At 47.4% G+C, this 57671-nt stretch carries 56 protein-coding genes and 5 tRNA genes (1 of these 61 running past the window's edge); 21 read left to right on the top strand and 40 right to left on the bottom strand.

Translation table 11 applies throughout. The annotated features are described in order from the left end of the window. Nucleotides 1-244, top strand: the end of a protein-coding gene (locus NQX30_07285; GenBank protein ID MDM5148160.1) for an ATP-binding cassette domain-containing protein. Its footprint begins 800 nt before the window's first position; only the last 244 of its 1044 coding nucleotides appear in the window; its start codon lies off the left edge, out of view; the stop codon is at nucleotides 242-244. Between the two features lie 37 nt (nucleotides 245-281). Here the strand turns inward: NQX30_07285 and rpoC are convergent, their stop codons facing one another. The 19 genes from rpoC to mnmH all read right to left on the bottom strand — a co-directional run bounded on the left by rpoC (nucleotide 282) and on the right by mnmH (nucleotide 19153). Next, nucleotides 282-4526: a DNA-directed RNA polymerase subunit beta' gene (gene rpoC / locus NQX30_07280; GenBank protein ID MDM5148159.1), complete on the bottom strand. Its 4245-nt coding sequence runs from the start codon at nucleotides 4524-4526 to the stop codon at nucleotides 282-284. Nucleotides 4527-4535: 9 nt separating this feature from the next. Next, nucleotides 4536-8861, bottom strand: coding sequence for a DNA-directed RNA polymerase subunit beta (rpoB, locus tag NQX30_07275; GenBank protein ID MDM5148158.1), 4326 nt, complete (start codon nucleotides 8859-8861; stop codon nucleotides 4536-4538). Between the two features lie 84 nt (nucleotides 8862-8945). Continuing rightward, nucleotides 8946-9317 (bottom strand): 50S ribosomal protein L7/L12, encoded by a 372-nt coding sequence (rplL, locus tag NQX30_07270; protein ID MDM5148157.1) that lies wholly within the window; start codon nucleotides 9315-9317, stop codon nucleotides 8946-8948. Nucleotides 9318-9353: 36 nt separating this feature from the next. Further along, nucleotides 9354-9887 carry a 50S ribosomal protein L10 gene (rplJ, locus tag NQX30_07265; protein MDM5148156.1) on the bottom strand — a complete coding sequence of 178 codons (534 nt, stop codon included), beginning with the start codon at nucleotides 9885-9887 and terminating at the stop codon, nucleotides 9354-9356. Between the two features lie 12 nt (nucleotides 9888-9899). Beyond that, on the bottom strand, nucleotides 9900-10583 hold the full coding sequence (gene rplA / locus NQX30_07260; protein MDM5148155.1) for a 50S ribosomal protein L1: 684 nt from the start codon (nucleotides 10581-10583) through the stop codon (nucleotides 9900-9902). Between the two features lie 4 nt (nucleotides 10584-10587). Then, nucleotides 10588-11016 carry a 50S ribosomal protein L11 gene (gene rplK / locus NQX30_07255; protein ID MDM5148154.1) on the bottom strand — a complete coding sequence of 143 codons (429 nt, stop codon included), beginning with the start codon at nucleotides 11014-11016 and terminating at the stop codon, nucleotides 10588-10590. Between the two features lies 1 nt (nucleotide 11017). Beyond that, nucleotides 11018-11578: a transcription termination/antitermination protein NusG gene (gene nusG / locus NQX30_07250; protein ID MDM5148153.1), complete on the bottom strand. Its 561-nt coding sequence runs from the start codon at nucleotides 11576-11578 to the stop codon at nucleotides 11018-11020. Continuing rightward, complete coding sequence (gene secE / locus NQX30_07245; protein ID MDM5148152.1) at nucleotides 11578-11925, bottom strand: preprotein translocase subunit SecE; 348 nt, start codon at nucleotides 11923-11925, stop codon at nucleotides 11578-11580. Before secE ends, nusG begins: the two co-directional genes overlap by 1 nt. Before the next feature lie 12 nt (nucleotides 11926-11937). Beyond that, nucleotides 11938-12010, bottom strand: a tRNA-Trp gene (locus NQX30_07240). Between the two features lie 18 nt (nucleotides 12011-12028). Next, nucleotides 12029-13219, bottom strand: coding sequence for an elongation factor Tu (gene tuf, locus NQX30_07235; GenBank protein ID MDM5148151.1), 1191 nt, complete (start codon nucleotides 13217-13219; stop codon nucleotides 12029-12031). A gap of 122 nt (nucleotides 13220-13341) precedes the next feature. Continuing rightward, a tRNA-Thr gene (locus NQX30_07230) sits at nucleotides 13342-13416 on the bottom strand. Nucleotides 13417-13438: 22 nt separating this feature from the next. Next, a tRNA-Gly gene (locus tag NQX30_07225) sits at nucleotides 13439-13512 on the bottom strand. Between the two features lie 99 nt (nucleotides 13513-13611). Continuing rightward, a tRNA-Tyr gene (locus tag NQX30_07220) sits at nucleotides 13612-13693 on the bottom strand. Between the two features lie 340 nt (nucleotides 13694-14033). After that, nucleotides 14034-14915, bottom strand: coding sequence for a hypothetical protein (locus NQX30_07215; GenBank protein ID MDM5148150.1), 882 nt, complete (start codon nucleotides 14913-14915; stop codon nucleotides 14034-14036). Next, complete coding sequence (gene gshA, locus NQX30_07210) at nucleotides 14912-16156, bottom strand: glutamate--cysteine ligase (GenBank protein ID MDM5148149.1); 1245 nt, start codon at nucleotides 16154-16156, stop codon at nucleotides 14912-14914. Before gshA ends, NQX30_07215 begins: the two co-directional genes overlap by 4 nt. Before the next feature lie 18 nt (nucleotides 16157-16174). Next, nucleotides 16175-16915 carry a class I SAM-dependent methyltransferase gene (locus NQX30_07205; protein MDM5148148.1) on the bottom strand — a complete coding sequence of 247 codons (741 nt, stop codon included), beginning with the start codon at nucleotides 16913-16915 and terminating at the stop codon, nucleotides 16175-16177. Between the two features lie 177 nt (nucleotides 16916-17092). Further along, entirely contained in the window at nucleotides 17093-17629 is a 537-nt protein-coding gene (locus NQX30_07200) for a polyhydroxyalkanoate synthesis repressor PhaR (GenBank protein MDM5148147.1), read from the bottom strand. Beyond that, on the bottom strand, nucleotides 17622-18110 hold the full coding sequence (locus NQX30_07195) for a hypothetical protein (protein ID MDM5148146.1): 489 nt from the start codon (nucleotides 18108-18110) through the stop codon (nucleotides 17622-17624). The genes NQX30_07200 and NQX30_07195 overlap by 8 nt, the downstream gene beginning before the upstream one ends. Continuing rightward, complete coding sequence (mnmH, locus tag NQX30_07190; protein MDM5148145.1) at nucleotides 18104-19153, bottom strand: tRNA 2-selenouridine(34) synthase MnmH; 1050 nt, start codon at nucleotides 19151-19153, stop codon at nucleotides 18104-18106. The genes NQX30_07195 and mnmH overlap by 7 nt, the downstream gene beginning before the upstream one ends. Here mnmH and selD point away from each other — a divergent pair. Next, nucleotides 19152-20201: a selenide, water dikinase SelD gene (gene selD / locus NQX30_07185; GenBank protein ID MDM5148144.1), complete on the top strand. Its 1050-nt coding sequence runs from the start codon at nucleotides 19152-19154 to the stop codon at nucleotides 20199-20201. The genes mnmH and selD overlap by 2 nt on opposite strands. Nucleotides 20202-20313: 112 nt before the next feature. On the opposite strand, the gene NQX30_07180 is transcribed toward selD, so the two are convergent. Together NQX30_07180 and NQX30_07175 are read right to left on the bottom strand one after the other, a co-directional pair. Continuing rightward, nucleotides 20314-21012: a DnaA/Hda family protein gene (locus NQX30_07180; protein MDM5148143.1), complete on the bottom strand. Its 699-nt coding sequence runs from the start codon at nucleotides 21010-21012 to the stop codon at nucleotides 20314-20316. Beyond that, complete coding sequence (locus NQX30_07175; GenBank protein MDM5148142.1) at nucleotides 20996-22057, bottom strand: AI-2E family transporter; 1062 nt, start codon at nucleotides 22055-22057, stop codon at nucleotides 20996-20998. Before NQX30_07175 ends, NQX30_07180 begins: the two co-directional genes overlap by 17 nt. A 50-nt stretch (nucleotides 22058-22107) precedes the next feature. Between NQX30_07175 and purM the strand changes: the two genes are divergently transcribed. The 5 genes from purM (at nucleotide 22108) to argH (ending at nucleotide 27425) form a co-directional block, all read left to right on the top strand. Next, nucleotides 22108-23148 (top strand): phosphoribosylformylglycinamidine cyclo-ligase, encoded by a 1041-nt coding sequence (gene purM / locus NQX30_07170; GenBank protein ID MDM5148141.1) that lies wholly within the window; start codon nucleotides 22108-22110, stop codon nucleotides 23146-23148. 5 nt (nucleotides 23149-23153) lie between these two features. Beyond that, the gene (gene purN, locus NQX30_07165; GenBank protein MDM5148140.1) at nucleotides 23154-23711 is read left to right on the top strand and encodes a phosphoribosylglycinamide formyltransferase; all 558 of its coding nucleotides are present in this window, start codon (nucleotides 23154-23156) and stop codon (nucleotides 23709-23711) included. Beyond that, nucleotides 23708-24412 (top strand): DUF3108 domain-containing protein, encoded by a 705-nt coding sequence (locus NQX30_07160; protein ID MDM5148139.1) that lies wholly within the window; start codon nucleotides 23708-23710, stop codon nucleotides 24410-24412. The genes purN and NQX30_07160 overlap by 4 nt, the downstream gene beginning before the upstream one ends. Before the next feature lie 174 nt (nucleotides 24413-24586). Next, a complete protein-coding gene (gene dacB / locus NQX30_07155) occupies nucleotides 24587-26002 on the top strand; it encodes a D-alanyl-D-alanine carboxypeptidase/D-alanyl-D-alanine-endopeptidase (protein ID MDM5148138.1) in 1416 nt (471 codons plus the stop codon). Between the two features lie 22 nt (nucleotides 26003-26024). Beyond that, nucleotides 26025-27425, top strand: a complete 1401-nt coding sequence (argH, locus tag NQX30_07150; protein ID MDM5148137.1) for an argininosuccinate lyase — start codon at nucleotides 26025-26027, stop codon at nucleotides 27423-27425. A gap of 25 nt (nucleotides 27426-27450) precedes the next feature. On the opposite strand, the gene grxD is transcribed toward argH, so the two are convergent. After that, the gene (gene grxD, locus NQX30_07145) at nucleotides 27451-27789 is read right to left on the bottom strand and encodes a Grx4 family monothiol glutaredoxin (GenBank protein MDM5148136.1); all 339 of its coding nucleotides are present in this window, start codon (nucleotides 27787-27789) and stop codon (nucleotides 27451-27453) included. A 45-nt stretch (nucleotides 27790-27834) separates the two neighbouring features. On the opposite strand from grxD, the gene NQX30_07140 reads away from it, so the two are divergent. From NQX30_07140 to NQX30_07105, 8 genes are all read left to right on the top strand, one after another. Next, nucleotides 27835-29118, top strand: coding sequence for a peptidylprolyl isomerase (locus tag NQX30_07140; GenBank protein ID MDM5148135.1), 1284 nt, complete (start codon nucleotides 27835-27837; stop codon nucleotides 29116-29118). Next, entirely contained in the window at nucleotides 29087-30049 is a 963-nt protein-coding gene (gene pdxA, locus NQX30_07135; GenBank protein MDM5148134.1) for a 4-hydroxythreonine-4-phosphate dehydrogenase PdxA, read from the top strand. Before NQX30_07140 ends, pdxA begins: the two co-directional genes overlap by 32 nt. Further along, the gene (rsmA, locus tag NQX30_07130; GenBank protein MDM5148133.1) at nucleotides 30046-30813 is read left to right on the top strand and encodes a 16S rRNA (adenine(1518)-N(6)/adenine(1519)-N(6))-dimethyltransferase RsmA; all 768 of its coding nucleotides are present in this window, start codon (nucleotides 30046-30048) and stop codon (nucleotides 30811-30813) included. The genes pdxA and rsmA overlap by 4 nt, the downstream gene beginning before the upstream one ends. Then, nucleotides 30806-31981, top strand: coding sequence for a hypothetical protein (locus NQX30_07125; GenBank protein ID MDM5148132.1), 1176 nt, complete (start codon nucleotides 30806-30808; stop codon nucleotides 31979-31981). Before rsmA ends, NQX30_07125 begins: the two co-directional genes overlap by 8 nt. A 105-nt stretch (nucleotides 31982-32086) precedes the next feature. Continuing rightward, nucleotides 32087-32162 (top strand) — tRNA-Lys (locus NQX30_07120). 29 nt (nucleotides 32163-32191) lie between these two features. Then, nucleotides 32192-32644 (top strand): rhodanese-like domain-containing protein, encoded by a 453-nt coding sequence (locus NQX30_07115; GenBank protein ID MDM5148131.1) that lies wholly within the window; start codon nucleotides 32192-32194, stop codon nucleotides 32642-32644. Continuing rightward, the gene (locus tag NQX30_07110; GenBank protein ID MDM5148130.1) at nucleotides 32614-33939 is read left to right on the top strand and encodes an aminopeptidase P family protein; all 1326 of its coding nucleotides are present in this window, start codon (nucleotides 32614-32616) and stop codon (nucleotides 33937-33939) included. Before NQX30_07115 ends, NQX30_07110 begins: the two co-directional genes overlap by 31 nt. After that, the gene (locus tag NQX30_07105) at nucleotides 33924-35072 is read left to right on the top strand and encodes an FAD-dependent oxidoreductase (protein MDM5148129.1); all 1149 of its coding nucleotides are present in this window, start codon (nucleotides 33924-33926) and stop codon (nucleotides 35070-35072) included. The genes NQX30_07110 and NQX30_07105 overlap by 16 nt, the downstream gene beginning before the upstream one ends. A 776-nt stretch (nucleotides 35073-35848) precedes the next feature. On the opposite strand, the gene NQX30_07100 is transcribed toward NQX30_07105, so the two are convergent. Together NQX30_07100 and acnA are read right to left on the bottom strand one after the other, a co-directional pair. Next, the gene (locus tag NQX30_07100) at nucleotides 35849-36040 is read right to left on the bottom strand and encodes a hypothetical protein (protein MDM5148128.1); all 192 of its coding nucleotides are present in this window, start codon (nucleotides 36038-36040) and stop codon (nucleotides 35849-35851) included. 375 nt (nucleotides 36041-36415) lie between these two features. After that, entirely contained in the window at nucleotides 36416-39097 is a 2682-nt protein-coding gene (gene acnA, locus NQX30_07095) for an aconitate hydratase AcnA (protein MDM5148127.1), read from the bottom strand. A 161-nt stretch (nucleotides 39098-39258) separates the two neighbouring features. Between acnA and eno the strand changes: the two genes are divergently transcribed. The 3 genes from eno to NQX30_07080 are packed head-to-tail and all read left to right on the top strand — an operon-like array spanning nucleotide 39259 to nucleotide 42015. After that, on the top strand, nucleotides 39259-40554 hold the full coding sequence (eno, locus tag NQX30_07090; GenBank protein MDM5148126.1) for a phosphopyruvate hydratase: 1296 nt from the start codon (nucleotides 39259-39261) through the stop codon (nucleotides 40552-40554). Further along, on the top strand, nucleotides 40551-40841 hold the full coding sequence (locus tag NQX30_07085; protein ID MDM5148125.1) for a septum formation initiator family protein: 291 nt from the start codon (nucleotides 40551-40553) through the stop codon (nucleotides 40839-40841). The genes eno and NQX30_07085 overlap by 4 nt, the downstream gene beginning before the upstream one ends. Before the next feature lie 58 nt (nucleotides 40842-40899). Further along, nucleotides 40900-42015 carry a DegT/DnrJ/EryC1/StrS family aminotransferase gene (locus NQX30_07080; protein MDM5148124.1) on the top strand — a complete coding sequence of 372 codons (1116 nt, stop codon included), beginning with the start codon at nucleotides 40900-40902 and terminating at the stop codon, nucleotides 42013-42015. A 91-nt stretch (nucleotides 42016-42106) separates the two neighbouring features. Here NQX30_07080 and prfB read toward each other — a convergent pair. The 3 genes from prfB to rpmE all read right to left on the bottom strand — a co-directional run bounded on the left by prfB (nucleotide 42107) and on the right by rpmE (nucleotide 45226). Continuing rightward, a protein-coding gene (gene prfB / locus NQX30_07075; protein ID MDM5148123.1) for a peptide chain release factor 2 occupies nucleotides 42107-43208 on the bottom strand; the annotation gives its coding sequence in 2 pieces (ribosomal slippage) (nucleotides 42107-43132 and nucleotides 43134-43208; 1101 coding nt in all). Between the two features lie 170 nt (nucleotides 43209-43378). Then, complete coding sequence (locus NQX30_07070; protein ID MDM5148122.1) at nucleotides 43379-44995, bottom strand: hypothetical protein; 1617 nt, start codon at nucleotides 44993-44995, stop codon at nucleotides 43379-43381. An 18-nt stretch (nucleotides 44996-45013) separates the two neighbouring features. Continuing rightward, nucleotides 45014-45226, bottom strand: a complete 213-nt coding sequence (gene rpmE / locus NQX30_07065; GenBank protein MDM5148121.1) for a 50S ribosomal protein L31 — start codon at nucleotides 45224-45226, stop codon at nucleotides 45014-45016. Between the two features lie 83 nt (nucleotides 45227-45309). Here rpmE and NQX30_07060 point away from each other — a divergent pair, with 83 nt between their 5' ends. Then, the gene (locus NQX30_07060) at nucleotides 45310-45513 is read left to right on the top strand and encodes a hypothetical protein (protein ID MDM5148120.1); all 204 of its coding nucleotides are present in this window, start codon (nucleotides 45310-45312) and stop codon (nucleotides 45511-45513) included. A gap of 133 nt (nucleotides 45514-45646) precedes the next feature. Here NQX30_07060 and NQX30_07055 read toward each other — a convergent pair whose 3' ends face one another. From NQX30_07055 to NQX30_07045, 3 genes are read right to left on the bottom strand one after another with little or no spacing between them, the layout of a single operon-like run. After that, nucleotides 45647-46447: an undecaprenyl-diphosphate phosphatase gene (locus NQX30_07055; protein ID MDM5148119.1), complete on the bottom strand. Its 801-nt coding sequence runs from the start codon at nucleotides 46445-46447 to the stop codon at nucleotides 45647-45649. Continuing rightward, nucleotides 46448-47011 carry a dCTP deaminase gene (gene dcd / locus NQX30_07050; protein MDM5148118.1) on the bottom strand — a complete coding sequence of 188 codons (564 nt, stop codon included), beginning with the start codon at nucleotides 47009-47011 and terminating at the stop codon, nucleotides 46448-46450. After that, nucleotides 47008-47964, bottom strand: coding sequence for a homoserine kinase (locus tag NQX30_07045; protein MDM5148117.1), 957 nt, complete (start codon nucleotides 47962-47964; stop codon nucleotides 47008-47010). The genes dcd and NQX30_07045 overlap by 4 nt, the downstream gene beginning before the upstream one ends. A gap of 64 nt (nucleotides 47965-48028) precedes the next feature. On the opposite strand from NQX30_07045, the gene orn reads away from it, so the two are divergent. Together orn and NQX30_07035 are read left to right on the top strand one after the other, a co-directional pair. Next, a complete protein-coding gene (orn, locus tag NQX30_07040; GenBank protein MDM5148116.1) occupies nucleotides 48029-48637 on the top strand; it encodes an oligoribonuclease in 609 nt (202 codons plus the stop codon). Then, a complete protein-coding gene (locus tag NQX30_07035) occupies nucleotides 48634-49152 on the top strand; it encodes a TIGR02281 family clan AA aspartic protease (protein ID MDM5148115.1) in 519 nt (172 codons plus the stop codon). Before orn ends, NQX30_07035 begins: the two co-directional genes overlap by 4 nt. Nucleotides 49153-49258: 106 nt before the next feature. Here the strand turns inward: NQX30_07035 and ruvA are convergent, their stop codons facing one another. The 10 genes from ruvA to NQX30_06985 form a co-directional block, all read right to left on the bottom strand. Next, nucleotides 49259-49849, bottom strand: coding sequence for a Holliday junction branch migration protein RuvA (ruvA, locus tag NQX30_07030; protein MDM5148114.1), 591 nt, complete (start codon nucleotides 49847-49849; stop codon nucleotides 49259-49261). Then, nucleotides 49846-50352: a crossover junction endodeoxyribonuclease RuvC gene (gene ruvC / locus NQX30_07025; protein ID MDM5148113.1), complete on the bottom strand. Its 507-nt coding sequence runs from the start codon at nucleotides 50350-50352 to the stop codon at nucleotides 49846-49848. Before ruvC ends, ruvA begins: the two co-directional genes overlap by 4 nt. An 8-nt stretch (nucleotides 50353-50360) precedes the next feature. Continuing rightward, nucleotides 50361-51098 carry a YebC/PmpR family DNA-binding transcriptional regulator gene (locus NQX30_07020; protein MDM5148112.1) on the bottom strand — a complete coding sequence of 246 codons (738 nt, stop codon included), beginning with the start codon at nucleotides 51096-51098 and terminating at the stop codon, nucleotides 50361-50363. A gap of 55 nt (nucleotides 51099-51153) precedes the next feature. After that, entirely contained in the window at nucleotides 51154-52497 is a 1344-nt protein-coding gene (locus NQX30_07015; protein ID MDM5148111.1) for a 4Fe-4S dicluster domain-containing protein, read from the bottom strand. A gap of 6 nt (nucleotides 52498-52503) precedes the next feature. After that, nucleotides 52504-53124 carry a methyltransferase domain-containing protein gene (locus NQX30_07010; protein MDM5148110.1) on the bottom strand — a complete coding sequence of 207 codons (621 nt, stop codon included), beginning with the start codon at nucleotides 53122-53124 and terminating at the stop codon, nucleotides 52504-52506. Between the two features lie 35 nt (nucleotides 53125-53159). Next, entirely contained in the window at nucleotides 53160-54224 is a 1065-nt protein-coding gene (locus tag NQX30_07005) for an NADP(H)-dependent aldo-keto reductase (protein ID MDM5148109.1), read from the bottom strand. Between the two features lie 24 nt (nucleotides 54225-54248). Continuing rightward, the gene (locus tag NQX30_07000) at nucleotides 54249-54872 is read right to left on the bottom strand and encodes an LUD domain-containing protein (protein MDM5148108.1); all 624 of its coding nucleotides are present in this window, start codon (nucleotides 54870-54872) and stop codon (nucleotides 54249-54251) included. Further along, complete coding sequence (locus NQX30_06995; protein MDM5148107.1) at nucleotides 54869-55831, bottom strand: glycerate dehydrogenase; 963 nt, start codon at nucleotides 55829-55831, stop codon at nucleotides 54869-54871. The genes NQX30_07000 and NQX30_06995 overlap by 4 nt, the downstream gene beginning before the upstream one ends. After that, nucleotides 55828-57231: a lactate utilization protein gene (locus tag NQX30_06990; GenBank protein ID MDM5148106.1), complete on the bottom strand. Its 1404-nt coding sequence runs from the start codon at nucleotides 57229-57231 to the stop codon at nucleotides 55828-55830. Before NQX30_06990 ends, NQX30_06995 begins: the two co-directional genes overlap by 4 nt. A 2-nt stretch (nucleotides 57232-57233) precedes the next feature. Further along, nucleotides 57234-57671 (bottom strand): (Fe-S)-binding protein (locus NQX30_06985; protein ID MDM5148105.1); only part of this gene is annotated, 438 nt, incomplete at its 5' end.

Here is a 57671-nt window from a genome sequence, read left to right as displayed (position 1 = left end):
AGACGTCAATCGTCTCAAAGTATTGCGCGCCAAAACTATTATGACTAACCTTAGCAACGCAGAAGAATCTAGCACTTCTGCGCAGCGCCCCTATAGGGCGCATGAAGACACTAATATTGAATTATTCTTACCTCACTTGCTGAGTGGAGAATATGACAGTGTTGAAGTCGTAGATAACGACGGCAATATCCGCGGTCACATCACAGGAAAAAATATCTCCCTATATTTAAGCGCTAACAAATAACCGAATGCCGCAATAGCGGCACTCGCACTCATTTTCCTTATGCACTATCTGCCGCTTCTTCCTCAACGGAAGGAGGGTTCTCGTTATTTTCTTCCATCGCTGCCAATTCTTCACGCATCATCATTTCTGCCTCAGCCTCAGCATTGCGCTCTTTTTGTTTTTGGTAATGAATAAAACCGGTACCTGCTGGCACTAAACGACCAACGATAACGTTTTCCTTTAATCCACGCAAATAATCCTTGCGCCCAGCAACAGCTGCCTCGGTGAGAACACGTGATGTTTCTTGGAAAGATGCAGCAGAAATAAATGAATTTGTTGCCAGTGATGCTTTAGTAATGCCAAGCAAAATGTGCCGATAGGATGCTATTTTTTTGCCCGCTGCCTCCAACTCATCATTAACGCCTGCCAGTTCGGAATACATTACTTGATCACCATTAATATAGTGCGAATCCCCTGATTCAGAAATCACCACACAACGCAACATTTGGTGAATAATCACTTCAATATGCTTGTCGTTAATGTTCACACCTTGTAAGCGATAAACTTCCTGTACTTCGTTTACCATATGCTCTACCAAAGACTCAACTCCCCGCATCGCAAGAATTTCATGCGGATTGTTATCGCCGTCCACAATCTCTTCGCCACGGTTAATTGAGCTTCCATCCTGCACCAAAATAGTGCGCCCCTTGGGAACAAGATGCACACTCTCTTTACCTTTGTCATCAACGATAACCAGTACTTGCTTTCCACGCTGCATTCCTCGCAATGATACCCGCCCTGATGCACTGGCTAAAATCGCCGGCTCTTTGGGCTCACGCGCTTCAAATAATTCTGCCACTCTCGGCAAGCCACCAGTAATATCACGACTTTTAGCTGCTTTTTGAGGAATTTTGGCAATGCTATCCCCGATGCGTACCGATTGCCCGTCTCGCAATGAAAGTGTCGCTCCGGGAGGTAATGAAATCGTAATTGGTGTGTCGGTGCCGATAACTTTAACTTCCTCACCTTGCTCATCAATAAATTTAACTTGTGGCTGTTTGGCTTTTTTTGCGCCTTGTTTGTTTTCAATGATAATAACCACTGAAATACCAGTCATCTCATCAGTTTGTTCGCGCGCATTCACGCCCATTTCTAGGTTTTCCAGCTTAGCCTTACCTTCGTATTCGGCAATAATTTGTCGCGTCATAGGATCGCGCTGTGACAAAATTTGGCCCGCCTTCACTTTTTCGCCTTCTTTAACTTTCAGAACCTGACCATACTGTAGCCGATAACGTTCGCGTTCACGGCCATTCGCCTCCTGAACCAACATTTCACCGCTACGCGATACCACCACCAAGTCGCCTTCGGCATTGGCAACATAACGCACCGAGTTTAACCGCAATACACCGTTATTTCTGGCTTCCACCGTACGTGATACCACTTCACGTGATGCCGCGCCGCCGATATGAAAGGTGCGCATAGTTAGCTGTGTTCCCGGCTCACCAATAGATTGAGCGGCCACAACACCCACTGCCTCACCTAACCGAACAAGACCGTCACGCCCCAAATCGCGACCATAACATTTAGCACACAAGCCGTAACGAGTACGACAAGTCACTGGGCTACGCACAATAACTTCATCTACCCCAGCCTCAGCAATAATATCGGCTTCGTTTTCAGTGACAAATACACTACTTTCGTACACCACCTTGCCAGTCTGTGGATGCAACACATCCGCTGCCAAAGTGCGTCCCATAATACGGTCTTTGAGCACGACAACAATTTCCCCATCCTTGAGCAACGGACGTAGTGAAATCCCTTCATTGGACTCGCAATCAGTCTCAGTAATTACAATATCTTGCGTTACATCTACCAACCGGCGGGTAAGATATCCAGAATTCGCGGTTTTAAGTGCCGTATCCGACAATCCTTTGCGCGCACCATGGGTGGAAACAAAGTATTGCAAAACAGACAATCCTTCGCGGAAATTAGCGGTAATAGCATTTTCCATAATGCGCCCATCAGGCTTGGTCATCAACCCTCGCATACCAGCCAGCTGCTTGATTTGCGTTTCCGAACCACGCGCACCCGAATCTGCCATCATGTAAATAGAATTCATTGATTCTCGCTTGACTTCCCGTCCACCGTTATCTAAAACTGGCTTACCAGCTTTGATTACAGACTCGTGAGAAATACTTTCCATCATCACACGACTAACTTCTTCACCCGCCTTGTCCCACAAGTCAACAGATTTGTTATAGCGCTCATCATCAGTAAGTAATCCGTTTTGATACTGTTGATGCGTTTCCCGAATTTTGTTCTCTGTGTCGGCGATAATATCCGCTTTTTTTGCAGGAATAATCATATCCTCCATACACACCGAAATCCCTGCACGAGTAGCTTTTTCAAAACCAAAGCGCATTAATGTATCGCAGAAAATCACTGTATCTCGCTGACCACAGGTACGAAAAGTAACTTTAATTAATTGAGTAATATCGCGCTTTTTGAGCGTCTTGTTAATCATCGAAAACGGCAAATTACTAGGCAAAAATCGCTTGACCAGCGCTCTCCCGACAGTTGTTTTAACCAGTTCTAAGCTACCTTCATGCTCATCACGAGGAGCAAGCATGGGATTTTCCATCAGCATTTCGATAGGAGTTTGCAAAGACACCACATCTGCCGCCAGTGCCCGCTCCACTTCGGAAATGTCAACGAATTTCATGCCAGCGCCCGGAGCGTCTTCGCGCTCGCGAGTCGCGTAGTACAGTCCCAAAACCACATCCTGTGTTGGTACGATAATCGGTTCACCATTAGCTGGTGCCAAGATATTGTTGGATGACAGCATCAACACCCGAGCTTCGGTTTGTGCCTCAATAGAAAGTGGCACATGCACGGCCATTTGGTCACCGTCAAAATCGGCATTAAATGCCACACAAACCAAAGGATGCAGCTGAATTGCCTTACCTTCAATCAATACCGGCTCAAACGCTTGCACACCCAACCGGTGCAGTGTCGGCGCACGGTTGAGCATGACCGGATGCTGAGAAATGACTTCATCCAGAGCCGCCCACACCTGCGGGTCGGCACTTTCCACCATCGCTCGTGCCTGTTTTATGCTAGTGGCATAACCGTGTGCAATTAATTTGTTAAACACAAAGGGGCGAAAAAGCGTAAGCGCCATCTGCTTTGGAAGACCGCATTGATGCAGTTTAAGATCCGGACCGACAACAATAACTGAACGTCCAGAAAAATCCACACGCTTGCCCAGCAAATTTTGCCGAAACCGTCCAGATTTACCTTTGATAATGTCAACAACAGACTTTAACGGTCGGCGATTAACACCCACTGAAGGCTTACCGCGACGACCATTGTCCAACAAAGAATCAACTGATTCTTGCAACATTCGTTTTTCGTTGTTGATAATAACTTCTGGCGCATCCAACTCCATCAACCGCTTTAAGCGATTGTTACGGTTGATTACTCGCCGATATAAATCATTCAAGTCGGAGGTCGTAAAGCGCCCACCTTCTAATTGCACTAATGGTCGTAAATCTGGCGGTAGCACAGGTAACGATTCAAGCATCATCCATTCTGGGCGCAATTTAGCGCGGCGAAAATGCTCAATTAGTTTTAAACGCTTGTATATTTTTTTACTACGGGTTTCGGAATTGCTACCGCTAATCTCATCGCGCAATATTTCTGCCTCTGTGTCCAAGTCGGTCTCTTTGAGAAAATCACGAACTCCTTCGGCACCAATACCAACACGAAAACCACCCGGATATCGGGCCGCCATTTGTTGATATTGTTCCACACTTAATAACTGCCCGCGCTCTAACTCAGCAACACGCTGCGGGTCAATCACTACATAAGTTTCAAAATATAGAATGCGCTCAATATCACGCATGGTCAAATCCAAAATCAACCCGATGCGTGACGGCAACGCTTTGAAGAAAAGAATGTGCGCTACTGGGCTAGCTAAATTAATGTGCCCCATGCGCTCACGACGCACCCGCGTCAATGTCACTTCAACGCCACATTTTTCGCAAACCACACCGCGAAATTTCATGCGTTTGTACTTGCCACAAATGCATTCATAATCTTTGGTCGGACCAAAAATTTTGGCACAAAATAGACCACCTACTTCGGGACGAAATGTGCGGTAATTAATTGTTTCCGGAACTTTGACTTCGCCGTAAGACCACGAGCGAATTTTTTCTGGGGAAGCCAAATTTAGACAGATCGCCGAAAAGTTCTCTTTTTTGTCGGCACCTTCTAAAATACCAAAAAGGTTTTGTTTTTGCATGACTATCTCCTATTCAAAATCCATATCTATGCCCATGGCGCGAATTTCCTGCACCAAGACGCTAAATGATTCCGGAACGCCGCTTTTAAGTCGGAAATCATCCTCAGTAATTCCTTCAAACATCTTTGCCCGCCAGAAAACATCATCCGATTTTACGGTCAACATCTCACACAATGTGTAAGCTGCGCCATAAGCCTCCAGCGCCCACACCTCCATCTCACCAAAGCGTTGCCCGCCACGCTGAGCCTTCCCGCCCAACGGTTGCTGAGTGACTAAAGAATAAGGTCCTGTGGAACGCGCATGCATTTTTTCGTCCACCAGATGGTGCAACTTAAGCATATACATACATCCCACGGTCACTGGCCGCTCAAATTGCTCACCTGAGTAACCATCGTACAGCGTCATCTGTCCATTGCGCGGTAAATCAGCCAGCTCCAACATATTGCCAATATCGTCTTCAGAAGCACCATCAAAAATCGGGGTAGCAAACGGCACTCCTTTTTTCAAGTTTGACGCCATTTCAATTACTTCATCATCAGTCAATTTTTTGTCTTCAAACCGCACATCATTTTTGAACACCTTACCTAAGAACGATCGAATTTCTTTTACTTGATTTTCTTTTTCTTCTTGCAACAGACTCGTAATTTTATTACCCAGACCTTTAGCAGCCAGACCCAAATTGGTTTCCAAAATCTGTCCTACGTTCATTCGAGACGGCACCCCCAGCGGACTCAGCACCACATCTACCGGCGTACCGTCTTTGAGATAGGGCATGCTTTCCATTGGTACAATTTTTGACACCACACCTTTATTACCGTGACGTCCCGCCATTTTGTCACCAACTTGCAAATTGCGCTTAATAGCAATATATACTTTGATAGTTTTTAAAATACCCTGTGGTAACACATGTCCTTCACGTATTTTCTGGCTATAGGCTTTGTATTCCTCTTTTTGTTTGGTGCGCACTTCATTCAGCGATTTTTCAATGCCCTCAATTTCGCTATTTATTTTTTCATCCTGAACGCGAATTTTGGACCATTGTTCCGAGCTTAGTGCCTTCAACCGCACATCGGTCAAAACCTCGTTGCTTTTTATGACAGTGCCAATCGCAGCAGCGGCTTTTTTACCTTTGACCAGTCCACGAATGCGAACGATGGCATCTTCTTCCAAAATTTGCAAAGTTTCGGATTGGTTGCGGGCAAATTCCTTGATTTCACTGTCTTGAATATTGGCAACTCGGCTACCGCTTTTCTTCTTCTTCTTTTTGGCCTCATCACCGGTAAACACTCTGACATCAATCACCACACCTGATGCTCCCGGCGGCATCCGCAATGATGTGTCCTTGACATCGGCAGCTTTCTCACCAAAAACAGCACGCAATAACTTTTCTTCCGGTGTAAGTTGGCGCTCGCCTTTAGGCGTTATTTTCCCAACCAAAATATCTCCCGGCTTCACTTCCATACCTACATGCACAATACCTTCTGAATCTAAGTTGACCAAAGACGCGTCGGATTGATGAGGAATGTCGCTGGTAATTTCTTCATCTCCCAACTGAGTGCTTCGGGCATGCACAATTTCTTCAATAATGTGAATGGAAGAAAATCGTTCTTCTATGGCAACTTTCTCGGAAATAAGAATGGAATCTTCAAAGTTGTAACCGTTCCACGGCAAAAAAGCCACTAGCAAGTTTTGTCCCAGAGCCAGTTCGCCCAAGTCAGTACAGGAGCCGTCAGCAATGACATCACCGGCAGCTATATTGTCACCCTCACGCACAATAGGACGGTGACTAATATCGGTATTTTGATTAGAACGCGTATGACGGAACAAATTGTAAATATCCACGCCACTTTCGCCGGAGCGAATCTCCTTGGCCGCAGCCCTCACAGCAATACGATTGCTATCCACATAACTTACCACACCACCGCGAGCAGCCTGTATAACGGATCCTGAGTCATTAACTACCAAACGTTCCAGTCCAGTACCTACCAGCGGTTTTTCCGGCACCAGACAGGGAACTCCCTGGCGTTGCATATTAGATCCCATTAGGGCACGATTGGCGTCATCGTGTTCTATAAAGGGAACCAAAGACGCTGCTACCGAAGATATTTGCGAAGGTGCGACATCAATGTAATCCACTTCCTCCGCAAAACACAAAATATATTCGCCGTCACGTCGTGCCGAAACCAATTTATCAACAAAGCGGCCTTTGCTATCACGCTTACTGGTGGCCGGAGCGATAACGCATCCAGCTTCATCAATAGCGGATAAATTAACCACTTTGTCGGTTACCACACCGTTTCGGACATGTACATACGGCGTCTGCAAAAAACCGTATTCATTAACGCTGGCATACAACGACATAGAATTGATTAGACCAATATTGGGGCCTTCCGGCGTTTCGATTGGGCAAACGCGACCATAGTGCGAAGGATGTACGTCTCGCACTTCAAAACCAACACGGTCGCGATTGAGACCGCCAACGCCAAAAGCAGAAACGCGACGCTTATGCGTAATCTCGGACAATGGATTAGTTTGATCCATAAACTGCGACAATTGGTTACCATTAAAAAATTCTGCCACTGATGAACTAATAGCCTTGGCGCTAATAAGATTATGCGGCATCAGGTCATCCACCTCAGCACGAGATAGGCGATCGCGAATAGCTCGATTAACGCGCTGCAATCCCTGACGATAGTGATTTTCTATGAATTCGCCAACAGCACGAACCCGCCGATTGGACAAACTATCAATATCATCTGTTTTTTCTTTACCATTACGCAAATCCACAAGATACTTCACCACTTTAAGCACATCCGAACGCGACAGCGTAGTCTGGCGAGAGACTTCGCAAGGTAGCGCCTTTGACAACGTAGCTGCAATTTTATCTGCCTGTTCACGAGTCAAGTTTTCAATCAAAGGACGCTTACCACCGTATTTTTTTACATATTCCAAATACTCGGCAGCAGCGTCTTTATCGGCAAAACAGCCAGTTTCAACCAGCAGCGGCATAACCGCTTGCGAAACGGTTTTGTTCACTGATTTGCCTGACTGATCACTAAGCACAACGCGATATTCCATAGGTGGTCTGTCTGGATACAGGCGGCGGTTGAATTTCATCCGCCCTACACGAGACAGATCATAAACAGAAGAGTCATGAAAAACAGTATCCAGATAGCTATTAACCACCTCATTATTAGGTGGATCACCAGGACGCAACATGCGGTAAATAGCCGTCCGTGACATGTCTTCATCTAACTTTTCGTCCAATGCAAGCGTCTGCGCAATAAAAGGACCACAATCAAATTCATTGATATACAGTGTTTCCAACTGTTGTATTCCTGCACCCCGCAAATCAGCCAACAATGCCTCATCAATCTCGGCATTAATCTTAGCTAGCAATTCGCCGTCAGCAGAAAAAATGTCAGCAGCAAGCCGACGACCATGTAAAAAAGCCTCTGGGATCGAATGAAAAGTGCCTTCACTGTCAGCTAGGCGAGTGACATCAATTTTTTTAATCCGTTGTGCCTTGTTGACCACAACTTTACCTTTAGCGTCACAAATATCGAAAGGCAAAGATACGTTTAACAAAAATTTACCCTGTAACTGATAAGTTGCTTGCCCTGGCTCTTTACCTAAGTCAAACTTTTCAAACTCATAAAAGTGGCGCAAAATAGATTCTTTGGTATAGCGTAGCGCTTTGAGCAAAATAGTAACCGGCATCTTGCGTCGCCGGTCAATACGAAAATATAGTACGTCACGCTTGTCAAATTCAAAATCCAACCAAGCGCCGCTATAAGGAATAACGCGAGCGTTATATAAATATTTGCCGGTAGTAGTGTTGCGCCCTGAATCATGCTCAAAAAAGACACCCGGTGAACGATGCAATTGCGAAACCACCACGCGTTCGGTGCCGTTGATAACAAAAGAACCATCGTTAGTCATCAATGGCAACTCGCCCATATACACCAATTCTTCTTTGGTTTCCTTGACGCTACCTCCTTTTTTATCGTACATCACCATGTCTATCAAAGCGTATACCGATGCTTGATAAGTCAAGCCACGTAATTTACATTCCTGAACGGTGTACACTGGGTCACGCAATTCGTATTGCTTAAACTCTAGCACGACAGCACCGGAACTAGATTCAATCGGAAAAACCGAATGAAAAGCGTTTTGCAATCCCTGCAACGCGCGCTCATTCTGCGGCGTGTCTTTTTGCAAAAAGCCCACATAAGAATGTTTTTGCAACTGCACCAGCGGCGGAATAGTAGTCATTGCAGACTGCGAGGCGAAAGAACGGCGGGGCCGCTTTTTTTCGTTATACGTTAAGTTCATGCCGGAACTCCCAAAGAATTTTGACAAAAGTTAAGTCCCGCCATCGCCGAAGCGATAAGCGAGCAGGGATAAAAAGAAAATATGTTACTTGACCTCGCTAGAGGCGCCAGCTTCTTGTAACTGCTTTGCCATCTCCTCTGCTTCACTTTTAGCAATGCCTTCTTTGATAGCTTTGGGAGCACTTTCCACCAGCTCTTTGGCCTCTTTTAAGCCTAACCCGGTGATTTGACGCACAACTTTAATGACCGACACTTTGCTGTCGCCAATTGCGGTCAGCATCACGTCAAATTGCGTTTTTTCTTCGCTTGGCGCTGCGGCGTCACCAGATGCCGCAGCGGCAACTGCTACCGGCGCAGCGGCGGACACGCCGAATTTTTCTTCCATATCTTTGATGAGTTCTGAAAGGTCCAGAACTGACATTGAGGCAATAGCGTCCATAATTTCCGTTTTATTCATGAGAATCTCCTTTTGTTGTAGTGATGGGTGAATAGATTAAGATTGTGCCAATTTTTTATCGCGCACTGCTGCCAGAGCTCGTACAAAACCAGTAGGCACAGCACTCAGTAAACGCACAAATGTTGCTGATGGTGCCTGCATAGCACCAACTAAATTTTCCAGTAATTGTTCGCGGCCAGGAATAGCAGCCAGCGCATTAACGTCGTTAGCACTCAACACACCACCGACAGTTAAAGCACCACCACGAATGATAAATTTTTCGTTTTCTTTAGCGGCTCGCGAAAAAACTTTGGCCAGCATTGCTGGGTCTTCGCCCATACCATAAATCAATGGCCCTGATAATGTTTCTCCCAGTGGCTCAAAGTTGCTACCTTTTAACGCTAACCGAACCAATGTATTTTTGATAACTTGCGCATGAGCACCACCGCCAGAATCAGTGATATCTTGGCGAAATCGTGACATTTGTGCCACAGTCAGACCCGCGTTTTCGGCAACCAAAACTGCCTGTGCACCTTGCACTCGAGCTTTGACGACACTAACAATTTCTTCTTTATGTTCACGACTAATCACGGCGTTTTCCTTTTATCGGTAAGAGGCAATATCCGGCTCAACCGAACGCCCCATAGTGGAAGACAATGACAGCTGACGCAAATACACACCCTTGCTGGAAGCCGGTTTAGCTCGCTTGAGTGAATCAAGCAGACTTTCAATGTTGCGCTTTAAGTCAGCAGGCGTAAACGACGCCTTACCCACTGGCGCGTGCACAATGCCCGCTTTGTCAGCACGATAACGCACCTGCCCAGCTTTAGCATTTTTAACTGCCTCGGCAGGTGCCGCCGCAACGGTACCAGTCTTAGGATTAGGCATTAGACCACGCGGACCAAGAACCCTGCCCGCTGCCGCCAGATGACGCATAGAGGTAGGCGTAGCAATTAGAACATCAAAATCTGTTTTACCGCCTTTAATTTCCTCAATCAAATCTTCAAACCCCACTCGGTCAGCACCAGCTTCACGAGCTGATTCGGCATCCGCATCGGCGGCCACAACAGCCACGCGCACAGTCTTACCAGTGCCAGCCGGCATAACTACTGCACCTCGCACTGCCTGATCGGATTTTTTTGTATCTATACCCAGATGAACAGCGACATCCACAGTCTCATCAAATTTCACACCACTGCCACCAACTACCGCAGCTAGTGCTTCATCCAACGAACATCCTTTCTCTGGAACAACTTTATCGCGTAATCGTTTGTCTATTTTTGCCATGCTTTTAATTCTCCATCTCCACACCCATACTCCGCGCAGTGCCTGCCACTTCACGCACTGCCGCGTCTAAATCAGCAGTATTCAAATCCGACATTTTTCCTCGCGCAATTTCTTCAGCGGCAGCGCGAGTAAGCTTACCCACTTTTTCCATGTGCGGCTTACCGCTCCCCTTTTCCAACCCTAATGACTTTTTGATTAACACCGACATCGGCGGCTTTTTGACTACAAAAGAAAATGTACGATCTTCGTAGCACGTAATAATTACCGGCAAAGGAATTCCTTTTTCACTACTTTCCGTCGCCGCATTAAATGACTTGCAAAAATCTTGAATATTAAGCCCACGCTGACCGAGTGCCGGACCTATTGGCGGTGCCGGAGTAGCCGCGCCAGCTGGGACTTGCAATTTAATAAGACCAACGACTTTTTTACCCATGTTATATTTTGTCCACTTGACCGAAATCCAGCTCCACCGGAGTAGAGCGTCCAAAAACCATCACCATAACTGTCAGCCGACTTCTCTCAGCATTAACGCTATCAACCGTACCAGAAAAATCACTAAAAGGTCCTTCTTTAATCCGAACTTGATCACCCGTTGCAAATTGCGCCCGAATAACCGGTCCTTTCTCTATACTATCTTGCATCTGCCGGTGAATTTTACTTACAACATCCAGCGCTAAAGCTGCTGGCTCTTCATTGGTACCAGAAATAAATCCGCCTACACGCCGTGTCTTTCGCACCAAATGCCAACACTCAGGAATCATACACATTTCCAAAAACAAATATCCCGGATACAATTTTCGCTCGGTCATTTTCTTTTTTCCTTGGCGAATTTCCAAGGTATTTTCTACCGGCAACAAAACATCGCCAAAGTAGCCACCAAGATCGTGTTGATCAATACGCTCCAGAAGGTTCTCTCTTACAGATTTTTCGTAACCGACTAAAACCTGCACAGCATACCATTTTTTCTCAACAATATTTTCAGCGATATCATTCATTAGCGTGCCAAAATATCCAACATTTTACTTAAAATAAAATCAACTACCCACAAAAACAGCATCACAAGACTAACCAACATCACTACTACACCGGTAGTTCTCACCGTTTCTTGTCGTGAAGGCCAAATCACCTTGCGCACTTCCACACCAGCAGAACGCGCAAATGCAAAAAACGCCTTCCCCGAATCGGAAAAACCAACTAACGTCGCAGCCAACATCAATCCAACAGTCAAAACACCAACACGTGCTGCCGCTTGACCTGAACTAATTTCATAGCCGGCAACATAAACGGAGCCAATTACCAAAACGGCAGACGCCCACAGCTTAATTTTTTCCGCCGATGTCATAATATCCCACGGCAGGCCAAGAGGGAATCGAACCCCCAACCTACGGTTTTGGAGACCGTCGCTCTACCGATTGAGCTATTGGCCTGTTTTTTATTCATCCGCATTATTCCAAGATTTTAGTAACGACACCAGCACCCACGGTCTTGCCACCTTCCCGTATCGCAAAACGCAAACCTTCTTCCATCGCGACTGACGTTATCAACTCCGCCGTTAACGATACGTTGTCTCCCGGAACCACCATATCTACTCCCTCTTTCAACCTCACCGCTCCTGTCACATCCGTCGTCCGAAAATAAAACTGTGGGCTGTATCCCTGGAAAAATGGAGTGTGGCGACCACCTTCTTCCTTGTTCAATACATACACTTCCGCCTCAAACTTCTTGTGCGGCAGAATACTACCCGGCTTCGCCATCACCTGGCCTCGCTCTACCTCTTCTCGCTTCGTCCCTCGTAACAACAAGCCTACGTTATCGCCCGCCTGACCGTCATCCAACAGCTTACGAAACATCTCCACTCCCGTACATATCGTCTTTGCCGTATCTCGTATCCCTACTATCTCTATTTCTTCTCCTACCTTAATCTTCCCACGATCTATCCGACCGGTCACCACCGTTCCACGACCCGATATAGAAAATACGTCTTCTACTGGCATTAAAAATGCACCGTCTACCGCTCGCTCCGGCTCTTCAATATACGTATCTAATGCTTCCGCTAATTTCCGAATTGAACCCAAACCTATATCACTATCCTCACCTTCCAAAGCTCTCAACGCTGAACCGGTAACTATCGGAGTGTCATCTCCAGGAAATTCGTATTTCGTCAACAACTCCCGCACTTCTATTTCTACCAATTCTAATAATTCCTCATCATCCACCATATCCGCTTTATTTAAATACACCACAATACGCGGCACACCAACCTGACGAGCCAACAATATGTGCTCGCGCGTTTGTGGCATCGGACCATCAGCAGCACTCACCACCAATATCGCCGCATCCATCTGCGCCGCTCCTGTTATCATGTTTTTTACATAATCTGCGTGACCCGGGCAATCCACATGAGCATAGTGACGATTTGCCGTTTCATACTCTACGTGCGACGTATTAATCGTTATCCCTCTCGCTTTCTCTTCTGGAGCATTATCTATCTGGTCATAACCACGCGCCTCACCGCCATACTCTTTAGACAATATCGTCGTCAACGCCGCCGTCAGTGTTGTCTTTCCGTGATCTACATGACCTATCGTGCCTACATTCAAATGCGGCTTTGTTCGTTCAAATTTATCTTTTGCCATCTTTCTTTCTCCTCACAAAATATGGAAAACAATGAACGGTCGGTGTATCCGACCCGTCAATAACATTTTAACAGCGGCTGATTTCATCAACTTCTCAAGCCTCAGCCTCATCAACTTCCACATGGTGCCCATAGCCAGGATTGAACTGGCGACCTCTCCCTTACCAAGGGAACGCTCTACCACTGAGCTACATGGGCCGACATGGCGAGCGCCACTATCTGGAGCGGGTGAAGGGAATCGAACCCTCACATCAAGCTTGGAAGGCTTACGCTCTACCATTGAGCTACACCCGCCAACAAACGACCGTTGCGCCAACACATCCTTGATAACTTGCTGTTTCATCTATAATTTGATTCACAATAAATTTTCTTTCAAAAGGAAGTTCCTTGCGGTGGAGGGGGCAGGATTCGAACCTGCGAAGGCTGAGCCGCCAGATTTACAGTCTGGTCCCTTTGACCGCTCGGGAACCCCTCCCAAGCTTCTTATTATATAACAAAAACTCCTTCCCTATAAAAATATAATTCTGCCTACAACTTTGTAATAGCTATTATCATCAAGTTCGTATCCTTATTATTTTTAATACCTTTTCACTCTTATGTTTTGATTACTCAATAACGATACTGCCGTTAGAGGCACTCCGCCGAGGTTAAGGTTAACTATCCAAACAGCACATTTTTTCGGCAAAATCTACGGATATGTTTGATTAGTTACCCAAAAAACCTACAAATTACACTAAATCAATGCTTTTTACGGCTGTATAAAATTTCTATCTCCCATTTTCTTCATCCTGTCATGGATGATTTTATGTTAAGTTTTACGTTAACAACGCTCCACACTTACCTGATGTCAACAGCATCTCCGTCAGCACCGCTTCTCCCAAACCACCTTGAATCGTTTTCAATTCCATTACGCCGACAGCTTGTAAAACGTGTTGACAGATACGTGCCGCTGACACGATTTTGTGTGCCTTATCCAATGTTAAATTAAAAGTGGTAGCACGTTTGGAAGGTGTCATTTTTTGAGCTGCCATAATAAAGTAGGCTAGCTTATCATCAGTAATGCTACCGCAAATATCTACCAAAGAACGCGCTCCTCCCCCGCTGGCGACGGCGGTTAACTTCCGTTCTGCCGTGTGCCGGCGCAACCAGACAGCAAGCCGTTTTTTTTCCACCACCGTCCCACACCTCGGACGAGCAGTACCTACGTCAAAAGAAGCGGCGACGATAATTTTTCCGTCAACAATAATGGAACAGTCCGTGCTGCCACCACCAGCATCCACGTTAAGCACGGTACTGGCACGCGAGAACTTCCGTGAGACAAAAGCACCAACAATAGCAGCCTCCTCTGCCCCGTTCAATACCTCAATGCGCAAGCCGGTTTGCTTAAAAGCCACCGATTGTAATGCCTGGCGGTTTTCGCAATCGCGCACAGCGGCAGTAGCAACAACACGACAATGTGACGCCTTCATTGAGCGGGCAAGCAATCGTAAACCATTTAAAGTGTCAATCATTACCGCCTGCGCGGCTTCTGGAACATTCCCGTCCTTGCCATAACTATACCGCCCAAGCGCAATAGGCACCCGTATAAATGAGTGCTGAATTATGTTTTGCTTCTCATTTAATTCTCCGACTAGAAGCCGTGCCGCATTAGACCCCATATCCACAACGGCCATTGGCCGATGTTTGGTAATGCTCATGTTAAATTCGCTGCCTCCAACTCGCGTGCCGCAGCCAAACCGGCTAAGCGGGCAATAACGCCGTACACATACAAGCGCTTGCCAGCATCATCGGCAGTAGAGGTAGACGGCGCACAAGTTGCTTGAAATGGTAACGGCGAAAAAGACATGCCGCGACTATTGAGATTTTCATCCCGCCCACGCGTTTTGTTAGCACGATAAAATCCGCCCACCACGCTATCACCTACCATATAGACTACTGGCTCAGCAGGCGCACTGCCCACATCATCCAACGTATTGACGCCTTCTTGAATAAGTACATCACGGACAACCGCGCCTTCTTTTCCTACCGACATCTTATTACGCTGACGGCGGTTTAAATTAAATACCTCGTCCGCATGGCGCACCGACATAATTCCCATTCCGTACGTGCCGGCATCAGCTTTGAGCACTACAAAAGGCTCGTCCGTAACACCGTGTTGACGATATTTTTCGCTAATCTGTCGTAAGGTTTCCTCTACCGACACGGCAAGACATTCCATTCCCTCACGACGTTGAAAATCTACTTTGTGACAGACTGAAAAATCTGCGCTCAACAACCAAGCATCAGCATTGAGCAACGCCGCCAGCTCTTCAGCGGCACGGCGGTATTGATGAAAATGCGCCGATTTCCGCCGTGTTATCCAACCCATTTTCAGCGGCGGCATGATAGGAACAGATAAATCGCGCAACATCGGTGGCAATCCCGCCGACAAATCGTTGTTGAGTACCACCACGCACGGAGTGACGTTGCCGCAACGCAAAAGCCCCCCTTCTCTTTCCACCGGCAACATTGATACACTGGCGCCACTCTGGGAAACAAGCGTTAACGTTTCGCCATCTAGCCGCCCCAATTGCACATTGATTCCTGCCGATTCAAACAAGTGTTTCAACACTACAACATTGTCCAAATAAGCCAAATTGCGAGTGTGATTTTCGGGAATCAATAGCACAGAATCACATCGCTCTAGCCGCCCCACCTGCCGCCGTAGCGCTTCCGCAGCCAACGGATAACTTGCCAATGGCAAATTATTAAATCCACCAGGAAATACGTTCGTATCTACGGACACGATTTTTTGCCCGTTGTTGCGCAAGTCTACCGAACTGTAAAACACTGGCGGATTCTGTATAAACGCCTCACGTAACCATGCCTCAATATCGGCAAACGCGCCTACTATGCGCTGCTCCAAATCTTTAAGTGGTGCTGAAAGCAAAGCCGTCATATTTGTGTTCAATCTCAATTAGGAAAGCCGACGACCGTAATGCAACATGACTGCCCCAGCGGCAACATTAAGCCATTGCACTCGCGAAAATCCGACAACTTCCATCATGGAGCTCAATCGGTGACGGTCAGGAAAACGTAAAATAGACTCACCCAAATAACGGTAGCTATCGGTGTCGTTGGCAATGCGTTTTCCCAATCGCGGCAGAATAGCGGTCAGATAATGACGCTGTAACGGCGCCAATATCCCTTGTGGCGGAGAGAACTCCATAATCAGACACAATCCGCCAGGGCGCAACACGCGGTACATTTCAGCAAGCGCTGTCTCGCGCTGCGTAACATTACGCAAGCCAAAACCAATAAGTACGCGGTCAAAGCTGCAAGAGGAAAATGGCAATGACTCGCCATTACAGCGGGTATAACGTGCATCCAAATGACCACGCAGCCGCGCACGCGCTCCAGCTAACATATTAGCGTTGATATCTGCTAATGTTACTTTTCCATGCGGTGCCACTTGTGGCAACAACCGTGCCGCCAAATCACCACTGCCACAAGCCAGATCCAACACTTTCATTCCCGGACGAACGGCGGCAACTGCAACAGCAGCATTTTTCCATAACCGATGCAGCCCCAATGACATAACATCATTCATCCGATCATAGTACGGCGCAACTTGTGAAAAAACACTACCCACCAGCGCCGCTTTGCGATCCGCTGCCACGTCAGAAAAGCCAAAATCCGCTGTATCGTTACCACTCATAAGTATGAAAAATGCTCTGCGCCCCACGATTATAAGAAACAAACACTCATTCTACCTACACTCAATAAAGCTAGGTGAATAAAGGTAATCATTTGAAGGAACGACGCAAATCGGTATTGTTGGAATCGCTAACATTCAAAAGCAGTAGGTTGCTCTTTATTTGTCGCAATTCTGCAGCTATTCCTTATCTGGAGGCTTGAAAAAATTAGGCATTCCAAACATATTTCCTGTCATCATGTCTTTCATGTTCTGCTGCATTTGCTGTTGCGCACCAAGAAAATTTTCAATCCCGTGAAACACATATTGTTCCAATATCTGTCGCGTCATTTTGCTTTGCAAAACGGCGATATTTTCTATTTCGGAAGCTCCCAGTGACGAACCAAATCTTTCTTCCAGCTTGCTTTGCGCTTCCACAAAAATTGGCAAGCACTGCTCCAAATAAATAGACATAGGTCCTCGCATCGGGCCATTCATAAAGACCACCAGATTGCGCAGACTGCTTTCTGAAAACACTGGTTTTTTGTCGCCTTCTTCGGACAGCAACACCTGTAAAAGCGTAGCACATGTAAGATCTTCGTTGGTTTTAGACTCGCAAATACGGAACTTTTCGCCGTTTACTACCATTGCTTTGAGTTCATTTAAGGTGATATAGCGACTTTGTAAAGTGTCGTACAACCGCCGATTAGAATATTTTTTAATAACGCGCTCAGTCATATGCGGATTCTACTGTAGCCACCGTTTGAGTCAATTTTCGGCAACGCCGTTCAAATTGTCGAACTTGATCATTAAAGTCATTAACGGCAACAGCATTTGGTGCCAGTTGTGCCCATTGTCGTGACAACACACCACCTGCTCGCCGCAACCCTTTTGCTGTAACACCATCTTCACCACCTGGCAAATCGTTCCATTGCGGCAATGCTTCCTGCAACACATCACCTACATCCCGCAACAGTGCTGCATCGCCAGCAACATGAAAATGCTTACCGGCAGCTGCTGGCTGCCAACGCATGGTGACATCTGCCTCCACCAGCGACGATAAAGGATGACAACATCCATCAGCATTCAGACGAAAACATAACCGCAAAGTTCCAGCTTCCAACGCGACCACTCTACCAACATGAGGACGCAATCGCTGCCGTTGTGTCATCGTAAGACGAGCATTAGTAACAGCAGATAAAGTAGAAGCGATTAACATACCTCTATCTTATCACTGCTGAAATGTTGAGTAGTGCTATGGGCAATAAGTGCCCGCGCCACCTCTTCCAGCGATTCATTGTCATTGGGGTTAACATGGTAACAATCACCAGTGGCCGCATAATTAGTACTGAGTGATTGTCGGTAACCCACATCATAAAACGACACCAGTAAATCAGCCACCAGTTGTTCCCACTCTCCAGCTTGCTGCCACCTACACCACTGTGCGAGCCGCTGTCGCTCCATATATTTGCCAACAACTTCCATAGCAGAGGCAAAGGCGGCATCTTCTCTCATTTCCTGATAATCATTAATAATATGTGTTGTGCGGTATATCAATTCAGCCTTAATTTGCATAGTGGGAGCGGCTCGCAAGGCAATCAGCAATGGCTGCGGCAAGTGAATACAACCGATTTTACGGCTTTCCGCCTCTACAAATACTGGTCCATCAGTTGGCAAATTTATCAATGCTGTAAACAACCGACTCTCAAATTGACGCTGAGATGGCTGCTCGCTCAACCTACCAAAAGCTGAACCACGGTGCTCGGCAAGTGCCTCTAAGTCCACGACCGTAGCGCCCAATTGACGCAACACCGCTAATAGGCGCGTTTTGCCAACGCCGGTTTTACCGGTAAGCACTCGCCACGACGGACGCGCCGCAAGCAGTGCAATGCCATTGATTATTTCGTGCCGGTACGCTTTATAACCGCCCGATAACTGCTGTGCTTTCCAGCCAATGCGTTGCAACACATCTACTACAGCCCCACTGCGCTGACCTCCGCGCCAACAATACACCAAAGGCCGCCACGTTGCTGGACGCTCCAGCATATGCGTTTGCAAGTATGCCGCCAAATTAGCTGCCAACAACCCAGCACCATAACGACGAGCGGCGAATGGCGAATTTTTGTGCATGGTGCCAACGGCAGCGCGCTCAGCATCAGAAAGCGCCGGAAGATTAACCGCACCCGGAATACAATCTTCGGTATATTCTTTTGGTGAACGAACATCTATAATTTCGTCAAATCCATGCCAAGGATAATTCATGACCACAGATTATAAAACGCGCTTAACGACATTAGCCACCACTGGCGGATGCGGTTGCAAAATAGCCCCACGTCAATTACGTGACATTCTTGATCAAGCCGGCATAATAGCGCCTATGGACACACCGGAGGCACTACTGGTGGGTTCGGATGGCGCCGATGATGCTGCCGTGTGGCAGTTAAATAATGATTGCGCTATCGCCGCCACTGCCGATTTTTTTGCTCCAATGGTAGATTCCCCGCGCGACTTTGGTCGTATTGCCGCCACCAATGCACTATCCGACATTTATGCGATGGGAGCGCGCCCATTGCTCGCACTAGCACTTACTGCCATGCCACGCAACAAAATTTCTTCAAAGGATATCGCAAATATATTGGCTGGCGGTCGCGAAACTTGCCGAGCAGCGGGAGTAGTGATTGCCGGCGGACATTCCATTGACACAGCGGAACCGCTATATGGACTGGCAGTGCTGGGGCAAGCACACCCAAATCACATTCTCACTAATGGCGGCGCAAAAGTCGGCGATACCGTAATACTGGGAAAATCTTTGGGCGTCGGGTTGATGAGTGCCGCGCACAAAAAGAGCGAATTGACCGAAAGTGATTATGCGCAAATGGTGGAAAGTATGACTCAACTCAACAGTGCCGGTACAGAATTAGCAACCATTGACGGTGTTCACGCCATGACCGACGTAACCGGTTTTGGCTTGCTGGGACACATGTTAGAAATGTGCAAAGCTTCAAACTGTCAAGCGCATTTAAATTCAGCAGCGGTACCATGTTTTGAACGTGCGCGCCAACTAGCACAAGATGGTGCAGCAACCGGAGCGTCAACACGTAATTGGCAAAGTTACGGCAATGACATCCATGGTAATTTTGAGCAATGGCAACGCACTTTGCTCACCGATCCACAAACTGCCGGCGGATTGCTTATTGCCTGCGCTCCTACCGCCACAAAAAAAGTAATCGCCTCGCTACGCAAAAATGGCAGCACTGTCGCATGTGTCGTCGCTCATATGGAAGAAGGTAATGGCATTTTTATTTCCTAGCTAAATTGTTTTTTATTACCTCTCATTTTGCAACCCTAATTTTAGAAAAATGAAAGTCGTGTATCTCTTACTTCTGCGCAAAAAATAAATAATGTGCAACTATCGTTTGCGGTTAATCAGATAGAGCACCATCGCTATGCCAGTGTTTCAACCATTGATGCGCCAGCGACAATGTAAGTGGCTTTTGTTTATTCAACAAAAAATGATCCAAATCAACCAGTGCCGTAATTAAACTTGTCATATCTCTCGGCAGACGAGTAAGAAAAAGCGCTGACACTCCTTGAGGTAAAACAAAGCCGCGGCGTTCAGCATAACGCGCCAGCGCTCTACCTTTTTCATCGTCGGACAGCTCACGCAAATGAAATACCAAGCCAGCAGCCAGCCGTGCTGCCAACTCGCTACCAATGGACGTTATTTGATTTACTGGCGCGTCACCGGAAGCCAAAATATAGTAGCCACTATCTTGCCGCAGTACATTAAACCAATCAAACAAGCTCAGTGCAGAGGTAGCATTGAGCAAGTGAATATCATCTGTCGCCAAAAACCCCGGCATCGGTGGCGGTATATCAACGTCACCCGCACAAAAGAAAGCGCGCCCTCCGTTGCGCCGCGCTGCGGTTACAGCCACCCGCAATAAATATGTTTTTCCACAGCCACCGCCACCCCATAAATACACTGACTGTGTTGAAGATTGGTTATTAATCAGCGCCCGCACCGCTCGCAGCGCCTGACGGTTTTCCCCTTCCACAAAATCATCAAATTCAGGCGGCGGCGGCGCAAATGGCAGCAGCTTGCTATGAATTCCGCCCATAAAAATCGCTCTCAATATAATACCGCCGCAGATGACGAGAAAGTACCAGCAAAACCGCTGCTAGCGGCAATGCCACCAACACACCGACAAATCCAAGCAAACTACCCATCACCAGCACCGCCAACAGTACAAAAACCGGATGTAGCCCGATACGTTCACCTACTAGCCATGGCGTAATAAAAAAACTTTCTAATGCTGTGCTAGCTCCCATCAACAACCACAACAACACTAAATTAGCCCAAGATTCAAATTGCCCGATGGCCGCCACGGTTGCTAGCACCAGCCCGATAATAAAACCCACGTAGGGCAAAAACACCAACATACCGCTTACAAGACCAATTGTTATAGCAAAATCCAGCCCGGCAATGCTTAGAACCAAACTATAGACACTGCCCATCACCAACATTACCAGCAGTTGACCGTGCAAAAATTCGCCCAACACATTGTCTAAATCCTGCAAAACAAGCAAGGTTTTATCGCGCCATCGCGGTGGCAACGAATCGGTAAGTTCGCCGGCAATAATTTTTCGGTCGCACAAAAAATAAAAAGCCGTGAGTGGTGTAATAAGTAACAGCGAAAAAAAGCCCACCACTGCCGCCAGTCCTTTTCCAAAAAAGTTGGCAATAGCACTTGCCACGCCAGCGGCATCTTTGGCTTCTATGGTACCTGCAGCTTGACGGGCAACATCAGTCAAATCCAACACCTGCAACTGTTCCACCACATACGGCTGTGCATCGCCCAACCAACCACCAGCACGCTCTACCAATTCGGGTAACAAGGCGATAATGCCTGCCAATTGCGAAATAATTACCGGAATTAATGCCAACGGCAACGCCAAAAGAAAAACAAAAACCAGTAAAACCAGCAACGCCGCCGACAATGCGGGCTTAATATTTTTAGCCTCCATTTTATTTGCCAACGGCGACAAAATGTAGGCGATAACCGCTCCCAGTAAGAATGGTGCTAACACTGAGCCGGCAGCACTCAATAGCCATAATAACATGCCACCAACGGCAGTAAAAACAAATAATCGGAAAGTATTCATCGTCAGACAAGCGTGCGTGGGTTAAAATCTATAATAATACCGCAGAAACGATGAACGAAACAAATAAATACCGCACTGCCGGAGTGGATATTGACGCTGGCAACGAATTAGTGTCGCGCTTGCGGCCGCATATTGCGGCGGGAGAACAGACACTAGCAACCAAAGGTGCCGCGCTACTGTCTGGGTTGGGCGGTTTTGCTGCCGCTTTGCGACCACCAGCAAACATCAAAAATCCAGTGCTGATGGCATCCACCGACGGAGTGGGCACCAAAGTAGAATTGCTTACCCAGCACGACCGGCTGGAGACAGCAGGTATTGACGTGGTGGCAATGTGTGTAAACGACCTCTTGTGCGGCGGCGCACAGCCGCTCTTTTTTTTAGATTATTACGCCTGTGGAAAATTATCACCGACGGCAGCAGCCCGCGTGGTAACAGGCGTGGCCGAAGGTTGTCGGCAAGCCAACTGCGCACTAGTTGGTGGCGAAACTGCCGAAATGCCCGGCGTTTATGACACAGACAAATTTGACGTTGCTGGTTTTGCAGTGGGCATGGTTGACGAATCAGCGATTATTCGCCCACAAGCGGTACAAGTTGGCGATGCACTTATTGCCATAGCATCTTCCGGCGCCCACAGCAATGGTTATTCACTCATCCGCCATATTCTCAAACAAACACCACCAATAGAATCTGAGCAAAAATGGTTGCATGAAGAATTACTGTACCCTACGCGTATATATTGTCAAAGTATCGGCGCGCTGTCGGCAGTTTGTCAGCTACACGGATTAGCACACATTACCGGCGGTGGCTTGGTGGAAAATCTCCCACGGACACTGCCACAAGATACTGCGGCACAAGTTAATACTGCCGCTCACCCACGTTCGAGATTATTTAACTGGCTAAAAACGGCTGGAGAAATTAGTGAAGATGAAATGTGGCGGGTCTTTAACTGCGGCATTGGCATGGTCGCTGTGGTTGCCGAAAAAAAATCGTCGCTTGCCCTCTCCTGCTTGCAAGAAAACGGTGAAACGGCATGGCGGCTGGGCACAGTTGTTGCCAACAGTGGCAAACCACACGTGCTCTTTGAATCGTGAGTTCTATGGGTGAAGGCTTGGTTGTACTAATTTCCGGGCGTGGAAGCAATTTACAAGCCATTTTGAAATCGCCTGTTGGTGCGCAAGTCATCTCCGTCATCAGTGACGACCCCAACGCCAGCGGCTTAGATATTGCACAAAAAGCCGGTATAGACACCTACGTAGTGGCGGCAGCAGATTTTTCCGTCGTTGCTGAATTTGAAGAAAAATTGGTGGAATTATTGCAAGCCATTGCGCCAAAAATAATCGCCTTAGCCGGCTTTATGTGCATACTCACTCCAACCATAGTGCAATCTTTTGCCGGGCGCATAGTTAATATTCATCCGTCATTACTGCCAAATTTCCCCGGGTTACGCACGCATGAACGCGCCTTGGCGGCGGGAGAGAAAGAACACGGCTGCACCGTACATTGGGTTATAGAAGAAATAGACGCCGGCGGCATTATCGCCCAGAAAAAAGTGCCGGTGCGAGTTGACGATACCGCCGACACGCTAGCAGCGCGAGTGCTAGCGGAAGAACACCGGCTATATCCAGCAGTATTAGCCGATTTGTTGGCGACATGATGCGACATCTGTGGTTAGCTGCAATGACGACAATAACTTGTGTGTTATCAGCAATTGCCACAGCTCAAACTCCGACGGCGGTTACGTTACGCTTTGATTTTTTTTATAACGATATCAAAATTGCCAACACAACCGACACTTTTATGCCCGCAGCAGATGGCACCTATACGCTACGCAGCCATGCTGCCTCCGTCGGTCTAGCCAAACTTTTACACGGCGATGTTAATCGTGAAAGCCAAGGGAGATTAGATGAAATTCACGGACTGCAAATGCATCGCTATAGCGAAACCCGCGGAAAGAAAAAACCGCAATCAGCAGTGTTTAACGAAGTCACCGACACATTATTGCTCCAACGCGGTGATGACAATCGCGAAGAGCAGACGGAAGCACCACTGTTTGATTATCTAACCGCACTGTATCGTTCCTACGTACTAGGGCGAGTCGTGGACGGAAAAACGCCAACTACCAACGGCTGGCGGCTTAAAACATACAACTACACAGCGGGAACAGCAGAAGACGTGCAAACCGGCGCGGGAACGATGCAAGCGGTGCCATTACGCCGCCACAGTGAGCGCGGCGAGCGTATACTTTGGTTAGCACCAGCACTAAATTTCCTGCCGGTACGTCTACACATAGATGACAAAGGGCACGTATTTAAATTAGTTTTGGTGGGCTATTCTGGCATAAACATAGACGGCTAACTGTCCATACACAACCAAATAATAGCCTCCCATAAAACTACCTACATTGAGTCACCGAAATAGTATGATAAAAAATATAAAACGCAGAGTTTATTCCCCCTTCAAAAAATTATCATTTCTGAAAAAATCATGTTATTCCACATCATTTTTATTCTCTTGAGCGCTAGCTTCCGCATGATTATTTTTTCTCGTTTGTTTTATTGCCGGTTATTGCTAGGATTGCTAGCACTAACAGTTTTTTCTGTTAATGCCGCGCCGTTGCCGCGTGACATTCAACAACTCGCAAAAAAACACCGCATCCGCACCGACAAAATTGGCATTGTTATTCAACGGGTGGGAGACGACAAACCGTTATTGTCGTATCAGGCGGAAAAAGCATTTAATCCTGCGTCAGCAGTCAAGATTTTCACCACAGTGGCGGCCATTGATTTACTCGGACACGCACACCGATGGGAAACCACATTTGCACATACCGGCGCAATTAAAGACGGCATATTACAAGGAGATTTGTATCTCATTGGTAGCGGCGACCCACAAATCACACTGGAAAACTTTTTTCTTTTGTTGCACGACTTACGTAACCGTGGGCTGCATACGATTAATGGACAATTGGTAATTGACAACACATTTTTTAATCTGCCACCGCACATCGCCTCAGCGTTTGACGGTGCACCGCTCAAGTCTTACAATGCTGGCGCCGGTGCACTGGCGGTCAATTTCAATGCCCAACAGATAGTATTACAACCACAAGAAAAAAAAATCCACGTTTATGTTGATCCGCCTAACGACAATATTGTCATTGATAATCAATTGCGCCCTGGTAAGGGAAGATGTTCTTCATGGCGCAACAAAATTCGCGAGCGATACCTAGGAAACGAAACTCGCATTACCGTATCACTCAAAGGCATTTTTCCTCCGCGTTGTGGACAACAATCTTTTTACATAAGTGCACTCAGCCACGAAGCAAATGCCGCTGGTGTTTTTGGTGCACTGTGGAAGCAGTTGGGCGGAAAATGGAACGGACAGTGGCGAATTGAAAAAGTTCCGCCAACGGCTGTTACGCTGACAGTTTTTGAGTCCCCGCCGCTGTCACAAGCTATCACCAGCATGAACAAATTCAGCAACAATGTTATTGCCCGAAATTTATTTTTATCGCTAGCCGACAGTAATACCTCACGCACTTTAGCAACAGCACGTGAGGCTTTTCATCAATGGGCGGCGGAACGAGGTATAAGTGGTGGTGGCTTTTTTGTTGACAACGGCAGCGGCTTATCACGACAAACGCGAGTGCAGCCAGCGCAAATAGCAATACTACTGCAATACTTGTGGGCACATCCACTACGCGCAGAAATGATTGCCTCCCTGCCCGTTTTAGGAATAGATGGCACATTACGAAAACGTCTAAAAAAATTACCTATGCAAGGCCATCTCAAAACCGGCTCATTGGCGGCTGTAAAATCTATTGCTGGTTTTTTGCGCGATGAAGCTGGGCAAGATATACTTTTTATTTGCCTAACAGAAGAGCAAAATAACAACCAGGCTAAACAATTTCAAGACAGCCTGATGAAATGGGCACGCCGTCAGCCTTGAGTCAGAGACGTATAATTTCACTATGACAAATAAAAAAAAGAAATGGTCAGCACTGTTTAGCGCACCGCTGGACGCCCGTGTGGCTAAATTTAATGCGTCAGTACGCTTTGATTATCGTCTAGCTGAACATGACATTGTCAGTTCACTGGCACACGCCACTATGCTGCAAAATCAGGGAATCATCAGTGACAGCGACGGCGATGCCATCAAAACGGGGCTCAATACTATTTTAGAAGAAATCAAAGACAACCGCTTTGATTGGCGGGAAGAAGACGAAGATGTCCACTTTAATATTGAGCGGCGCCTTGTTGAATTATCCGGTGATGCAGGTAAACGGTTACACACAGCACGTTCTCGCAATGACCAAGTGGCAACTGACTTGCGGCTGTTTGTGCGGGCGCGTATTGATATGCTGCAAAAAAGCCTTTCCGACGCACGATGCGCCCTGTTAACGCAGGCGGAACAACATGTGAATACGCTTATGCCAGGAATGACGCACTTGCAAGTGGCGCAACCAATATCTTTTGCCCATCATATGCTGGCTTATGAAGACATGCTAAACCGTGACAGCGCACGCTTTGCTGACTGTCGTCGACGCGTGAATATCCTACCGCTAGGCGCGGGTGCACTAGCCGGCACAGGGCATCCAATTGACCGACAACAAGTTGCTACGGCACTCGCGTTTGATGGGTTATGTGAAAATTCTATGGACGCCGTTTCCGATCGTGATTTTGCTATTGAATTCACTTCCGCTGCTGCTATTTTGATGATGCACTTATCACGTTTTTGCGAAGAAGTGATTTTGTGGTCATCACCAGCGTTTGGCTGTATTACGCTGGCGGACGCTTTTTGCACCGGCTCATCCATCATGCCGCAAAAGAAAAACCCTGACGTGCCAGAACTCATTCGCGGCAAGTGCGGGCGAGTTACCGGCAGTCTTACCGCATTGTTGATGCTAATGAAATCCCAACCGTTAGCCTACAACAAAGATAATCAGGAAGACAAGGAACCGGTTTTTGATTGTGCTGACACGGTGCAAGAATGCACAGATATTTTTGCCGCAATGGTCAGCGCGATTAATGTCAAGGTAGCACGCATGCGCACACTACTGGAAGCGGGTTATCCGACGGCAACAGAACTGGCTGACTACTTAGTAAAGCAAGGCTTACCGTTTCGCCAAGCACACGATGTTGTCGCCACCATTATAAAAACACTGTCCACTACAGGAACGCGGCTGGAAGAAATGACACTAAAAGAGTTGCAACAGCACGTACCGCAAGCCGACGCGGGTGCACTGGAGGTGCTAAGTGCAGAATACGCAGTGCAGGCAAGAAATCATGTTGGCGGCACTGCACCGGAAGAAATTGAACGGCAAATTAAGCGTCGTCGTGAAATATTAACAGTTGAAAGTACCAGCAATTAATCCAGCACACTACATTAAATTAACTTTATTCGCTTGTTGGCGTGTCGTCTGTTACTTCCGACGACAGCATCTTAGCCAATTCTCCGGAAGCATACATTTCGCGCACAATGTCGGCACCACCGACGAATTCGCCATTGATGTAAAGTTGCGGAACCGTAGGCCAGTTGGAATATTCTTTGATGCCTTGGCGAATATCAGGATCTGCCAGCACGTCAACAGTTATCATATTGGTAACGCCACATCGTTTTAGTATTTCTACGGCAACCGATGAAAACCCGCACTGTGGAAAATTGGGTGACCCTTTCATGTACAACACTACAGGGCTGTTACTAATTTGCTCAAAAATTTTGTCTTGAATGTTCATGGCGATAATTGTGTTTGTAATACAAACGGAGATTATAATTAAAAAATGAAAAATCTAGTTTTAGTGTGGATTGTGTCGGCAGTCATATCGGCACCAATGGCAATAGCTGATAAAAAAATCAACTCTATTATAGCGGTGGTTAACAACGACAGCATCAGTCGCCTGCAAGCCGAGCGCGAAGCCGCTAATATTCTCAAAATAGCGCGGCAAAATGGCAACACACTCAGCTTTGAAGAGGCATCCCGCAACGCTCTTGAATCATTAATCGCAAAACGTCTGCAACTGCAACGTGCACGCCTGCTGGGCATTGCCATTCCCGACCATGCTGTGGAACGACGACTGGCCGAATTACGCGCAGAATGGGAAATTGCGGACGGTGCAGCGCTGGCACAAAAAGTAAAAGAACGTTTTGGTATAACCATGAAAAAATTCCGCGAAGCGGTACGCGATGAAATAACAATACAGGCGGTTTACTACAATGAAATATTTATACAAACCCCAGTTAGCGATGAGGAAGTTACCCACTTTTTACAAACCGAGACAGACGCCACACAAAAACGTCAATATCATTTGCGTCACATTCTCATTGCCGCCGATGAAAGTAACAAAGTGCAAAAACGCACTGAAATTGAGGCACTACGGGCCCGCGTTATAGCGGGGGAAGATTTTGCCTCTCTTGCCAAAACGCATTCCGATGGAGGCAACGCGGCGAACGGCGGTGATTTAGGCGCACGAGAATCCGACAATATTCCGACACCTTTTTTAACGGAGGCCAAAAATCTCCGGATAGGAGAATTAAGTCGCATCGTAGAAACCGCTCGCGGTTTTCATTTGCTCCAATTAATTGATGCTAAACGTAGTAGTTTGCGAGAAGGCGTTGATCGCATCAAACTCAGTCATTTATTTTTGCCCTTAGAAAAAAAAGATTTTGCCGAACAACTGCGAAAAGAAATTGAAGTGGGTGGTGATTTCAATGCCCTGGTTCAAAAGCATTCCATTGACTCCATAAGCGTAGAAAAAAATGGCGATTTAGGCTGGTTTAATGTGCACGATTTGCCAGATTATTTTGCTACAACCGTTCCCACTGTAAAAGAAGGCGGAATTAGTCCAGTAATTGAGTCGCCTTTTGGCTTGCATTTGGTACGAGTGGTCGAGATTAACAAACAAGAATTAAATGCCGAAAAAACACAAGAATGGGCGCGCGGCATCGTACACGAACGCAAAGCACTTGAAAACCGTTTGGAATGGCTAGAGCAGCTGCGCGGTAGCGCTCACATTATCGTGCTAGATCCGGAATATGCAGGCATTATCAACCAAGAAAACGAGTGACCGCCACATCGTCGTTACCACCGGCGACCCAGCTGGCGTCGGTCCGGATTTATGTTTGGACATCCTAAATGGGAATTGCCCTGCGACACTAACCATCATTGGTGACAGCAATGTCTTGGCGGCACGGGCAAAATTATTGCAAGTGCCTTTTGATGTTAGCGACTATGCAGCAGATTCAACAGCACAGCGCATGGTTTTACACAGTCCAGCAACAGACGTCATACCCGGACAATTGTCATCAGCGAATGCGGCTCATGTATTGTCGCAACTGCACATTGCAGTTGACGGTTGTCAGCAAGGGCACTTTGACGCCGTTGTTACAGGTCCGGTGAGCAAGGAAACCATCTGCACCGCCGGTTACAATTTTTGCGGGCAAACGGAATATATTGCCGAGCTATCCGGCGCACCACATCCAGTAATGTTGCTCGCCAGTAGTTCCATGCGAGTAGCACTAGCAACACGACATCTACCACTATCACAAGTTGCTGCTGCGATTAATGAAGAGACATTAGTTAACACATTGAGAGTATTAAACGACGGCATGCAGCGCCATTTCATAAACCGCGCACCGTGCATTGCCGTTACTGGGCTCAACCCACACGCCGGCGAAGGTGGCTATCTGGGCGATGAAGAAACGCGAATTATTATTCCGGCAATTGAGCGAGCGGTACAAGCGGGCGTGAATGCGAAGGGCCCTTTTTCTGCCGACACTGTTTTCTTTCGTGATGATTGCGACTGCGTGCTGGCGATGTATCACGACCAAGGGTTACCAGTTATCAAGTATGCTCATTTTGACAACACCGTTAATGTAACCTTGGGGTTACCTTTTTTGCGCGTTTCACCCGACCACGGCACGGCGGCGGAATTAGCCGGCAGCAACAAGGCACGTCCCGATAGCATGCGTGTTGCCGTTGCGCTAGCGGCCCTATGAATGTACCGCGTAAGCGTTTTGGTCAACATTTCTTGCGCGACAAAAATTTGATCAACGCTTTGCTAAAACACATTGCGCCTCAGGAAGGTGAGGAATTTCTTGAAATTGGTCCAGGCAACGGTGCACTTACCGAAGCTTTGCTGCAAGCGCCGATTAATCTCACAGCTATAGAAATTGACCGCGAGCTAGCTGACGGACTTCGGACTCGTTTTGGTAAAAAATTACACCTGCTTGTAGACGACGTACTATGTACAGACTTGGCCGGATTATTGGCCGGCGGTAATGTCCGGGTGGCAGGTAACCTACCGTACAATATTTCCACGCCGTTGCTTTTGCGGTTAGCTGATTGCCGTTCCCGCGATATGCACTTAATGCTGCAACGCGAGGTAGCAATGCGTCTGCTAGCGCAACCCGGCGGCAGCGATTATGGGCGTTTAACTGTGTCGGTGCGATTATCGTACGATGTAGAAGAAGTGCTACAAGCGCCACCGGAAGCGTTTTGGCCAGCACCCAAAGTACACTCCACCGTAGTACGCCTGTTACCGCGAACACTACCACTAACGCTGACGCCCACATTACAAATATTACTAAAAGCGGCATTCCAATCACGCCGCAAAATGCTTGGCAATGCGCTAAAGAAATTTACTATTAATTGGCAGACCGCGAATATTGAACCTACTCGCCGCCCGCAAACGCTTTCACCAGAAGAATTTTCAAGACTGGCGACACATATGCTAGTCCCGCACGAGGAAGTTAATGTTTAAGCGTAGTGGATTGGTGTTGACAGTGTTGTTGTTAACCGCATGCGCTGACGGCACATTCTCTCAGCATGCTGGTTTTGAAAACATTCACAACACGCTAAGTGATATGCCACCGACAGTGGCGGAACAGGCACTATTGGCGCGCTATCGTCCTATTTTATATGTAGCAAATGGCGAAGAAGGACCGATTGATTTTTATGCCGACTATATTAGTAACGGTGAATTATTTAGCGGTAATACATTACTGATACGTAATCCAGATACCACTGCTCTTAATGCCGTCCGTCATAATCCGCAAGCAGTATTCACACACCAACCAACCGTAAAAACAGCAATGCCGGTGGCTTACGGTGGTGTCTATCACGCCACCTTGCAACTAGATGAAAAAGACGTGCGGGAACTAACGTTTTTGAGCTATCATTTTGCGTTTCGCCATTCTGGCCTGCCGGCTGGATTGACGAATTTTGGTCGAGTATTAGCAAATATCTTCGCTAATGCGCGCGACTGGCATCAATTGGACCATTACACAGCGGTATTTATAGCACTTTGTGAAAACACCCCTTTTGCCATCATATTGCAACAGCACAATTATATGCGCACCTATTTTATCGGCGAGGACGCAGCCTTTCCCGCCGGCAATGCCCCACAAGTAAACGCAGCAATATCTTCCAATGAGTTATATCCACACCGAAAGGAAAAAACAAAAAGGCGGGCAGTAGGATCTATCCATGCTGGCAATGTAGATTATCTTATCGGCTCCGAAACACGTGCCGGATTTTTTACAGCACCTGATATTACAAGTGGTGACAGGCAAGTGAATTATGAATTACAGTTTCTTCCACCCAATGACGCCTTTTATGTGTTTAAGGGGCGACTTGGCGAACACCGCCGCCTGCCCGGTAGAGATGGGCCGCCAGGGGCAATGTATCGCACATTACCTAAATTGTTCCCACTAGAAGTAGCACTATATGCTTTTTATTGGCAAGAGGGAGACACTGATTATGCTCAATTACTAAAAAAAGAGAATCTTTCTAAAACAGGGCTCAGACAATTAAAAAAACGCTTTGCCAAGCGTTGGCGGGAATTGCAGAAATCAACGGATAGATACCGCTTCATTCATGATAGCAAGGCAAGCAATGTAGCTAATTTACAACAAAAAACCAACCGTTAAACAACAATTAATTCACACTGCTTTTTTTTCAATTTGGATGACACAACCGCACATTACCAAACAGGCATATACGCAATGCTAAAGTTGCGATAAAATTCGTCTCTTGGGTCGTTAGCTCAGTCGGTAGAGCAGCGGACTTTTAATCCGTTTGTCCAGGGTTCGAACCCCTGACGGCCTACCATATATTCCTGTTTTATCCCTCCCGAAAAAATGACAACCGCCAAACAAGCCCTTGCAGCCGCCGTTCAGCGTAAACAACAACTTGACCTACCTTATGCTGGCGCACTAACACCGGATGAAGCACATACACTGTGGCAAGAAGAACCTCAGGCAATGCTGGTGGATGTTCGCACCATACCAGAAATGACTTATGTCGGACGAGTACCAAATGCGGTAGCTATCCAGTGGCAATTTTTTCCCGACATGACAGTTAACGAGGCGTTTTTGGATGAACTTAAGAAAATTGCTGACGTCAATCAACCGGTAATGTTTTTGTGTCGCAGCGGAGTACGCTCACACTACGCGGCAACAGTGGCGACAGAAGCTGGCTATTGTGCCGCATTTAATATTTTGGAAGGATTTGAAGGCGAATTAGATACAAACGGCCACCGCGGCAAAATTAATGGCTGGCGATGCCGTCGGCTGCCTTGGGTGCAATCATAGTGTCTGCTACCCGTCGCCGCCGCACACAACTAGCTAAGCGGATAGGTGACGGATTTGTTATTTTGACGGCGGCTGCGGCCGCCTGCCGCAGCCGCGACACCAATTATCCTTATCGCCCGGATAGTTATTTTTATTATCTTACCGGCTTCGTTGAACCTCAGTCCGCACTGTTACTCAGTGTAAAAGCAGGTCGTATTGCCCGCGAAATTTTGCTGTGTCGCGGACGTGACCGACGGACCGAACAATGGAATGGCGAACGGCTAGGTCCTTTACGAGCTCGACGGCAACTACAAATAGAAGAAACCGCCGACATCATGTATTTTGACTCGCTACTGAGTGATGTGGTTTCCGAACACGACCATCTTTACTGTTTACCGGGAACCGATGCCGCCTTAGACGCCAAATTGATCACCATTATCAGTAATCGACGAGCACACAATCGCGACAGCACCACTCCCATTCAAGCATTATGTGATGTATCCTTACACTTAGACGCCATGCGTCTAATCAAAGATACCGAAGAAATTGAGCTCTTGCGGAAGGCAGCACAAATTAGCAGTGACGGTCATCGAGCGGCGATGCGTGCTGTCAGGTACTCTAAAAACGAAATGCAAGTAGAGGCTGCACTAGTAGCAGCATTTCGTTCTGCTGGAGCACATTATGCTTTTGAACCCATCGTGGCGAGCGGTAAAAACGCCTGTACCTTGCATTATTGCGCTAATAACGCACCAGTGCGCCAACGCCATTTGGTATTGGTTGACGCCGGAGCTGAATATTGCGGTTATGCTGGTGATGTTACGCGTACCTTTCCCGCAAGTGGAAAATTTACAGAGGCGCAAGCCGATGTGTACGATATTGTGCTGGCCGCACAAAAAAAAGCGCTGACGGCTATCAAACCCGGCAACACCTGGAGCGCCATAGAAAACACGGCAACACGCACTCTGGCGCAAGGGTTAATTGATTTGGGGTTGTGTAAAGGCACCATCAAAACGGTGTTAAAAAAAAGCAATTACCAACGTTTTTATATGCATCGCATTGGCCATTTTCTTGGGCTGGACGTGCACGATGTTGGGCGCCATAAAAATATAGCTGGGAAACAAGAACCGTTGCGCGCCGGCATGGTGGTAACAGTGGAACCGGGATTGTACATCCCCGATGAACCTGATATTCCGGCACCATTACGCGGTATTGGCGTACGCATAGAAGATGACGTGCTAGTTACCGATAACGGAAAGGAAGTACTATCAGGGGCACCCAAAACACGCACCGATATTGAAGCATGGATACACGGTTGACAAATATCTGCATCATTGGCGGCGGCATTGCTGGTCTCACATGCGCTGCCCTTTTGAGACAACGGCACGGTGCAGAAGTATTGGTTTTAGAAAGGGCTTCAAAAAACGGGACGGAAGACGGCAAATCAGTAATGTTTAATGCCTCATCGGCGGCTGTGCTTGCCGAAGTAGGCGCGTGGCCAGAAAAAAATGCCGCTTTGCGACAAATATTCGTGTCTTTCGGTAACGCTCCGGGCAGTGCAACCATTGGCGACGGCAACGTGCCTTTGGGGTACGGCGCTTCCCATCACACGGTGCTGCAGACATTGACGACTTCTTTAGACAATTCGTTATGCTTGTCAGCAAATGTTAAAAAACTAACTCCGGAAAACGATGCCGTCCGAGTAGATTATGAAACACCGGAGGGCGAAAAAAGTGTAAAAGCACAAGCGGTTGTAATTGCTTGTGCGTGGCCGGGATTACCTACACCATTTCAGAGTCGCGTTTTTGATTATCAGCAAGCGGTAATTGCACTGACTGCTAAGACAGACAACTGGCCGCCACATTGCGCTTTTGAAAATTTTGGCAAAAACGGCATCGTAGCTCTAGTGCCGCGCGCCGATGCGAATAAACCAGTGGGAGTAATTATTTGTGCCTCGGAAGCGGCGGCGGGACAGCTGACAGTTCTGAATGATAACGCGTTTATGCAAATCATTAATGACGAATTTGGCGGGCGTTTTCGCCTACACTCACCGTCGAAACGTTTTGTTTATGCACCACAGGCGCGGCACGTGCGTCCTTTAGCAGCGGCGCGCATAGCCTGCTTAGGAGGGGGCGCCAGCATGTTGCATCCAGCAGGCGCGCAAGGATTAAATATCGGTATTGCCGATGCTGATTGTTTGTCATCATTGCTTGCCAAAAATAGCAAAAGCAGTGTAGAAGACGCCCTACTCAACTATGTGCGGCGCCGTTCTGTAGCGCATGTGGCAACACTCGCTGCAACAAGTGTATTAGCAATGGGCGGACACGCGCGGTTTTTTCCTTTTCGCGTGGCGGGAGGATTAATAGCGAGTACATTATCGGCAGCATCACTACCTTGGCGCCATCAAATCACCCGCTTTTTATCTGGGCAAAAAAATATAACCACCGTCTAAAACACAACGGCAAGCGACGAACTAAGCCGATATAAAATGCCATGAAAGGCTGTAAATACTTTTCACACCTTATTATTTCTTTGTCCCATTTTTATTTTTGGTCGTATAAAAGCCCCAAGAATCAAAGCCCATCTTGATAATACAAGGCATTCTCATACGATAGTCACCATAAAAACGCAAAGTTATAACAACAATCGGTTGTCTAAAATCGACAACCCGCCTAAATTTTATTTGTTTTTATTTAACAATTGAAAGGAATTTATAATGAACACCACATTTCAACCCATTAAAACTGGCACTATGCTCGTCATGGCGGCTTTGCTATTTGGCGTTTGTATGGGGCGGCATTGCTGAAGATTCGTTCAAATCTTATGTCGCTGCACGCGCTCTATTGTTAATGGATCTCTAACGCCTTGCGGTTGGATATTCTCAATAGGCAACTCTAATAAGTTCATGCACTTATTGTCTTGCCTTTTTTGCTTTTTTTCTTGCGGTAATTTTTGGGCGGTTTAAAACCGCACCTTGCTTTGCCCCCTCATCCTAACCTTCTCCCCAATGGGGAGAGGCGATTAAAAAAACATCCCCACAAAAGCGGAGTTGGACGGATATTTGCAACAGTAGAAATTAGATGTGTCTATTGCATTTTAGAATAAATTAATCGGTTGGGCACTTTTCCCTCCGCCAAAAATGCGGCAGATGCGCTTGGTCGGGGGTTATTTCGAGGCGGGCGGCAATATCCACACGTAAACTATCCTCATCAAGATACTCCTACCTCATCATAAAGCAGATATTGAGCGCGTAGCTCCCCACAAAATAACAACGGCAATATCTCTGTCAGTAATTTCTCCTCTATACGCATCAGCTTTTATCTTACCGTCTAGGTCATTCCGCCAAAAGGCGATATGGTCGCCATCGGTTTCTTGAGCGCTAGCTTCAAGTTTTGGGTTAACGCTAAGCGCTAACCACAAGATGGAGAGTAACCAATATTTTTTTAGGCAATTGCATCACTGGACATTACAACAAACAAGGTTATGAGGCTGGCCAAATCCTACATGACCAGGCGACGCGCCTGTGCAATTTCAGAAAAACGAAACCCTTTAATCAAATAATCCAACAACTATTACCCACGAAGCAGCAGCAAAGGCAAGTATTTCAATAAAAAAATGCGGTGTGCCAAATCCACCCTCCTGTAAAACGTCAATCACCAAGTCAAATATAAAACCATCAAAAAAATTACCACCAATGCCAAAGCATAATGCAAAACAATATTGCGAGCTTTATTTTTCTGAATATCTCTTCCCACTATTCAAACATTTCCTATAAAAATATTAAGGCAAGCCGCTTCAAGCAATTAGTTGCTCCATCACATATGGCAAAATTCCGTCTTTGGCATAATAATCGCATTCTGTCGGCGTATCTACGCGCACTAACAGTTCAACCGTATCTATTTTGCCGTTAGCGCGATGAACCACTAGCTGAGCTTTTTGGCGTGGTTTAATGTCGCCGCTCACGCCTACCAAATCAAACGTCTCATCGCCACACAACCCCAAAGATTGAATAGAATCATCACCGATAAATTGGCACGGCAGCACCCCCATACCCACTAAGTTGTTACGGTGAATACGCTCGTAGCTGCGCGCAATAACCGCCCGAACTCCCAAAAGGCGCGTACCCTTTGCCGCCCAATCACGTGAAGAACCGGTACCGTACTCCTTGCCAGCAAAAATAAGCAGTGGCGTTTGCGTTTTCTGATAGCGCATCGCCGCATCATAAATAGATAATTGCTCACCGCTGGGTTGGTGTAGAGTGACACCGCCTTCGGTGCCTGGAGCCATCAGGTTACGGATGCGCACATTAGCAAAAGTTCCGCGCATCATCACTTCGTGATTGCCACGACGCGAGCCATAAGAATTATAGTCAGCTACCTTAACACCGTTTTCACGCAAATACACACCAGCCGGCGATGATGGCTTAATGGCACCGGCTGGGCTAATATGATCAGTAGTGACCGAATCACCCAGCATAGCAAGGGAACGGGCACCGTTAATTACGCCACCGACAACGCCTCTTTGCGCCAGAAACGGCGGCATTTGAATATAGGTAGAGTTATACTGCCACATATAACGGACACCATCGTGACTTGGAATTTGTTGCCACAATTCAACATCTTGTGAAAAGTCTGCACCGTAGCGCCTTTTGAAGTTTTCCGGATCCACAGCATAGCTCATGACATTGGCAATTTCTTCGCCTGATGGCCAAATATCACGCAAATACACAAGTTTGTCGTCATTGCCGGTGCCGATAGGTTCGTTTTGCAAGTCAATATCAATGCGCCCGGCCAAAGCAAACGCTACTACCAGAGGCGGGCTCATAAGAAAATTAGCGCGAATGTTTTGGTGTACACGTGCTTCAAAATTACGATTACCGGATAGCACAGCGGCACCGACAAGATTGTGCTCAACTATAGTTTTTTCATAAGCCGTATCCAGCGGACCGGAATTGCCTATACAGGTCGTACAACCGTAGCCAACTTGATGAAAACCGATTTTTTCTAGCCATGGCAACAATCCAGATTTTTCTAGATAATCGGTGACAACTCTAGAGCCCGGAGCCAATGACGTTTTAACGAGCGCAGAGGGCTTGAGTCCTCGTTGAGCGGCTTTTTTAGCGAGTAGCCCAGCAGCCAACAACACGCTAGGATTGGACGTATTGGTACAGGAAGTAATCGCCGCAATCAGCACATCGCCATCACCAATATCTACGCCGTCTTTACCGGTGTCATAACGCGCTGTCAAATCCGCTTCTTGCTTGCCGTACCCACCATCTGCCGTCGGCGCAACAAACATATTGACGAATCGTTTTTTAAGATCGCGCAACAAAATACGATCTTGCGGACGCTTGGGGCCGGCAACGCAAGGCTCTACTGTAGATAAATCTAAAGTGAGTACTTGCGAATAATCGCATTCCCCGTCAGCAGGAATACCATACATGCCTTGCGCTTGATAATAAGTGGCAACCGTTTGTAATTGCTCTTCGTCGCGACCAGTGGCGCGTAAATATTCCACAGTTTTGTCATCGGTAGCAAAAAATCCCATGGTAGCTCCATATTCGGGAGCCATATTGCCAATTGTGGCACGGTCAGGCACCGACAAAGAGCGCGCACCATCGCCAAAAAACTCCACAAACTTACCCACCACATTGGCGTGGCGCAACATTTCCGTCACCGTCAACACCATATCAGTAGCCGTCACTCCTAGTGGCAGGTTATTTTGCAAATGCACTCCCACTACATCCGGCTCCAGCATGTACACCGGCTGTCCGAGCATGGCAGCTTCTGCCTCAATGCCGCCCACTCCCCAGCCAACAACACCAATGCCGTTAATCATCGTAGTATGAGAGTCAGTGCCAACGACTGTGTCTGGATAACACAAACCATCTTTTTCCATCACGCCACGCGCCAGGTGCTCCAAATTGACCTGATGCACGATGCCGACACCTGGCGGCACCACTTTAAAGGTATCAAAGGCACCCATCCCCCATTTAAGAAACTCATAACGCTCCCGGTTACGCTCAAATTCAATTTCCATGTTGAGGCGCATAGCTTCCGATGAGCCGTAGTGGTCAACCTGAATGGAATGATCTACCACCAATTCCACTGGCACCAATGGTTCAATATTACTAGCGGGCTTGTCTTGCTGTGCTGCCGCTTCACGCATGGCGGCTAAGTCTGCCAACAACGGAACCCCCGTAAAATCTTGCAACACCACACGGCTAACGACAAAAGGTACCTCGTTATCACGCTCGCCCGTCGCTTGCCAGCCAGCCAGTGCCCGCACATGCGCCTCGGTAATACGCCGCCCATCACAATTACGCAGTATTGACTCCAACAACACCCGCAAACAAACAGGTAACCGTTGAATATTAACGTCAAGGGATTGTTGCAGTGCCGGCAAGGAATAATACATTTTTTCTTTACCGCCGGAGAGCGCAATTGTTTTTTTGCATGAAGCAAAAGGATTAGGCATAGTGGTTTCTCGCTTATTTATATGAACAAAAACAAATCAAATTTTACCACTCGCCCAATTTGCCTCATGGCTGATATCTTTATAACGTCATACTTTTTTGCTACATGATAAAATTTACTGCACTAAATAATATCGCACAAAAAATAAGGAAAAATTACTCAATGACAAATGGTCAAGACGGAGCGGTTATTTCCTCACTGCGAGGGCGCGAAATTTTGGACTCACGGGGAAATCCCACGGTAGAAGCCGAGATACACCTAACCGGCGGTGCTACTGCCATTGCTGCGGCGCCATCCGGAGCGTCAACAGGAACACGCGAAGCGGTAGAACTACGTGATGGCGACAAACGTTTAGCCGGAAAAGGCGTACGTCGCGCCGTCTCACACATTAATAATGACATTGCCGCCGCAATTATCGGTGCCGATGCCTCGCAGCAGGGAGACATTGATGCTACATTAATTTCCTTGGACGGCAGTAAAGACAAATCGCGATTAGGTGCTAATGCACTGCTAGCGGTTTCTCTGGCGACCGCTAAAGCGGCTGCAATTCACGCAGGCGTACCGTTGCACGTCCATTTAGGCGGTGGTAACACTATGCCAGTGCCAATGATGAATATTCTCAACGGCGGCGCCCATGCCGCTAATAATCTGGATATTCAAGAGTTCATGATTATGCCCCTAGGGTTTAACGACTTTGCATCTGCCCTGTTTGCCGGCACGGAAGTCTTTCACGTACTACGCCGCCTCCTACTCTCTCGTGGTGACACCACTGCCGTCGGCGACGAAGGCGGTTTTGCTCCCAATTTGCGTGGCGGCACGACAGAAGCGCTAGATTTGTTGACAGAAGCAATCACCCGTGCCGGATACACACCGGGATGCGACATTGCCATTGCTATGGACTGTGCTGCCAGCGAGTTTTATCGTGACGGCGTTTATGTTCTAAAAACAGAAAACTTTCGCGGCGACGCCGCCATGCTAGTGGAATTGCTAGCAAGGTGGGCCAACACGTATCCGATTGTCAGCATAGAAGACGCCTGCGCCGAAGACGACTGGGACGGTTGGAAAATATTAAGCGAGCGACTCGCCGACAAACTACAGTTAGTAGGAGACGATTTGTTTGTTACCAATTGCGCTTTGCTACAACGAGGCATTGACCAACAAATAGGCACTGCTCTGCTGGCTAAACCCAATCAGGCAGGCACGGTAACTGAAACGCAACAGGCGGTACGACTGGCGCAACAAGCAGGATATGGAGTAGTTTTATCGCACCGTTCCGGTGAAACGGAATTTTCCGAAATTGCCGATATGGCGGTAGCTTATGATGCCGGACAAATTAAAACCGGTGCACCGTGCCGCGGCGAACGTGTCGCCAAATATAACCGCCTACTGCGCATTGCCGACGAGTTAACCGTCACTGCGCCTTATCGTGGCGTAGCAACATTGGCACGGCAACCATGAACCAACGATTATGCTATGCGGCAGCAATTGGCTTTGTTTTATTGGGGAGCTGGCTGTGGTATTCCGCTTACTATGACCCTAATGACGGTTGGAGTCGGGTAAAAACAATGCAAGCAGAAGTTCGCACTTATGAAAACAAAAGCACCCGTATGAAAATCAGCAATCGGGAACTTGGCGTACTCGTGAATGAAACAAAAAAAAATCCGCAACGCATGGAAGAAATTGCTCGTAACCGGTTGCTGATGGTAAAACCAGGAGAAATTTTTATTGTGCCCGCAAAAGAATAAAAAATACACTACTGCCACACTGACTATCTTTTTTCTGACTTACAGAAAGTAATTACAAATGCAGCCATTTCTTGATTTGAAGGCCATTAACGAACGGCAACATAAAGAACTGTCTGCCGCGGCGTCTCGAGTTATCACTTCCGGCTGGTATGTTTTAGGCGAAGAAGTTACCGCCTTTGAGCGCGAATTTGCCAATTATTGCGGTGCACGACATTGTGTGGGCGTCGCTTCAGGGCTGGATGCGCTGACTTTAATGTTGCGCGCCACCATCTTACAAGGACGCTTGCAGCCGGGAGATGAAATCGTTGTCCCCGCTAACACCTACATTGCCACGATACTAGCAGCCAGCAGCACAGGGCTAGTACCGCGCCCTGTTGAACCGGACGCAAACACACACAATTTGTGTCCACAAAATACTATTGCAGCAATCACCTCACGAACTCGTGCCATTATCGTAGTGCATTTATATGGACTCGCCGCACCGATGGGAGCGTTGCGCACAATAGCGGACGAGCATGGCTTACTGCTATTTGAAGATGCTGCCCAAGCGCATGGAGCCAAAATTAGCGGTCAATCCTTAGGTGGGCAAAGCACTGCTGCCGCATTCAGTTTTTATCCGGGAAAAAATTTAGGTGCGCTGGGCGACGGCGGCGCCCTCATTACCGAAGATGATGAAATAGCAGACACTGTACACACGTTACGCAATTACGGTTCTACACAAAAATATAAAAATTATTATATCGGTGTTAATTCGCGGTTGGATGAATTACAGGCCGCACTACTGCGAGTTAAATTGCCGTTGCTTGATAGCGACAATGCACGGCGTCGAGCCATCGCTAGACGATATGCGATTGGCATTAACAATCCGCTGGTGCAAATACCAGAAATGCCAGCAGATGAACTATCTCATGTGTGGCATTTATTTGTTGTGCGTTGCCGTTGGCGTGGCGAATTGGCAGCGCATTTGCGCAACGCTGGAGTCGGCACTCTCGTGCATTATCCAATTCCTCCGCACCAACAACGTGCCTACGCCGACTCTCCGTTAGCGGCTTTTCAGCTACCACTTACCGAACAGTTAGCAAACGAAGTTTTGAGCCTGCCAATATCACCAGTCATGTCTGATGCGGCGACAGATGCGGTTATTACTGCTGTCAACGCGTTTCGCAGCAAATAAAATTAGGTTTTTTCGTTTTATAAATAACTGGACTACAGTCAATATTAATTAATTCAGAAAAAACTGAACTGCTTTTCCCAATTTTATAAAACTATGACACCTGCGCCAACAAGCTAGCACGAATAAAATCATCCAACGCGCCATCCAACACAGCGCGAGTATTACCAGATTCATGCCCCGTACGTAAATCTTTAATACGCGACTGGTCCAGCACATAAGAACGAATTTGCCGCCCCCATGTAATTTCGTCTTTGTTTTCCTCTATTTTATTTTTTTCGGCGTTGTTAATAGATAGTTCATGTTGATACAACCGGGCACGCAACATAGACATAGCTGAAGCGCGATTTTTGTGCTGTGAGCGATCATTCTGGCATTGCACCACAATCCCCGATGGTTGGTGTGTAATGCGTACTGCCGAATCGGTAGTGTTAACGTGTTGCCCGCCGGCACCACTGGAACGATAAGTATCCACTCGCAAATCAGCAGGATTAATATCAATTTCAATGTTTTGGTCTACCACGGGAAACACAAAGACGCTGGCAAATGAAGTATGACGCCGGTTATTGGCATCAAAAGGTGACTTGCGCACTAGCCGGTGAATACCAGTTTCCGTACGCAAATAACCGTAAGCATAGGCACCTGATATTTTTATTGAAGCGCTCTTAACACCAGCAACCTCGCCCTTGGATTCTTCCAACATCTCTACTTGAAAAGATTTCCCCTCCGCGTAATGTAAATACATCCGCAACAGCATTGCGGCCCAATCCTGAGCTTCGGTACCGCCGGAACCGGCCTGCACCGTCAAAAAACTATCACCGCTGTCATGCGCGCCATCAAACAACCTTCGTATATTTAAATCACGCACCAAATCTTGTAACGACATTACTTCCGCCGCCGTCTCAGCAAGCAAACCTTCATCGTTTTCTTCTGTAGCCAGAGTCAGAAAATCAACCGCCTCGTCGACACGACCAGACAACTCATTAACAATACGAACATCATCGGTGAGTCGCGATCGCTCGCGCTGCAAGGCAGCCATAGCCTCTTGATCACGCCACACCTCCGGCTGTTGTAATTGCGCGTCTATATCGGCGACGCGGCAAGCCTTGCCATCAACGTTAAAGAAACCCCCTGATTTCAAGCAACAGTTTCCTGCTGTTATCAAGGCTAATACGAATATCGGTGGTGTCTATCATAACGGATAAAATGAGAAAGCCCTATTGTATATCAGTGATTACCTCCACCCACATTCAATCCACGATAATTTAAAAGGATAAGGTAACAATGATGCCGTGGATAAAGTTTTTTGTGTTTATTTTCTGACTTTTTATTTCTTTATCGCCCACACTCATTTAAATCATCCTACTTATGGTGTCTGCGTTGCCGGCAGATACAGTGTGTAATTTTTTTCACTATAGCGTCCGCCACGCCAAACGGCAGTGCCGATTGACGGCAACGCAGTTGGTTGTAATACATAATCACAGCCAGTTGTGCGTAATGGGGCACCAAAATATACCAGCTGCCCCAACGTAGAAGCGTCTATCCCCTGTGCAGTAAAGCAATTGGATTGTGTTCCACTCGTCACCGCTACCGCCATGCGACGATATGATTTACCAGCGTCTACGATGTCTACCGCCAGTAAATTAAAAACGCTCCACAAAGCGGTAATTCCCGCACTCCAGTTAAGCACTGCCCGCTCGTTAGAACGATCAAAATTAGCCGCTAACCCTACCCACAACAGAGTGATACATGCAGCCACCACAACCTTCCACCAAGCTACGGCAGGAAAAGGAAAAAAAGCAATTTTTTCTCGGATACTATCGGCCAATGCTGCAGGAAAACCAGTTTGCACAATCAGCCAAATTATCCACATACCGCCTACCGCACCTAGACCAACAACACCCAAGGCAAATCGATCTAAAATGACCGCATAATTATCTGGCAGCCGACTTAGTCCACAGGCGGCAAACACCGCCAACGGTGGCAACAGTAAAAACAAATCTTCTTCTCCATCACCATACAGTCCAAAATGTACAAATCCCGCCACCGCCAAAGTCAGACAAAAAAATGGCATCGGTTCCTTAGGCAAAGTATGGCGGCGTAACCACAACACTGCCAATGCCGCCGGTAATACTGGAAATAGTGCCCATGCCGCCACACGCAACAGAGATACGGCAGAACTAAAACGCGGCGTAAAGCCAGCCAGCAACCATTCATAAAACGGTGTGGTTACGCTTAACATTGATGCGGTAGGCACCCATAACAACACCCATGGCGCAAAAAAAACTGGCACAATCGCCAATCCAATAACATGTGACGGTCGCCTCCAATTATGGTGGCACAACGTAAGTCCACTTCCGACTGCTCCTGCCACCGCCACCGTAGGAGAAGCGGCGACAAACAAAAAACCCAAAGCTAAACCCACCATCATACCTCCGACCAATGCGTGCCGCCGCAACCGCGTCATCGCCCACACCAGTACCGCCATACCAAAAAAAGCCGGTACAGCTGTGTTTAGCAAATGAGCGCGAATCATAAAACCCGCTGTACCCATAGCTAACAATGCCGCCATCCAGCCAGCACGACCACCATGACAAGTACGAGTGGCAAAACCGATACAAACAAGCCCGCCAGCCAGCATCAAGACGTTAATAAGCCGAGCACCTTCATGAATTTCCAGTAGCGGAAAAAACGCCCACCCCATAGTAGCAGCAAGCAACAGATACAACGACACAATTTCTCGTGGACTCGCCTCATCAGGCAGATTAGGTAATGCGCCGATAAACTCAGCTATGATTACGACAAAATCTATTTCTACCGGCTTCCATGGATCGCGCCCAATTAAACCAAAACCAATCCACAACAGACAGAGAATAGCGTATAGCATTGACTTACGCGATGAAATAGGGAGCGGCTCCTGTTGTCGCCCAGAAAAAAAACCGGCGGCGGGTGTTGCGCCAAAGATACTTACGGTACCGCCCATGGGTTGGGCGCGAAAAAGTTAGTTGGTTTTGGCGCCGAAGCGGCGACGAAACTGCTCCACGCGCCCAGAAGTATCAACTAGCTTTTGCTTCCCTGTGTAAAAGGGATGACAATTGGAACAAATATCTAATTGCAAATGCTCTTGGCTGCAAGTAGTACCAACTTGCAGCGTGTTGCCGCAAGAACAGGTTGCAGGGATGTAGTGATAATCGGGATGAATGTCTTTTTTCATGGCATTGCCGCTTGCGCGTCTTCAGGGAAAAAGCAAATTATACTATCATCCGCAAAAAATAGATGCTCGCTTATAATAATTGCATGGAAAAAGAACCAACAATAGCAGGATTACAAACCGCCGACATTCGTGAGCTGGCAGACGCAATGAACCGTCTGGCCGACTCCATCAATAGCATGACTACACTTGTCGCCGAAGCCAAGAGGGAAGAACCCGATTGGCAAAAATTCCCGTCCGCGTTGATAGAACTCAACAAACGTCTAACCACGCTGTGTACTCGCCTTTGAATGCAATAAACGAGTTCCTAAACAACATAAAAAACACAAAATCCCTCAGTGAATTTATCAATTATTTGCGTCTAGTTTTTTGTAAAAAAACTCTCCTCATTTGAGGCGGTTACCATCCATAAATTTTCTCAAATCAGCTGGCAAATACCGCCAATACCAGCAATCCAAAAATAATACGGTACCAGCCAAAAGGTGTGAAATTGTGACGCGAAACATAACGTAGCAATACACGAATAACCAGTAATGCCGATACAAACGACACAACAAAGCCCAACGCAATGTCACCCGCCAGTTGCCAATTTAACAAATCACGGCTTTTCCACAAGTCATAACCGCTAGCGGCAAACATAACCGGTAACGCCAAAAAGAAAGAAAATTCTGTTGCCGTTCGTCGCTCCACTCCCCACAGCATGGCACCAATAATCGTCGCTCCCGCCCGTGACACGCCCGGAAATAAAGACAAGGTTTGACACAGCCCAACAACGAGTGCATCGCGAGGACGTAACTCTTCCATTTGCATGATACGCGACGCACGCGGTCGGCGTTCCGCCCATATAATTACCACACCGCCGACAATCAGCGCCAACGCCACCGTCACCGGTGAAAACAAATAAAGTTTAATCGTGTCATACAACAGCAACCCCAGTATTGCGGCAGGCAAAAATGCCAATGTGAGGTTAACCGCCATACGCCGCGTCGCCTCACCACGCCAGTCACGTGCCATCTGTAACAAGCGGGCACGAAATTCGTAACATACAGCAACAATTGCGCCCAGTTGAATTACCACTTCAAATAGTTTTCCACCAGCAGAATTTTCACCCAACCAGTGAGCTGTAATAATCAGATGACCGGTACTAGAAACTGGCAAAAATTCGGTAACACCTTCAACGATGCCGAGAATAATAATATTAACCCAGTGGGCGGCATCCCCCATTCAAGAGCGCGGCGGGACAATCCCCGTTTGTCCTTGATATTTGCCATCACGATCTTTGTAGGAGCTTTCACACGACTCATCGGACTGCAAAAACAAAACTTGTGCTACTCCCTCATTGGCGTAAATTTTAGCTGGCAGCGGCGTCGTATTAGAAAATTCCAAAGTAACATGCCCTTCCCACTCTGGTTCAAGTGGCGTCACATTGACAATAATGCCACAGCGCGCATAAGTGGACTTACCTAGACAAATTGTCAGCACGTCGCGCGGAATACGAAAATATTCTACAGTACGCGACAGCGCAAAAGAATTGGGCGGGATAATGCAAGAATCACCGGCAACATCGACAAAAGAACTAGAGTCAAAATTTTTTGGGTCTACAATCACGCTGTTAAGATTGGTAAATACTTTAAATTCAGGTGCACAACGCACATCATAACCATAGCTGGACACACCGAAAGAAATCGCCCGTTCGCCGTTAACTTGGCGTACCTGTTCGGGAACAAAGGGCGCAATCATGCCAGCTTCTGCCATGCGGCGTATCCAACGATCCGATTTAACGCTCATCCTGTTTTCCGTTTGGGATATGGGGGGTATTGCCGCTGCGCTTGTAACAGCACCCGTTCAAAGTGCTCAGGGTCGTGCGGTGTCAGACACTGTGCATGACGTGGAAAATGCCAATCGTACAGACGCGACATCCAAAAACGCAACGCTGCTAACGCCAACGCCTCATTGAAACTCACTTTTTCTAGTGCACACAACACTCTGTTTTCTTCATATCCTGCCAACAGTGCGGAAAATTTTTCTTCATCAAATACACCAGTTTTAGGATTAGCGCACCAATCGCAAATGCACACTGCCAAATCAAAAATCAGTGAATCACAACCTCCAAAATAAAAATCTATTACGCCAACAATAGCCCCGCTTCGCCAAAGTACATTATTACGAAACAAATCGCAATGACAAGCTCCCGATGGCAATGGCAACTGTGAAAAACGAGCATCACATGCCAAAGCCTCATCCAGCAAAGCCTGTTTGTCCGAGGATAATTTATCGCGTACCAGCGGTGCAATTTTCCGCCGCCAATCTGCTCCTCGTGGATTAGTCACCGACGGGCCAAAACCGGCTGCTGCCGCATGCAATTTAGCAACTACCACGCCCATACGATGACAATCCGCTACGCTGGGATTGGCAATCCAATCTCCCTCCACAAAAGGCGTTATCAGGCAAGGCTTGTCTTCCCAACACAATCCAGCATCATCACTCGGTGTCAGCGGTGCCGGTACCGGAACACCGGCAGCTGCCAGATGGCGCACAAAAGCTGAATAATAAGCGACCAAAGTCGTATCCCACACCTCAAAAATAGTAAAGACAAAACGTTGATTACTGGTTTCCATAAAATAATTGGTGTTTTCAATACCTTCGGCGATGGGCGATAGCGTTTCAACGGACGACAAATCGAAATGCCGCCGCGCCCACACCGCTACTTCACTAATCGGTACAGAAGTAAAAACTGCCATTTGTTCCTTGTTTGTTTAACATCGTAAATTAAAATAGAGCAAGCATTGAATTATAATTTCCAAAATGACAACAACAAAATATATTTCCCGTGAAGATGCTCGCTTTATTTGGACAGATTTGGAAATGTCAGGGTTAGATCCCGACAGCGACAAAATATTAGAAGCCGCATTTATTATTACCGATGGCAATTTAAAAGTGCTCGCACAGGCTCCGGTGTGGGTGGTTCATCAATCTGAAGCAGTGCTCAACAACATGGATGCTTGGAACAAACGCACGCACACAGAATCAGGGTTGGTTTTGCGTTGCCGTCACTCCAAAAAAAATGAGGTCGTTGTTGAAAAAGAAATATTGAAATTTTTGAAAGAACATGTCAAGCCAGGACAATCACCCATGTGCGGCAACAGTATTTGTCAAGACAGACGTTTTTTGGCACGCAACATGCCCAAAGTAGAACGCTTTTTTCATTACCGCAATTTTGACGTTAGTTCTTTCAAAATCGCCGCCGGACTATTTGCTCCAAGTCTACTAGGCAGAAAAAAATCGCCGTCATTACACCATGCGTTAGATGACATTTTGGCATCAATCACTGAAATGCGGCACTATGTAGACAATTTTCTTATTTGTGACAATGCGCCTTCCTCTCGCGGTAATGCCTCTGCTCACAACGAATGAACAACGAAGAGCGCCCTTCTGGCGGTTGGTTAATGATTGTCCTTGGCTGGTCAGTTGCTCTACTGCTGTTGACAATGTTGTTTAACGGTTACCTCAACGAACGCGCCAATCCCAACCGTATCACCGTACTATCCAAACAATCCGGTGAGTTAGTATTGCATGCCAATAACTTGGGACACTATTTAGCCGAAGGCTATTTGAATGGGCTTCAAGTGACTTTTTTGTTAGATACTGGAGCAACGCAAATCGCTGTTCCTAAATCTATTGCTGCCCGCGCCGGCCTCAACCCGGGCACTATCGTAGGCGTACAGACGGCAGCCGGCCCGGCTAATGCGCACAACACTCGCATTCGCCGCATTAATGTCGGACAGTTACAGTTTTCAGATATGCGTGGCGTTATCATTCCTAGCGGCGATAACATGGTGTTACTGGGAATGAACGCACTGGGTGATTTGGATATTATCCAGCGTGATGGTGCACTTATTTTAAAAAAGCCCGAAACCGCAACGTTGTAACGTTACTTCAAAAATCGTTATTTTTCAGCGTTTGTGTCTTTAGCTTCACCTCTATTTTTTATTAAAATTTCAATAAATTAAACGCATCAACAAACAATTTTGTATGTCAAGGAAAATTATTTTTTCCAGATAATACCTGCAATGCGGCGCGCAAACGGGCGGTAGTATCCGTGCCAATATCTGTCGGCAATGCACCCAGTGCGCGTGTAATTTCTGCTTTCTTGTATCCCAAACCAGCTAGTGCTTGCTCAACATCACGAGCACCACCGGCAGGCTCACCACTTGTTGGCATCTCTAAAAGCGGGCTACCGCGAAAATCCACAATAATACGTTCAGCAGTCTTTTTTCCGATACCCGGTGCTCGTGCTAATCGGTCAGCTTCGCTATTAGCCAATGCCGACAACAATTCGTCAAGAGACAGTGCGCTCATCAAAGCCAGTGCCGTTTTAGCTCCCACACCGCTAACTTTAATTAAGCGACGAAAAATCTCACGTTCGTTTTCATTGGAAAAGCCATACAAAGTTTGTGAGTCTTCGCGCACCACCATATCAATATGTAAAAAAACCTGTTCGCCAACAGCTGGCAATTTTTCAATGGTCGTCAATGGCGCCAATGCTTCATAACCGACACCACTGCAATCAATAACCGCCGCTGTCGTTGATTTTGCAGCCAGCTTACCTCGCAAAAAAACAATCATCGCCGTGTCCGTCGCCGACGACTGCGAATTGCCGGCAGACGTGTGTTTTGTAGGCGTGCGAGCGGCATGAGCGCCAACGCACAAGCCAGCGCATCGGCAGCATCGGCAGGTGCTGGCACTGGCAATGCCAGTAGGCGCATTACCATCTCACTTACTTGCTTCTTGTTGGCTCGCCCCATGCCGGTTACTGATTTCTTAATCTGTAGGGCAGAAATTTCTGTCACTTCCAAATCGCATTCCAATAACACTCCTATAGCGACGCCACGTGCTTCCCCCAACACCATAGAACTTTTAGCATTTTTGTTAACAAACACTCGTTCAATACAAGCAATTTTTGGGCTCCATTGCTGAATTACTTCTTTTAATTCATTACGAATGTCACCCAACCGCATCACATGCGCTGCCGATGGGCTGGTGTGGATAATGCCACTGGATAAATGGCGTGAATGTCTACCATCACTGTCAATGATTCCCCAACCAGTGTTGGCGAGACCGGGATCCACGCCCAACACTAAGATACGTTTTCCTCACTAAGCGCGGCGCTGGTATACACTTGCTGAGTATCGTCCAAATCTTCTAACGCATTGAGCAAGCGGCGCATTTTAGCGCTGTCGTCGTCGTCTAATGATACTTCCATAGAAGGGCTCATAACGACTTCGGCAAACTCCGGCTTAAAGTTAGCATTACGCACGGCGTCCAACAAGGTGGGAAAATCCGTCGCCGCACAAGTAATTTCCACATCACCATTGTCATCAGTTTGCAGGTCTTCGGCACCGTTTTCTACCGCCACTTCCATCAACGCAACTTCATCCTCAACGGAAGTAAAAAGCAACTGTCCACAGCGAGTAAATAAATAACTCACTGAACCATCAGTACCCAAATTCCCCCCATTTTTATTAAAGGTAAAACGCACCTCGGACAACGAGCGATTTTTATTATCAGTGAGACAGTCCACGATAACAGCCGCGCCACCGGGACCATAACCTTCATAACGCACTTCCATATAATCCACACCTTCTAATTGTCCACTGCCGCGTTTGATAGCACGCTCCAAATTGTCGTTGGGGACATTAGCTTCGCGTGCTTTTTCCAATGCCAAACGCAACCGCGGATTGCACCCCGGGTCAGGGCCGCCCACTTTTGCAGCGATGGTAGTTTCTTTGACAAGACGAGAAAATGTTTTTCCCCGTTTAGAATCCATACGCTCTTTGCGATGCTTAATATTTGCCCATTTACTATGTCCCGCCATACCTTGCTCCTTTGTGACATTTTAACTTAATCATCGCGCCATGATTTTGATATCACTATTTATGCGTTGTGGCGGTGGCGCGTTTTGCCTTGGCAACACGGTTCATGGCTTGGGCAGCACGGGCAGCAGCGTTCACGCCAGCAAACTGGCGAGGAACGTCCAAACGCTGTTGATGACGTTCGTAACGCGTTTGCCACTGTTTGGTTTGCACATTTTTTTCTCGTGCAACAGCAACATGATGCTGTGCGGTAGCAAATGCATTTGTCAGTGAGATGTTACTCGGACACACGTCATCACAACGACGACAGAGCAGACAAGCGTCCAGCTGTCGTTTTTCCATGCGGGCGAAATCGCCGTCTCGCCAGTCGGCATATAAATGCAACGGTGATAAATTTTCTGGGCATACCGGCAAACAATCACCACAGCGAATACAAGGCAGCGGTGTATCTTGTGCAGTCTGGCAGAAATTTATTATGTTAGTCTTCGCGTGAATTACAGCGTCAGCAGGCATCGCAGCACGGGCATCCCGCCCGCCGATATGCGCCATTGCTGTACGCACATTGGCAAAAGTCGCCACATCTCTGATGGAAACACCAAAAGGAACGCGCAAATTAATTACATCACCATCAGGACGACGTACCGTTAGCACTCGCCCAAGCATCGGCTTACTGTTTGTAAGTGCATCGTCTATCGCTAATGCGGTGCCAATGTTAAAACACATAATACCGTGATCAGCGAGTGTTTCATGAGATGGAATAACTGTGTCCAGCAAATGACGCACAAGCAATCGTTCATTTCCCAGCGCATATCCTGTAGGAATGCGGCAAATATTAACTCCCTCCACTGGAGAAATGTCAGGCGCATCGTGGCGCAGTGCGATAATAGCAGCGGGCACACTCAACGCGTAAGCAATGCGGGCAACAGTGACAGCCAGCGTTTGCCGGTGGACAGCAAGCAACGCTCGGTCACAGCAGATGTGGGTATCACTTTCCACCGCGTTAATAATAAGCTGTTTGATTTGCGGACGATATTTACGCCACGCTGGAAAGGCACCACCTCCAAGCCCGACAACGCCAGCCTTTTTTAATGTCACTTGAATGTCTGGAGACAAAACAACGACAGCCGGCGGCAACTTCCTCACGTTTTCTGTTGTTAGCGGCAGACACAACGCGGTTTCATGAATCGGCGACGCCAGCCGACGAATAACCGGCACGCCGACAATCCCAGTGACCGGCGACAACACATCGGCACCAGCATCACTTACGGCTATTGTCTGGCCGGCACATACAACATCGCCAATTTCAATTTCCAACCGCGGGCGGTTCGTCGGCAATGGCACCGCCAACAGCGGCGGCAGCGGCAATTCTAAAATATTATCAGCGTTATTGATGGTATTCAATATTAATTATGCAATCACTCGCATAGCAGGATGAAAACCGCCGACACCTAATTCCACAACATAATCATCTTTTTTAGATTCTAACAAGGTTATTTTTTGTCTCGCCTCCCACTCTTTTAACTTAGTAGGATACTCTTCTTTTTCATAAACCAGTTCATTAACAGTAAACACGATAATACCACCGGGCTTGACTATGCGAAAAAATTCCGCAAGCCCTGCCGGACCAATGTGACCGATAGTAAACACACCAACACTGAGACTGCCGTCGTAAGTATTATCGGCAATATCCAACCTCGCCAGTAAATTTGCCGACCATAACCGCCGACAAGCGCCTTTTTCATTGGCTTGTGTCAGTATCTCCGTTGGTAAATCAATACCGTCCAACGTGTAATCACCGTGTTGCCACAGAGCTTGACCGGACAGTCCCGCTCCGCAACCAGTGTCAATAATGTCACCACCCTTAATCTCACGTTCCAGCATCGCCGCCACCCGTTCGGGAGCAACATAGCTGTAGGTAACCATGTCATCATCATACGTCTGCGCCCAATTGTCATAATGCAGCCGATTTTCTTGTGGCGTGACCAGTTCGTAAGCGCCTTTAAAAAATCCGGTTCGTTTTTTTGCCATCCTTTTATCTTTTGTTTTTTATGTGTAATGAATTTTTACGGGCATGGATTACAATGTTTTTCGCACAGTTCATTCAACTCTTTCATCCATACATCATCTAAAGTTAAGTCCGCGGCGGCAATATTACTTTTGAGTTGAGCCAATGTAGTAGCGCCGATAATAGAGCTAGTGACAAATGGTTGCTGGATAGTAAAAGCGATAGCCATTTGAGCAGCGTCAACGTTATGGCGCCGAGCCAGCGCAACGAGATCTTCGGTAGCAGCAATACCGACGTCGCTGATATAGCGGTTGTAATTCGTGAAAAGTGTCAGACGCGCGCCTGAAGGACGCTGGCTATCCAAATACTTGCCGCTCAGCACACCAAATGCCAGTGGAGAATATGGTAACAAACCGCATTGCTCGCGTGCTGATATTTCAGCCATACCAATTTCATAGGTGCGATTAAGCAAGTTGTAGGGGTTTTGCACTGACACAACCCGCGGCAGCCCCGCTTCGCGTGCCAAACGCAAACATTCAGCCACGCCCCATGGTGTTTCGTTGGACAACCCTATGTAACGCACCTTACCTGCTTGTACGGCAGCTTGCAAAGCGGATAGTGTTTCCTTTAATGGCGTCATTAGCTCTTCATCATTATGACGATAATTTAGTGTGCCAAAGTAGTTAGTGTTGCGGTCGGGCCAGTGTAGTTGGTACAAATCCACATAATCAGTTTGTAAACGTCGGAGTGAATCATCCAAAGCGTTCTTAATGTTTTTGGCATCCAACCGTGTCTGACCGCCGCGTATCCACTGCATCGGCGGCGGCATGTTGGGCTGAGGCGCACCAAACGGTCCCGCAACTTTGGTAGCGATGACAACATCATCACGCTTTTTGCGCTTAGCCAGCCAATTGCCTATATAAGTCTCACTAAGTCCATATGTTTCTTCGCGCATAGGCACAGCGTATATTTCAGCGGTGTCAATAAAATTCACGCCATTATCCAACGCATAATCCAACTGCACATGAGCCTCGGCTTCAGTATTTTGCTCACCATAAGTCATGGTGCCCAAACAAATGACACTAACGCGCGTGTTGGTATTTCCCAAATTACGATATTGCATAGCGGCGTCTTTCTTTTAAATAAATTAAATATTCTCGCTGATTATAATCACATGCACAGCAACGGGACCGTGTGCGCCGATAGTAAGGGTTTGTTCTATATCCGCCGTGCGAGAAGGACCGCAAAACAGGGCGATTGTGTGCGGTGGGGCAGCGGCCAGTGGTGCGAGCACATCGGCTGTCGTCGGCACAATAACCGCTTCATTCACAATAGCAATGTGATACGGTGGCAGTAAACTAACGGTGAGTTCGTGCGGGGTGTTGCCGGTGACAAGCATGGCGCCACTATCGGCGGCGGCGGCTTTAACACCGCTCACACCACAAGTATCTTCACTAACTGGCGCACGGTATTGTGCGTCAATTCCCGCCACCTTCCAGTCAATATTTATCCAATCATCTGTGCAAACAATGGTCGGCGGCAATTGCCTAGCACGCAAATAATCGGCCACTACTGTTGGCAATGTTTTTTTTTGTGCTCGCGACACAATTGCAGCATTGTCTTCGGCGGCGGCAATAAATTGCGAAATTAATGATTCCCTATCCGGTGCGGCGACGACAGCGACTTCCAACACTGGAGTAATAACGACATCAACGACAGATGCTAGCTCTGCCAACACCGCATCGCGATCATCTTTGAATTGCGCCGTCATGTCACCACATGTTGTGGTTTTCCGGCATGAAAGCATTCCAGATTTTCCGCTAGTTGTTGGTGAAATGTACGCAGTGCCTCTGTGCTCGCCCAGCCAACGTGAGGCGTGATAAGCAACCGTGGATGATGACAGCTTAGTAATGGTTCATTTGACGGCGGTTCTTGACTCAACACGTCAATACCAGCACCACCTAATTGACCGCTGTTTAAAGCGTCCACCAGTGCTTGCGATTCAACCAACGCCCCTCGAGCGGTATTAATTAACAACGCCGTAGGTTTCATCAGGGCCAATTCTTTTGCGCCAATCAAACCATGCGTCTGTGGTGTGAGCGGACAATGCAGTGACACCACATCGCTTTCGGCAAGTAATTCCGGCAGCAATAGACGTTGCAAGCCGTCTTTTTTTTCGCGTTGGTTGGCATTACTATTACGATATGCATACACTATCCGCATGCCCACACTTTCAGCAAGTTCCGCTGTTGCTCGCCCCAGTGTGCCTGCCCCAACAATACCCAATTGCATATTTTTTACGGAAAAAATAGCACCCATGTTAGGTGAGAATACATTGCTGGCTACCCATTCTCCAGCCATTGTGCGGCAATGATGCTCGGTAACGCCACGAGCAAGAGAGAAAATCAATGCCAGTACATGTTCTGCCACGCTACGAGTAGCATAATTGCGAACATTACAAACCATCACGCGACGAGCTCGACAAGCATCTAAATCCACAATATCTACACCGGTAGCGGCAACAGCGATAAGCTCTAATTGTCCGGCGGCGGCAATGACATCAGCGCTTATTTTTACTTTGTTGGTAATGAGAATATGTGCATCTTTCGTTCGAGCAACAGCTTCTTCCTCCGTACGAGTGAGTTCGTAAGATGTCCAACAATGGGAAAAAGTCGGACGTAACAAATCGCCGCGCATGGTAGCAGCATCTAATACAACAATATTTTTCATAATCCTAAGTCCTTGCGCATGGCCCTGAAAGTTTTTCCTGTTGGCGCAGCTAAGTCGCGACCGTTAAACCAATTGCTACTCAACGGCAGGCGGCGAAGCCAACCACTACTGCCGCCAGCAATCGCCAACAAGCGACACAACACGACAGCGGCCAGCGCGTACAATCGTGGGCGACGAGCACAAAACGCCCATAATTTGATAAAAAAGCGTTCTTTAAATGGTCGTAAAGTTTTGTCCACTTGCCGAGCACGCAAACGCCGCATGAGATCGGGAAGCGGTATTTTGACTGGACAAACAACTGCGCAAGCCGAACACATGGTCGCAGCATGTGGCAAATCCAGAGTATTTTCCAAGCCCGCAAGCGAGGGCGTGAGCACCTGTCCCATGGGTCCCATATAAACCGAGCCATAGGCATGACCGCCGATAGTGTGATAAACCGGACAGTGATTCATGCAAGCTCCACAACGAATGCAACGCAGCATGTCACGGCAGTCGCTTCGGCGCAATGCACTGCGGCCGTTATCTAGCAAAATAATGTAGGCATTCTTGGCGTCTCTTCCCTCTCGTTGGCAACCGGTAGTAATACTGACATAGTTAGTCAAATGCTGACCAGTAGCAGAGCGAGTAAGCAAATTAAGCATGGCTGGCAAATCATTCCAACGTGGGATAATTTTATCAATACCAGCAAGCGTAACACGCACTCGCGGTAATGTCGTCACCATTCGGCCATTGCCTTCGTTGGTGACGATAAGCGCCGAGCCGGTGTCGGCAATGAGAAAATTAGCACCACTAATTCCCATATCGGCAGTGATAAATTTTTTGCGTAAATGAACGCGAGCCGCACGAGTAAGCGCGTCAATATCATCACCATCACAGGGGATTTTGCCATCAAAAATTGCCGCTACTTCGTCGCGCCGCTTATGCATGACCGGTGCAATAATGTGTGACGGCGTGTCATTGTCTAATTGGATAATAAATTCACCCAAATCGGTTTCCACAGCTTCCACACCGGCTTCTTGTAAAGCGGTATTTAATTGCACCTCTTCTGACGCCATACTTTTGGATTTCGTTGCTATTTTAACTTCATGCCGTTTGGCAATAGCAGTAATAAGTCGTTGAGCACCAGCGATGTCTTTGGCCCACAATACGACAGCTCCGGCAGCTTCGGCATTTTGTTCAAACTGTTGTAGCAACTGTGGCATGTCACGAATGCTTTCATTGCGAATGTGTCGCCCTTGCTCGCGCAAGGATTCAAAATCGCCTTGAACATTATAGGCAGCAACACTAGCGGCACGATGACTAGTAAATTTATCGCGCACAGAAGCCAAATTAGATCGCAAGTTGTCGTCTTTTAGTGCTTTCTTGATATGACGATGAAATTGAATGGGCGTGTCGTGCATAACTAATCGTTAACTAAAGCTTCAGCCCAATGTAATGCGCGAGTATTGCTGCCTTCGCGCGCTAAGCGTCCGCCAATGTGTAAGATACAACCCAAATCACCCATAATCACGGTATCAACACCGACAGTTGCAATGTGGCGGCACTTGCGTTCAGCCATAGCGGTGGAAATTCCGTCAAATTTAGTTGCGAATGCACCGCCAAAACCGCAGCATTCTTCACAATCAGACATTTCTACGAGTTCCACACCGGCACGGCGCAAAAAATCACGTGGCACGGTTTTAATCCCCATTTCGCGCAAACCAGCACAACAATCGTGATAGGTGGCCTTGAGTGGCGTGGTGCGCAGTTCTGGCACAAACCCAATTTCATGCAAAAAATTGCTCAGCTCCACGCATTTTTCTCCAAAAGCACGCATTTTTTCATTATTTTCGGAAAACAT

It is taken from the genome of Candidatus Persebacteraceae bacterium Df01, assembly GCA_030386295.1.
Lineage (GTDB): Bacteria > Pseudomonadota > Gammaproteobacteria > Tethybacterales > Persebacteraceae > Doriopsillibacter > Doriopsillibacter californiensis.
Note: the sequence above shows the minus strand (reverse complement) of the source record. Positions and strands in the feature narration are given on the sequence as shown.

What these genes read in the sequence shown, in the direction of transcription:
- rplA (MDM5148155.1), bottom strand. Translation starts at nt 10,583, where the DNA reads ATGGCAAAAATAGACAAACGATTACGCGATAAAGTTGTTCCAGAGAAA.
- rpoB (MDM5148158.1), bottom strand. Translation starts at nt 8,861, where the DNA reads ATGAACTTAACGTATAACGAAAAAAAGCGGCCCCGCCGTTCTTTCGCC.
- rplL (MDM5148157.1), bottom strand. Translation starts at nt 9,317, where the DNA reads ATGAATAAAACGGAAATTATGGACGCTATTGCCTCAATGTCAGTTCTG.
- eno (MDM5148126.1), top strand. Translation starts at nt 39,259, where the DNA reads ATGACAAATGGTCAAGACGGAGCGGTTATTTCCTCACTGCGAGGGCGC.
- NQX30_07010 (MDM5148110.1), bottom strand. Translation starts at nt 53,124, where the DNA reads ATGGCAAAAAAACGAACCGGATTTTTTAAAGGCGCTTACGAACTGGTC.
- nusG (MDM5148153.1), bottom strand. Translation starts at nt 11,578, where the DNA reads ATGAATGATATCGCTGAAAATATTGTTGAGAAAAAATGGTATGCTGTG.
- rsmA (MDM5148133.1), top strand. Translation starts at nt 30,046, where the DNA reads ATGAATGTACCGCGTAAGCGTTTTGGTCAACATTTCTTGCGCGACAAA.
- NQX30_07125 (MDM5148132.1), top strand. Translation starts at nt 30,806, where the DNA reads ATGTTTAAGCGTAGTGGATTGGTGTTGACAGTGTTGTTGTTAACCGCA.
- NQX30_07055 (MDM5148119.1), bottom strand. Translation starts at nt 46,447, where the DNA reads ATGGGGGATGCCGCCCACTGGGTTAATATTATTATTCTCGGCATCGTT.
- argH (MDM5148137.1), top strand. Translation starts at nt 26,025, where the DNA reads ATGACAAATAAAAAAAAGAAATGGTCAGCACTGTTTAGCGCACCGCTG.
- NQX30_07140 (MDM5148135.1), top strand. Translation starts at nt 27,835, where the DNA reads ATGAAAAATCTAGTTTTAGTGTGGATTGTGTCGGCAGTCATATCGGCA.
- NQX30_07105 (MDM5148129.1), top strand. Translation starts at nt 33,924, where the DNA reads ATGGATACACGGTTGACAAATATCTGCATCATTGGCGGCGGCATTGCT.
- NQX30_07080 (MDM5148124.1), top strand. Translation starts at nt 40,900, where the DNA reads ATGCAGCCATTTCTTGATTTGAAGGCCATTAACGAACGGCAACATAAA.
- secE (MDM5148152.1), bottom strand. Translation starts at nt 11,925, where the DNA reads ATGACATCGGCGGAAAAAATTAAGCTGTGGGCGTCTGCCGTTTTGGTA.
- purM (MDM5148141.1), top strand. Translation starts at nt 22,108, where the DNA reads ATGAACGAAACAAATAAATACCGCACTGCCGGAGTGGATATTGACGCT.
- NQX30_07005 (MDM5148109.1), bottom strand. Translation starts at nt 54,224, where the DNA reads ATGCAATATCGTAATTTGGGAAATACCAACACGCGCGTTAGTGTCATT.
- NQX30_07085 (MDM5148125.1), top strand. Translation starts at nt 40,551, where the DNA reads ATGAACCAACGATTATGCTATGCGGCAGCAATTGGCTTTGTTTTATTG.
- pdxA (MDM5148134.1), top strand. Translation starts at nt 29,087, where the DNA reads ATGCAGGCATTATCAACCAAGAAAACGAGTGACCGCCACATCGTCGTT.
- NQX30_06990 (MDM5148106.1), bottom strand. Translation starts at nt 57,231, where the DNA reads ATGCACGACACGCCCATTCAATTTCATCGTCATATCAAGAAAGCACTA.
- ruvA (MDM5148114.1), bottom strand. Translation starts at nt 49,849, where the DNA reads ATGATTGTTTTTTTGCGAGGTAAGCTGGCTGCAAAATCAACGACAGCG.
- NQX30_07215 (MDM5148150.1), bottom strand. Translation starts at nt 14,915, where the DNA reads ATGAGCATTACCAAACATCGGCCAATGGCCGTTGTGGATATGGGGTCT.
- NQX30_07060 (MDM5148120.1), top strand. Translation starts at nt 45,310, where the DNA reads ATGGAAAAAGAACCAACAATAGCAGGATTACAAACCGCCGACATTCGT.
- NQX30_07110 (MDM5148130.1), top strand. Translation starts at nt 32,614, where the DNA reads ATGCCGTCGGCTGCCTTGGGTGCAATCATAGTGTCTGCTACCCGTCGC.
- gshA (MDM5148149.1), bottom strand. Translation starts at nt 16,156, where the DNA reads ATGACGGCTTTGCTTTCAGCACCACTTAAAGATTTGGAGCAGCGCATA.
- selD (MDM5148144.1), top strand. Translation starts at nt 19,152, where the DNA reads ATGACCACAGATTATAAAACGCGCTTAACGACATTAGCCACCACTGGC.
- dacB (MDM5148138.1), top strand. Translation starts at nt 24,587, where the DNA reads ATGATTATTTTTTCTCGTTTGTTTTATTGCCGGTTATTGCTAGGATTG.
- tuf (MDM5148151.1), bottom strand. Translation starts at nt 13,219, where the DNA reads ATGGCAAAAGATAAATTTGAACGAACAAAGCCGCATTTGAATGTAGGC.
- mnmH (MDM5148145.1), bottom strand. Translation starts at nt 19,153, where the DNA reads ATGAATTATCCTTGGCATGGATTTGACGAAATTATAGATGTTCGTTCA.
- NQX30_07160 (MDM5148139.1), top strand. Translation starts at nt 23,708, where the DNA reads ATGATGCGACATCTGTGGTTAGCTGCAATGACGACAATAACTTGTGTG.
- rpoC (MDM5148159.1), bottom strand. Translation starts at nt 4,526, where the DNA reads ATGCAAAAACAAAACCTTTTTGGTATTTTAGAAGGTGCCGACAAAAAA.
- NQX30_07115 (MDM5148131.1), top strand. Translation starts at nt 32,192, where the DNA reads ATGACAACCGCCAAACAAGCCCTTGCAGCCGCCGTTCAGCGTAAACAA.
- NQX30_07195 (MDM5148146.1), bottom strand. Translation starts at nt 18,110, where the DNA reads ATGTTAATCGCTTCTACTTTATCTGCTGTTACTAATGCTCGTCTTACG.
- NQX30_07180 (MDM5148143.1), bottom strand. Translation starts at nt 21,012, where the DNA reads ATGGGCGGAATTCATAGCAAGCTGCTGCCATTTGCGCCGCCGCCGCCT.
- NQX30_07045 (MDM5148117.1), bottom strand. Translation starts at nt 47,964, where the DNA reads ATGGCAGTTTTTACTTCTGTACCGATTAGTGAAGTAGCGGTGTGGGCG.
- NQX30_07205 (MDM5148148.1), bottom strand. Translation starts at nt 16,915, where the DNA reads ATGAGTGGTAACGATACAGCGGATTTTGGCTTTTCTGACGTGGCAGCG.
- NQX30_07070 (MDM5148122.1), bottom strand. Translation starts at nt 44,995, where the DNA reads ATGGGCGGTACCGTAAGTATCTTTGGCGCAACACCCGCCGCCGGTTTT.
- rplK (MDM5148154.1), bottom strand. Translation starts at nt 11,016, where the DNA reads ATGGGTAAAAAAGTCGTTGGTCTTATTAAATTGCAAGTCCCAGCTGGC.
- dcd (MDM5148118.1), bottom strand. Translation starts at nt 47,011, where the DNA reads ATGAGCGTTAAATCGGATCGTTGGATACGCCGCATGGCAGAAGCTGGC.
- acnA (MDM5148127.1), bottom strand. Translation starts at nt 39,097, where the DNA reads ATGCCTAATCCTTTTGCTTCATGCAAAAAAACAATTGCGCTCTCCGGC.
- NQX30_07000 (MDM5148108.1), bottom strand. Translation starts at nt 54,872, where the DNA reads ATGACGGCGCAATTCAAAGATGATCGCGATGCGGTGTTGGCAGAGCTA.
- NQX30_07175 (MDM5148142.1), bottom strand. Translation starts at nt 22,057, where the DNA reads ATGAATACTTTCCGATTATTTGTTTTTACTGCCGTTGGTGGCATGTTA.
- grxD (MDM5148136.1), bottom strand. Translation starts at nt 27,789, where the DNA reads ATGAACATTCAAGACAAAATTTTTGAGCAAATTAGTAACAGCCCTGTA.
- NQX30_07200 (MDM5148147.1), bottom strand. Translation starts at nt 17,629, where the DNA reads ATGACTGAGCGCGTTATTAAAAAATATTCTAATCGGCGGTTGTACGAC.
- rpmE (MDM5148121.1), bottom strand. Translation starts at nt 45,226, where the DNA reads ATGAAAAAAGACATTCATCCCGATTATCACTACATCCCTGCAACCTGT.
- NQX30_07035 (MDM5148115.1), top strand. Translation starts at nt 48,634, where the DNA reads ATGAACAACGAAGAGCGCCCTTCTGGCGGTTGGTTAATGATTGTCCTT.
- NQX30_07020 (MDM5148112.1), bottom strand. Translation starts at nt 51,098, where the DNA reads ATGGCGGGACATAGTAAATGGGCAAATATTAAGCATCGCAAAGAGCGT.
- NQX30_06995 (MDM5148107.1), bottom strand. Translation starts at nt 55,831, where the DNA reads ATGAAAAATATTGTTGTATTAGATGCTGCTACCATGCGCGGCGATTTG.
- purN (MDM5148140.1), top strand. Translation starts at nt 23,154, where the DNA reads ATGGGTGAAGGCTTGGTTGTACTAATTTCCGGGCGTGGAAGCAATTTA.
- orn (MDM5148116.1), top strand. Translation starts at nt 48,029, where the DNA reads ATGACAACAACAAAATATATTTCCCGTGAAGATGCTCGCTTTATTTGG.